Here is a 57,029-nt window from a genome sequence, read left to right as displayed (position 1 = left end):
GAGATCGAGGTGCACCCCGCCGGGCCGGACGGGATCACCGACGGCGAACTGGCGATCGCGGCCGCCCGGGCGTTGGAGTGGAACAGCTTCGTGCCGGCCGAACGGCTGGACGTCACCGTCGCCGCCGGTTGGCTGATGCTGCGCGGCGAGGTGGAGTTCGGGTGGCAACGGCGTACCGCCGAGCGGGAGCTGCGCCGGCTGCGGGGCGTACGCGGGCTGACCAACCTGGTCGAGGTGCGGCCCGCCGCCCCGCCCGACGCCGACCGGGTACGCCGCGACGTGCAACGTGCCCTGCTGCGCGGTATCGGCACGGAACGCGTGACCGTGCAGGTCAGCGGCGACACGGTGACCCTGACCGGGGTGGTGCGGTCCTGGTGGGAACGCGACCAGGCGGAACGGATGGCCTGGTCGACCGAGGGCGTGTCGGTGGTACGCGACGAACTGCTCGTGGGCGGCTGAGCCGCGATGTGGTGTCCCGTTTGCCGGCGGCGGCACCGGGAAACCGCTTCGATCCCCGCCCGCCGTACCGGGGACAGGGGCCAGCGGAGACGGACGGGGAGGGCTCGTGGCCGACAAGGTTCCCTGGGAACGCCGACTACGGATCGCGATGGTGGTGCCACCCTGGCTGTCCGTGCCTCCGCCCGGGTACGGCGGGTTGGAGCAGGTGGTGGCGGGCCTGGTGGACGCTCTGGTCGACCGGGGACATGCGGTGACCCTGATGGGCGCGGGCGCGGAGAGCGGCACCGCGGGCGACTTCCTCGCGACCCTCGACGAGTTGCAGTACGACCGGCTCGGCGAGTCGCTGCCCGAACTGGCCCACCTGGCCCGGGTGAACCATCTGGTCAGCGCGGCCGATTTCGACGTCGTGCACGACCACACCACGATCGGTCCGCTGGTCGCCGGTCGCCGCGCGGTGCCCACCGTGGCGACCGTGCACGGCAACCCGGTGGGCGAGTACGGCACCGTGCTCAGCGACACCGACCAGGGCGTCGGCCTGGTCGCCATCTCGCACGCCCAGCGGCGGCTGAACCCGCGACTGCCCTGGGTCGGCACGGTGCACAACGCGATGGAGGTCGGCGGGTTCCCGCGTAAGAGCGCACCCGGTGACGGGCCGGTGCTGTGGCTCGCCCGGTTCAGCCCGGACAAGGGGCCGGACCTGGCCATCCGCGCCTGCCGGGAGGCCGGCCTGCCGCTGGTGCTGGCCGGTAAGTGCAGCGAGCCGGCCGAGCAGCGCTACTTCGACGAGGTGGTCCGGCCGCTGCTCGGCCCGGACGTCACGGTGGTGCGCGACGCCGATCGGGAGGCCGCGTTGCGGCTGCTGGTCGAGGCGTCCTGCCTGATCATGCCGATCCAGTGGGAGGAGCCCTTCGGCATCGTGATGCTGGAGGCGATGGCCACCGGTACGCCGGTGGTGGCGTTGCGCCGGGGCGCGGTGCCGGAGCTGGTCCGGCCCGGGGTGACCGGGTTGATCTGCGAGCGTCCGGAGGAGTTGCCGGCGGCGCTGCGCGAGGCACCTCGGCTGGACCCGGCGGACTGCGTGGCGCACGTGGCCGGGACCTTCTCGGTGGAGCGGATGGCAGCCGGCTACGAGGAGGTGTACCGCCGGTTCCTGGCGGCGGCCACGCCGCGTACCGCGATCCGCGAACCGGCTCGGGTCACCCCGGCCTAAACCCGCACGGCCTGGACCCGCACGCTCTAGACCTGCGCGGCACCGAGCGCGGTGATCGCCGCGTCGAGTTGCCGTGCGTACGCCGGGCTCAGTCCCTCCTCGCGGAGCCGGGTGGCCACCTTCTCGCGGAGCCGGGCCACCTCGGGCCCCAGTTCGCCGTTGCCCTCGGCCACGGCCCGGGTGAGGTTGCGTAGCTCGTTGCGCAGGTCGAGGGCGACGTCGTCGCGGATGCCGCCGTCGGCGAGACCGGCGCCGATCACCCGGTCGAGCCGGTTCGCGGCCTCGACCAGGGTGTCCGGCCGGCTCGGTCGGGTGGGCGCGGCGCTGGTCGGGGGCGGTGCGGCCGAGGTGATCGGCGGTGCCACGGGTGGTTGCTCGCTGGGGGTGTCGTCGGGCCCGGTCGGCCCGGCCGACGCGCTCGGCTGTGGGGTGGGCAGCGCGGCGGGCGGCTCGTCGCCCTCCGGCAGCAGCGCCGGGACCAGCAGCGCCGCTCCGAGCACCAGGATCGCTGCCGGCACCAGGACCGCCGGTCGCAGCAGCCGTCGTCGAGGGGCGGTCGGGGCGTCGTCGCCGGGGGATCGCGTTCCCGGCCGGGGTCCGCTCGGTGCGTGTTCGCCGGCCGCCGTGGCCGTCGTCGGGGCCCCGGCCGCTCCGCCGGTGCCGGGAACGACCGGCCCGGCGATGGTGTGGTGGGCCGGACCGACGGCGGCGGTGGCCCGGGCCTGGGTCAGCGCGGGAAGCGTGACGGTGGGGGCGAGCATGGTGGTGGCCTGTGGGTCGGCCGGGAGCATCTGGTCGCGCAGCACGGTGGCCACCTGGCGGGCGGTGGGCCGGTCGGCCGGTTCGCGGGACAGACAGCGCAGGCAGACCTGGGCCACCATCGGGGGTAGCCCCGGCACACCGTCCAGGGTGGGCGGTGCCCCGTCGGCCAGCGCGAGGCTGAGCTCGTCCCAGGTGTCCGCCGGGTACGGCACCCGACCGGTCAGCATCTCGTGGAGCAGCACTCCGAGCGAGTAGACGTCGGTGGCGGGTTGGGTCGGCGCGCCGTCCAGCCGTTCCGGGGCCACGTAGGCCGGGGTACCGAAGGTGGCGCCGTCCTCGTCGTCGTCGGGGGCGCCGATGCGGGTGGCGATGCCGAAGTCCAGCACCTTGGCGCCGACGTGCGTCATCATCACGTTGGCGGTGGTGACGTCCCGGTGCACGATGCCGAGCCGGTGCGCGGCGGCGAGCGCGTCGGCGACCTGCGCGCCGATCTCCACCGCCTCGGGCCACGGCAGCGGCCCCTCGGTGAGCCGGAACTCCAGTTCCTCGCCGGTGAGCAGCTCCATCACCACGAACGACGTGATGGAGCCGTCCGGCGACACGGTCTCGCCGTAGTCGTGCACCGACGTCACGTGCGGGTGCACCAGCGCGGCGGCGGCCCGGGCCTCCTCGCGCACCATGTCGCGGAACCGGGCGTCGGCCGCCAGCGACGGGGCGAGCACCTTGAGCGCGACCATCCGGTCGAGCACCTCGTCGTGGGCCCGCCAGATCACCGACATGCCACCGGCACCGATCTGGTCGATCAGCCGGTAACGGGTGGCCAGCAACCGGCCGGGCTGCAGTGCTGGCTTCACGGATCGCACCTGCCCTCATAGGTGGGAGCGGTATCAGGTTGCGCGAATGTTGCCGCCCTGTCAACGGTCCACCGGGCTGCCCGTACCGGATCCGACACGGTGCGTACGCAGGGGTGCCGGCTGTGCCGGGGTGAACGGGGTACGGCACGGACGTGCCAGGATGAACGGCATGGCTCGGGGACCGGTGGCGTTCGTGCTCGGGGGCGGTGGCGTCCTCGGCGCGGTCGAGGTGGGCATGCTGCGTGCCCTGTTCCGCGCCGGGATCCGCCCGGACATGGTCCTCGGCACCTCCATCGGGGCGGTCAACGGCGCGCTCGTGGCCGCCGACCCGACCGAGGCGGTGACCGACCGACTGGTACGCCTCTGGGCGTCCCCCGAGGCCAGCGAGGTGTACGGCGACTCGGTGGCCCGGCAACTGCGGCGCTTCGCGGCGCGTACCCACCTGCACTCGCCCCGGCCACTGCGCAAGCTGCTGGAGAGCGAGCTGGGTGCGGAGACCACCTTCGCCGACCTCCAGATCCCGTTCCGCTGCTGCGCCGCCAACATCGAGCGGGCCGCCGAGCACTGGTTCGTCAGCGGGGCGGTGGTGCCCGCCGTCCTCGCCTCCGCGTCGGTGCCGGGGCTGCTGCCGCCGGCCCGGATCGGCGACCAGCACTACGTCGACGGGGGCATCGTCAACTCGATCCCGATCGGCGAGGCGGTGGTGGCCGGCGCGGGCCGCATCTTCGTCCTCCAGGTGGGACGGATCGAACGGGCGCTGGCACCGCCCCGGCGGCCCTGGGAGATCGCCCAGGTGGCCTTCGAGATCGCCCGTCGGCACCGGTTCGCCCGGGAGATGGCCGCCCTGCCCGACGGGGTGGAGGTGCACGTGCTGCCGACCGGTGGACTGGAACCGCGCGACGACACCCCGTGGGCGTACCGGGACATGGCGGCGGTGGGGCGGCGGATCAGCCGCGCCTACTCGGCCTCCCGGCACTACCTGGCGAATCTGGAGCGTTGATGCCGCTACCGCACCGGTGGGTCCGCCGCCTGCTGCTGGCGCCGGGCGTGGTGTTGCTGGTGTTCCTGCTGGTGACCACCGTGCCGGTGTGGGCCCTGCTGGCTCTGGCCGTGTCCCCCTTCGTGCCGGGGCGGCTGCGTCCGCTGCGGGTGCTCTGGATCGGCTTCTGCTACCTCGTCTGGGACGCGGCGGCGCTGCTCTGCCTCTTCGGGCTCTGGGTGGCCTCCGGTTTCGGCTGGCGGGTCGGCTCACCGGCCTTCCAGCGCGCCCACTACGTGCTGGCGGGCTGGTTCCTGCGGGTGCTGTTCTGGCAGGCGAACTGGACGCTGCGACTGACCATCGACGTGGTCGGCACCGACCCGGACACCGCGCTGCCCGGCCGCCCCGAGCTGGTGGTCTGCCGGCACGCCGGTCCGGGTGACTCGTTCATCCTGATCCACGCGCTGGTGAACTGGTTCCAGCGGGAGCCGCGCATCGTGCTCAAGGACACCCTTCAGTGGGACCCGGCGATCGACGTGCTGCTCAACCGGCTGCCGAGCCGGTTCATCGCGCCCGGGCGCGAGGGCCGGGGCTCGCTCACCGAGCAGATCGGACACCTCGCCGTCGACCTGGACGACGACGACGCCTTCGTGATCTTCCCCGAGGGCGGCAACTTCACCCCGAAGCGGCGACTGCGCGCCATCGCCCGGCTGCGGGACCGTGGCCACGAGCGGATGGCGGCCAAGGCCGAGGCGATGCGGCACGTGCTCGCCCCGCAGCCCGGCGGACTGCTGGCGGCGCTGGACGCGGCCCCGGACGCCGGAGTGATCTTCGTGGCGCACACCGGGCTGGACCGGATGCTCACCGTCGCCGACGTGTGGCGCGAGCTGCCGATGGACAAGCGGCTGGTGATGCGGTTCTGGTCGGTGCCGCCGGAGGAGATCCCGGCCGGCCGGCAGGAACGCATCGACTGGCTGTACGACTGGTGGAGTCGGATAGACGAGTGGATCGCGGCCAATCGCGACGACGCCGCGTAGGGTTCCGGGATGGACCAGATCAGCGTGGTGACGACGGTGGTGGACGCGCGGTCGGTCGCCGATCTGCTGGCCGCCGCCGCAGTGGCCGGTCGACTGGCGGCCTGTGCCCAGGTGGGCGGCCAGGTGGAGAGCACCTACTGGTGGCGTTCCGGGGTGGAGACGAGCACCGAGTGGTCGGTGCAGTTCAAGACCGCGCCGGACCGGGTCGACGCGCTGGTGGAGCAGATCCGCACCAGCCATCCGTACGAGGTGCCGGAGATCCTGGTCAGCCGGGTGGACTGCGGCGACCCGGCGTACGCGACCTGGGTGTTCGAGCACACCCGAGCCTGAGTACGCGCACTCTGGTGCCGGTGGGGGTCGCCCGTAAAGGATGACCTCGTGGACAACGGCTACCCCTGCCCGGCCTGCGGCGCACCGGCGACTCTCAGCTCCGGCTGCACCGGTTGCGGTCGCCCGCCGCACGCCGCCGCCGCCGAGGTGATCCGGCTCGACCGGGAGATCGTCGTGCTCGGCGGCGAGGTGCAACGGGCCCGTCAGGCGTTCGAGGGGTTGACCGGTCGGCTGTCGGCGGTCCGTCGTCGTCGGGCCGAGCTGGCCGCCGCCGTACGCGCCGAGTTCCCGGCGGGTCCGGTGGCGGGTCGGCCGAGCGTACCGGTCGCTGCGGCGGCCCCGACCGCGTCGGCTCCGTGGATCGCACCCCGGGCTCCGATCCCCGGCGGCCCGATTCCTGGTGGCGCGGTCCCCGGCGGCCCGATCCCGCCGGGACAGGTGCCCGGTGGACAGGTGCCCGGTGGACAGGTGCCCGGGGCCGGGTGGACGCCGGTTCCGGCGCTGCCGGCCGCGAACGCCACCGGGCCGGGCGGGGCGGAGACCTCCACCAAGACGGTGCAGAACCTGCTCTTCATCCTCGGTGGCCTGCTGCTCGGCACCGCGGCGACGGTGTTCACCGCCGTCGCCTGGGCGTCGGTCGGGGTACCCGGCCGGGCGTTGATCCTGCTGGCGATCACCGCGCTGATGCTCACCGTGCCGTTCGTCGCCCGCTGGCGTCGGCTGTACAGCACCGCCGAGACGTTCGCCGCCGTCGGCCTGCTGCTGGTGGTGCTCGACGGGTACGCCGCCTGGACGGTGGACCTGTTCGGTGTCTCCGGCTGGCCGAGCAGCCGGTACGCGGGACTGGTCGCGCTGGTCGCGACCGGGGTGGCCGCCGGGTACGCCCTGGCCAGCCGGCTGACCGTGCCGTGGTTCGCGGCGCTGCTCACCGCGCAGCCGGTGGTGCCGCTGCTGGCCGCCGAGGCCCGGCCGGGACCGGCCGGGTGGGCGGTGGCCTGCGTCGGGGTGGCACTGATTGACCTGGCCGTGATCGTCGCACTGCGGCGTCGGAGGGTCGTCGCGGGCGAGGGGGCCACGACGACTCCGGGGCTGCGGTTCGCCGGTGAGATGGCGGCCTGGATCGGGTACGCCGTGGCGCTGCTGCTCGCCGCCGGGTGTGCCCTGGCGTCGCTGCTGGTCGGCGAGGCGGGCGGCAGCACGGTGCTGGCCGGCGGGCCGATGCTGCTGGTGGCGCTCACCCTGCTCGGGGCGGCGCTGCTGGTCGGCGGGCCGACCGCGCGGGCGCTGGCCGGCGCGTTCCTGGTGCCGGCACTGGCCGCCGCGCTGCTCCGGCCCACCGCCGAGGTGCAACCGCCGGTGTGGCTGCTGGCGGCGGGTCTGGTCGCGGTGGCGCTGGTCGGTGCGGTGCGGCTGCTGCCGGTGTCCTGGCGGCCCGGTCCCCGGGCGGGCACGATGCTGGTGGTCGCCGGGGTGGGGTTGCTGGTCACGCTGACGACCCTGGTGCTGGCCGCGATCGCGGTGGGCAGGTCGGTGCCGGCGTGGCGGGGGGCTGCGTCCGGACCGACCTTCGACCTGGGCTGGCAGGTCGCCGTGGCGGTCGCGCTGGTCGCGGTCGCGGTGGGGTGGCTGGTGCCTCGGGCGGTCCGTCCGGCGGTCGCGGCGGTCGGCGTCGGCCTGGCCGCGCTGGCCGTACCACTCGCCTGGGCCGCGCCGTGGCCGGCGCTGGTCCTGCTCGACCTGCCGGTGGGGGCTGCGCTGGTGCTCGCCGCAGTGGTCCGTCCGGCGATGCGGGGTGCGGTGTCGGCCGCCGCCGCTCTGACCGGTGTCGCGTTGCTCGGGCACGGTCTGCTGGTGGGGCTCGCCGCACCGGCCGGAGCGGGCGCGGCCTGCGCGGTGATCCTGGTCGTCGGCGTCGGTGCGGCCGTCCTGGGCCGGCGCGGCGGTGCGGTGCAGCGCGTCGTCGGCGGCGTCGGTGCCTCCCTGGCGGTGCTGGTGGTGCCGGCCGGCGCGGCGATCGCGCTGATCGGTGCCGGCGCGTCGCCGTGGTGGCAGGCGCGGGCGGCCCTGGCCGCCCTCGTGCTGCCGGTGGTCGTGCTACTCCTGGTCCGTCGACTCTGGCCGGACCTGCACCCGTACGCCTCGGCCGGTCTCGCCGTGGCGGCCGTGCTGACCGGCCTCGCGCCGCTGACGGTCCCGGCCGACGAGCGGCTGACGGTGTACGCGGCGGTCGCGGCGCTGCTGCTCGCGGTCTCCGTGGTCCGGTCCCGCCCGCCGGTTCCGGCGGTGGTGGCCGGGGTGGGACTGGCCGTGGTGGCGGTGCTGGCGGCGCTCCCGGTGACGGTGGCCGCGCTGGTCACCCCGTACGGTCCGCCGCCCGTCCCGTGGTCCGGCGTGCCGTCGACGGTGACCGCCCCGGGCGCGTTGCCGGTCGGTGTGGCGCTGACCGTGCTGGCCCTGGCGGCGGCGCTGGCCACCTGGCCGGCGGACCGTGCCGGTCGGAGTCGGCTGGTGGCGGTGCTGCTGCCGTTCGTGGCCGCCGCCGGGCAGGTGCTGCTGGTGGCCGCCGCCGCGCCCTGGCCGCTGGTGCCGGCGACGGCGCTGCTGGGCGGCGTGGCCCTGTTGCTGGTCACCGCGCTGCGCGGCCGGTCCGGCGCGTTCCTCGGTGCCGGTCTGCCCGTCGGTCTGGTGCTGACCGGCGCCGGTCTGCTCAACCTCCAGGCCGTCCGGGCCGGCACGTTGGCCGGTCTCGGCCTGCTGGTGGTGGCGGCGACGGTGGTCGGGATGGCCGCCCGGGCGGTCGCGGTGCGCCTGGTCGGCTGGCTGGTCGCGGTCGCGGCGGCGACCAGCCTCGCGATCACCGCCCCGCTGGCCGCCGGGCTGCCGCTGCGGGTGGCGGGGTTCGCGGTGCTCGGTGTCGCGGTGCTGGTCCTCGCGCTGGCCGCCGCCCTGTCGGCGGTCCGATCGGTGCTGGACGTCACCGCGCAGGCAGTGGCGCTGGTCGCGGTGCTGCTCACCGTCGGCGCCGGCCGGCACGCCGCGACGATCTGCGTGCTCTGGGGCATTGCAGTCGGTGTGCGGCTGCTGCGCCGGGGCGAGTCGACCGGACGACGGTGGGTCTTCGCCGCGGTGGCCGGTGGCAGCGAACTGTTCGCCGTCTGGCTGCTGTTGCGCTCCGGCGAGGTGACGGTGGTGGAGGCGTACACGGTGCCGGCGGCGGTGCTGGCGCTCGTGTTCGGTGCGGTGGCGATGCGTACCCGGCCGGGGTTGCGGAGCTGGCTCGCCCTCGGCCCGGGCCTGGTCGCCCTGCTGCTGCCCAGCCTGGCCGCACTGCTGGTCAACGCCGACGACCAGCCGTGGCGCCGTCTGCTGCTCGGTGTCGCCGCGCTGGTCGTCACGCTGGTCGGGGCGGTCCGTCGCTGGCAGGCGCCGGTGGTGCTCGGTGGGTTGACGCTCGCCCGGCTCGCCCTGCACGAGCTGGGACGGAGCTGGGACCTGCTGCCCCGGTGGGTCTTCCTGGCCGTCGCCGGGTTGGCGCTGATCGGCCTCGCCGCCACCTACGAACGCCGCCGCCGTGACCTGGGTCGCCTCCGCGACGCCATGGGCCGGATGGGGTGACCGATGGCGCAGCCGCTGGTCGCGCCGCCGTCCGACGGCCCGGGTAGGGTCCTTGCCATGGCTGACGTGCTCACCGCCGAGGCGGTGCGAAACGAGCTGGGTGGGCTGGCGGACTGGTCGGGAGACCCCGCCGGGATCACCCGCACGGTGGAGCTGGCCAGCTTCCCGGCCGCCGTCACGGTCGTCGACCGGGTCGCCGTGGTGGCGGAGGAGCTGGATCATCACCCGGACATCGACATCCGGTGGCGGACGCTGACGTTCCGCTGTGTCACCCATTCGGCCGGCGGCGTCACCCTGCGCGACGTCGAGCTGGCCCGGCGGATCGACGAGATCGTGGGGGCGGCCCGATGAGGTTCGAGATCAGCAAGGTCCTGGACGCGATCGAGGGACGGGTCTGCACCGACCCGCAACTCGTCCGCGCGGTGATCGACCTCGCCGAGGTCATCCGCTACCAGGACCTGGACGGCGGCCGACCGGCCAGCACGCTGCGCCTCGGCATGGTCATCGACGCGCTGGCCCGCAGCCTGGAGGAGGACACCGTCCCGGTCTACGCGGTGGTGCACCGGGGGGTGCTCTCCGACGCCGACCTGACCTCCAACGAGCGGATGGTGGTCCGCCGCTGGGCCGACGACGGCCTGGTCGAGGTGTTGGACAATCCGGGCGACCGGATGCTGGAGGTGGCCGACCTGCTCGGCCTGCCGGTGCTCAGCCGGGTCCGGTTCGACGGCCTGCGCGGGCGGTACCCCTGGCTGGTCGATCAGCCGGGCCGGGCGCTCGCCCCGGTGCCCGGTGCCGGTGGGCCGGTCTTCATCGCCCACGTCGGTGGCGGCCACACCCCGCTCACCGGGCCGCCGTCACCGGCCGGTGTCCAGTTGCTCGCCCGGCAGTGGCGCTGCTCCGAGTCGGGCTGCACCCTCTTCGGCGGTGCCGGCGGCGGGGGTGCCTTCGCCGACCTGGCCCGGATCGACCGCGCGCCGACCGGGCAGCCGCCACCGTCGCTGCGCGGAGGCGTACCCACCTGTCCCCGGCACGGCACGCGGCTGCGCGACGACGGCCCTCGGCCACGCAGCGAGGTCCTCGCGGTACGCGTCGGCGGCCTGATCCGGCGTCGCTTCGTGCTCACCGAGGAGCAGCCGGTCGCGATCGGCCGCGCTCCGGAGGGCGCCAACGCGATCATGCTGGGCCAGTGGCTCAACGACGAGGCCCGCCGCTGGATCAGCCGCAGCCACCTGCGATTGGAGCTGCGCGGCGGCGACGTGGTGGCGACCGACGTGAGCACCAACGGCTCCGGCATCCGGCCGGGCGGCTCGATGGCCGAGTCGGACCGCCTGCCGCTGGCGCCGCAGCAGTCCCGCGTCCTCGGGAACGGGGACATGGTCGAGCTGTACCCGGGAGTGCAGATCGGTCGGCCGAGCGAGTTGCCGTCGGGTGCGCCGTACAACCCCGACTCGGTGATGTCCGAGGCGCCGACCATGGCGATGCGCCTGCCCCGCTGACGCAGACGACGGCGGGCGTCGGGACCGTGGTCCCGACGCCCGCCCTCTGCTCCCGACCCGCCACCGCGCGAGCGGGCCGTCGGTTGCTGGTGCGCGTGCCGAGGAGGCGGTCGGCGTCCGCGCGCGGGTGGTCAGCCGGCCAGTACGGCCGCCAACTGGGCCACCGCGTGGTCGATCTCCTCTTCGGTGATCACCAGCGGCGGGGCGAGGCGGATGGTCGAGCCGTGGGTGTCCTTGGCCAGCACGCCGCGCTCCATCAGCCGCTCGCACGCCTGTCGGCCGCTCATCAGCGCCGGATCGATGTCCAGCCCGACCCACAGCCCCCGGCCGCGTACCGCGACCAGGCCCTTGCCGATCAGTGCCCGCAGCCCGGCGTGCAGCCGCTCGCCCAGCTCGGCCGAGCGCCGCTGGAACTCCCCGGTGGCGAGCAGCCGGACCACCTCGGTGGCCACCGCGCAGGCCAGCGGATTGCCGCCGAACGTGGAGCCGTGCTGGCCGGGCTTGAGCACCCCGAGCACGGCCGCGTCGGCGGCCACCGCGGAGACCGGCACGATGCCGCCGCCGAGCGCCTTGCCCAGCAGGTACATGTCCGGCACCACGCCCTCCTGCTCGCAGGCGAAGGTGGCCCCGGTGCGGCCGAGGCCGGACTGGATCTCGTCGGCGATGAACAGCATGCTGCGCTCGTCGCAGAGCCGCCGGACGCCGGCCAGGTAGCCCTCCGGTGGCACCACCACACCCTGCTCGCCCTGGATCGGCTCCAGCAGCACCGCCACGGTGTGCTCGTCGACCGCCTCGGCCAGCGCGGCCAGGTCGCCGTAGGGGACGATCCGGAAGCCCGGCGTGTACGGCCCGAAGTCGGCCCGCGCGTCCTCGTCGGTGGAGAAGCTGACGATGGTGGTGGTCCGGCCGTGGAAGTTGCCGTCCGCGACCACGATGGTGGCCTGCCCGTCCGGTACGCCCTTGACCTGGTAGCCCCACTTGCGGGCGACCTTGATGCCGGTCTCCACCGCCTCGGCGCCGGTGTTCATCGGCAGCACGAGTTCCTTGCCGCACAGCGCCGCGAGTTCCCGGCAGAAGTCGGCGAACTGGTCGTGCACGAAAGCCCGGCTGGTCAGCGTCAACCGGTCGAGCTGGGCGTGCGCGGCGGCGATCAGCGTCGGGTGCCGGTGGCCGAAGTTCAGCGCCGAGTAGCCGGCGAGACAGTCGAGATACCGCCGACCGTCCACGTCGGTGACCCAGGCACCCTCGGCAGAGGAGATCACCACCGGCAGCGGGTGGTAGTTGTGCGCGGTGTGACGCTCGGCGTCCCGCACCGCGGCCGGAGTCCGCAGCATGTCCTCGATCACTGGCTTGCCTTTCCGAGTCGCAACGTGCAGCACTTCGGGCCACCGCCGGCCTTACGCAGCTCGGACAGATCGACACCGATGGTCTGGTAGCCCCGGTCCCGCAACGTCGCGGCCAGGCCGGTGGCCTGCTCCGGCAGCACCACGTGCCGACCGTCGCTGACCGCGTTCAGGCCGAGCACCTCGGCGTCGGCCATGCTGGCGTGCACCGCGTCCGGGAACAGCCGGCGTAGCACCGCCTGGCTGCCGGGGGAGAACGCCTCCGGCAGGTACGCCACGGTCCGCTCGTCGAGCACGGTGAGCGCGGTGTCCAGGTGATAGAAGCGCGGGTCGACGAGCTGCATGGTGACCACCGGGTAGCCGAACACCTCCTGCAACTGCGCGTGCGAGGCGTGCGCGGTCCGGAAGCCGGTGCCGGCGAGCAGTACGTCCCCGGCGAGCAGTACGTCACCCTCGCCCTCGTTGACGTGCTTCGGGTCGTACACGTCGAACCCGGCGGCCTCGAACCAGGACCGGTACGCGGGCGCCTCGTCGGCGCGCTGCGGGTCGCGGAACTGCACGGCCATCGCCCGGTCACCGATCACGGTGCCGCCGTTGGCAGCGAAGACCATGTCGGGCAGGCCCGGCAGCGGGTCGATCTCCTCGACGACGTGACCCAGGTCGCGGTACACCTGCCGCAGCCGCTCCCACTGCCGCACCGCGCGGTCGGTGTCGACCGGGGCGGTCGGGTCCATCCACGGGTTGATCGCATAGTCGACGGCGAAGTACGTCGGCCGGCACATCAGGAAGCGCTGGCTGGTGGCGTCCATCGTCATTGTCCTGCTCCCAGGCTCGGGCGCGCCCTGGCCACCGTCGGCCCACGGGCTGGCGCCGTTGCTCAACGTTATGCGCCCGCCAGCCGCATAATCCACCGCCAAGCCTTGCGCAGTGCGGCTGATCGTTGCGTCTCAGGTCTTGCTAGTGGTGGATCGTTGCGTCCACATGTCGACGGCCTTGTGCGAGAGTCCTTCGCCTCGCTCACCGTGAGTGGTCGTCTCGCCGCGCGGCCGGTGACTTCCGTAGCGGTGGCGTCGGTTTGCGGCAGCCGCCCCCGGACGCTGCCCGGCTCCCTGGGCACTATCGGTGCTCGCGGTGTCCGGGGTGCTGTCGGTGTCCTGGATGCTTGCGGTGTCGGGCATCGTCGGCGTTGTCGCCGCTGTCGGCCCCCGGCGCTGTCAAGTCGGGGCTCTGCCGTTCGGGCGCGTCGGCGTTCGGGCGTCGGCGTTCGGGCGTCGGCGGTCGAGGCGTCGGCGGTCGGGGCGTCGGCGGTCGGGGTGCTGGCGGTCGGGGTGCTGGCGGCTTGGGCGCGGTTGGTCGGGTGGAATCGGCCGGAGTGGCATCCGTCCGAGCGACCGGCGACCCAGCAAACCTCACAACGCCTACCGTCCCGTCAGCTCAGCTCAGCTCAGCTCAGCTCAGCTCAGCTCAGCTCAGCTCAGCTCAGCTCAGCGCAGATCTTGGACAGTTTCCGTTAGCAGCTAACGGGAAGTGTCCAAGATTGCCAGGCAGGTCCTGCCCGGGGTGTGTTCGGAGGACGCGGTCACGCGACCTGGCCGCCGCACGCCCCGCCCACTCCGCAGGCAAGGCCCCAGTTGCCGCTTCTCGGCCCACGAGGGTCGTCCATACGCCGCTGCGTGGCCCCACGGCCTTCCTCACACCGCCGCATCGTCCCTGGCAGGAGAGGACTGCGCGAGGTGCCCCGGACACGCGTCAGGGGCGGCGAATCGCCGCCCCTGACGAGGGTGTGTGCGCCCGGCTGGTGAACCACCAGAACTGGTCGGGCTACGGCCGGTAACTCGCCGGCCGGGCGCCGGTGAACCACCGGCGGGCCGAAATGTGCCCCCTAGATACGGTCGACAAACTGTGAGTCAAGCCACTCACGGAATCGGGCCACGGTGTCACCGTCGGTGCTCGGCCAGTCGTACTGGCCGGTCATCGCCAGGATGCCGAGGACCACCGCGCCGAGGCCGATGGCGATGCCGAACAGCGCGTCGGCCTTGCCCGCGATGTGCCGCCGCCGGGTGGCGATCAGGCCCAGCACGGCGAGGACCGCGCCGATCGCGCCGACCGCGATGCCGTACCCGGCGAGGGTTCCGGTAAGAACGAAGAGGATGCCGCCGACGCCGACGACCAGGCCCAGGGTGGCCAGCAGGCTGGCTCGGGGGCGCGGACCGGCGGGTGCGGGCGGTGCGTCGGGAGCGGGAACGGTGTCCCGGTCGGCCGTCGTGTCCCGGCTGCCCACACTGTCGCGGTCGCGCACAGTGTCGCGGTCGCGCACAGTGTCGCGGTCGCGCACAGTGTCGCGGTCGCGCACAGTGTCGCGGTCGCGCACAGTGTCGTGGTTGGTCGTGGTGTCCCGGTCGGTGGTGGCCGGGGTCCGATCGGTACGCACGTCCGGGTCGGTGTCGGTGACCGGGGCGGAGGCCGTGACCGGGGCGGTGCTGCGGGCGCGGCGGGAGCCGTCGACGCCGGAACGGGCGGTGACGGCGCGCGCCACGGCGGCCCGCTCGGCGGCGGGAGCGTCGGTCGTCCGACCGGTACCGGCTTCGGTGGTGGTGGCCGCACCGGCGGCGTTGTCCCGGTCGGCGGCCCGCGCGGAAGGCGTGCGGTCTCGGTCGGTCGCACGGGCGGTGGCGGCCGTGCGGTCCCGGTCGGTGGAGCGTCCGGTGGCGGCGCGGAGCCGGTCGGTGGCGCGCTCGGCGGCGGCGCGGTATCGGCCGGCGGCCCGCTCGGCGGTGATGCGGCCGCCGTCGGCGTCGCGTTCGGCGGCGGTGCGGTCCGGGTTGGTGGTCGTGTCGGTGGAAGCCGCCGCGCCCCGGTAGGTGGTGCCGTCGTCGGTGCGTCCGTCAGCGGCGGGACGGGCCTCGGTGGCTACCGTGCCGCTGCGGTCGGCCTCGTCGCCGGAAGCCGGGGGCGGTGCGGGCTCCTCCCGGCGGGACAGCGAAGGAAATCTCATGGGTTCACCTCCAGGTCATGCGTGGCCGGCGCCGACCCCGTCCTTCGCCCGCCACGCGTCAACGCCACCGAGATACCCAGCCCGCACTTTCCCGACACCCGTGCGGCATCGAGCCGACTGGATCTTCCACAGCTCGGCGCAACGGCGAGCAACGATTCGGCAGCGGCGGTGGCGGATCCGGCTCAGCAACGAGCGGGAAGAAGGCTCAGCGGCGGTGGCGGATCCGGCAGCGGCGGTGCAGGATCCAACCCGGTAGCGAGGGCCCGGCAGCGAGGGCCCGGCAGCGAGGGCCCGGTAGCGAGGGTCAGCGGCGGGGGCGGGTGAGGGGTGCCAGGAGGGTGGTGAGCAGGGCCGCCCGCCGGGGACGGGAGACCAGGACGGGCCGGCTGCGGACGCACCGGACGAGGACGTCCACCGCGCGGTCCACCGTCATCATCAGCGGCCGGACCGGTCCCTTCGCCATCTTGGTGTCGACGAACCCGAACCGCACGGTGGTCACGCTCACGCCCTGACCGCGCAGCGCCGCCGAGAGTCCCATCAGGTACGACGACAGCCCCGCCTTCGACCCGGCGTACCCGGGTGCGTCGCCGGAGACCATCCGGTCGGCCATGCTGGACAGCCCGATGATGTGCCCGTCTCCGGCGGCCACCATCCTCGGCACGACCGTGGCGACCGTGCGGGCCGCCCCGATCAGGTTGACCTCCAGGGTGCGGGTCTGCGCGTCCAGGTCGGCCAGGTCGACGGGCTCACCGATGCCGGCGGCGTACACGCAGAGGTCGACTCCGTCCAGCTCGTCGATCGCCTTGGCCAGCACCTCCGGATAGTCCGGCGCGGTCACGTCGACGGTGTGGTGGGCGTACGTGGGGACACCGATGCCGTTGTCGCGGCGGGACACTCCGGCGACCCGCCAGCCGTCGGCGAGCAGTCGTCGGGTGAACGCCAGCCCGATCCCGTCACTGTTGCCGATCACCACTGCGCAGCGCATTCGTTCCGCCATGCCCCACCGTCCTCATCGCACCGATGGTGCCCGCCCTACCGGCGGCCCGAGGCGCAATTGAACCAGAGTTTTCTGAGTACTCCCTACCAATGAGTAGCAGGTGCGGGCGGCTGTCGGCGTACGCCTCGGGTCGGGGCCGGTGCGGTGCGGGCGGGGGTTGGCCGGGTTGCGGCGCGGACCAGGGTGAGGCCGGCGCGCTGGACGAAAATCGATCGGCGGGTGAGCGCGTTGCCCTGGATGTCGAGCTGGTATCCGTCCAGCCAGACCCACCCGTCGTAGGTGGTCCAGTCCAGCTCACGGATCACCCGGAACATGATCGACCGGTGGAACTGCACGCTGGCCCGACGGGTCACCCGCAACAGGTCACCGGCCCGAAGCTGGCCATCGTGCCCCCGGTCGGCGGGGAGGTGGCGGGTCACAGCCAGCCCAGGAAGCGGTGGTGCAGGGTGCCGGCGGTCGCCCAGGCCATGTCCTGGCTGGCGGCCACCAGGCAGGAACTCAGGTAGAGCCGCAGCGAGACCGGCGCCTGGTCGTACTCGGCGCGCAGTTCGATGCGGCGGCGGGCGCAGGGCCAGGGCCGGTCGCATCCGGCGCAGATCCAGGTGGGCAGCACCGGCCCGTGGCGGGTCACCGTTGACCATCCGGGGAGTACGCGACCGTGCCGGTCGTGGTCGTGGAGGCTACGCGCATCGTGGTCCTCTCCGCGCGGCGATGATCGTCGGCAAGAACTGCTTCGTTGCCATTTTCACGTCAATTCATGACGGCATTTCATCCAGCGCCGGACACCAACCACGATTCCTCTGCCGCCCATCTTGCACAACGTTCCGCACCGCCCTAATGTCTTTCGGTAATTGCGCGCGACGAATGGAAATGAATCGCGGGCGCCCGGAAACACGATTGCGTGCGTCCGGAAACATCACGTGTTGCAGGAGGGAAAGCGGTGATGTTGCATGCTGGATGAAACAAGCGGGTCCACCGTGCCCCGGCGGCAGCTCGGACGCCTCTTCACCGAGCTTCGGGAGAACGCCCTGGTCACCCTCGACGAGGCGGCGGGGGCGCTGGACTGTTCACGACAGAAGATCTGGCGGATCGAGAAGGGTCTGGTGCCGGTCCGGCTGGTGGACGCCCGCGCGATGTGCGATCTCTATCGGGTGCCGGAGGAGATGGCGGCGATCGTCGCCGGGCTCGCGAAGGAGACCCGGGCCAAGGGGTGGTGGCACTCCTATGGCGATGTGGTGCCGTCCTGGTTCTCGCTCTACGTCGGCCTGGAATCGTCCGCCACCCTGTTGCAGCAATACGACGCGGAGTTGATTCCCGGGCTGCTGCAAACCCGTGCGTATGCAAGCGAACTCTTCCGCCGCAAGAACCCGACGATGACCCCGGAGGAGCGGGAGAAGCTGGTGGCGGTGCGCCTGCAACGGCAGAGCATCCTGGTTCGTCGGCTGCCCGTCGCGCCCACCCTCAAGGTGGTGCTCAGCGAGGCGGTGCTGCGCCGCACCATCCCCGATCGGCGGGCGATGGTCGAGCAACTCCGCCACCTGCTCGACGTGGCCGCGCTGCCGAACGTCTCGCTCCGGGTCCTGCCGCTGGCCGCCGGCCCACCGCTGGCCAGCGAGACCGGCACCTTCGTCGTGCTGGGCTTCCCGCAGGGGCTCGGCCGGGCCTCGACCGAGCCGACCACCGTCTATCTGGAGAACATCACCGGTGCGCTCTATCTCGACCGGCCGGCCGAGGTGGCCGCCTTCGCACACGTCTGGAACGACCTGGAGTCCCTCGCCTCCGATGAGGCAGAATCAGAGAAAATGATCAACATGATCATCGAGGAGCATCATGACTGATCTGGCCGGGGCCGTCTGGCGCAAGAGCACCCGCAGCGGCGGGAGCGGAGGAAACTGCGTCGAGGTGGCCGACAACCTGCCCGGCGTGGTGGCCGTCCGGGACAGCAAGGACCCGTGCGGCCCGGTGCTCACCGTCACGCCGTACGCCTGGACGGCCTTCGTGCGGCAGGTGCGGCACCGCTCACACTGACCGCGACGGCGGGCTGACTACGCTTGGTGTCGTGCCAGAGGGACATACGATCCATCGCCTGGCGGCCCGGCACGCCGAGCTGTTCGCCGGGGACAAGGTGCTCGCCGCCAGCCCTCAGGGCCGGTTCGCCGAGGGTGCCGCGCTGATCTCCGGCAGTGTGCTGGAGGCCACCGAGGCGTACGGCAAGCACCTGCTGCACCACTACGCCGGTGAGCGGACCCTGCACGTACACCTCGGGCTCTATGGCAAGGTGACCGACGGTGACGGTGAGCCGCCGGAGCCGGTGGGTCAGATCCGGCTGCGGCTGGCCAGCGACCGGCACTGGCTCGACCTGCGCGGGCCCACCGCGTGTGAGCTGCTCACGCCGCCCGAGGTGGCGGCGCTGCGGGCCCGCCTCGGCCCCGACCCGCTGCGGGCCGACGCCGACCCGGAGCGTGCGTACGACCGGATCCGGCGTAGCTCGACGCCGCTGGCCTCGCTGCTGCTGGACCAGTCGGTGGTGGCCGGCACCGGCCTGATCTTCGTGATGGAGGTGCTGTTCCGCGCCGGGCTACCGCCGAGGCTGCCCGGCCGGGAGCTGACCCGTCCCGCCTGGGGCGCCATCTGGGCCGACCTGGTCGAGCTGATGACGCTCGCCGTCGCCGTCGGCCGCATCGACACCGTCCGCGCCGCGCACCTGCCCGAGGCGATGGGCCGACCGGCCCGCGTCGACCGGCACGGCGGCGAGGTGTACGTCTATCGCCGCGCCGCCCAGCCCTGCCACGTCTGCGGCACCGCCGTCAGTCGGGGCACCCTCGGCGCCCGAAACCTGTACTGGTGCTCGACGTGCCAGAGCGAAGGAAGGGTCCCCTGCTAACGCCTCGCGTATAGCAGGGGACCCTTCCTAACATCCGGCGACGGTGCTCGCGCCCGTCGATCCGGGGCGCTGTTACTGCTTGCGCCAGTTCTGGTCGGCGTAGCCCTTGTCGGTGAAGATGATGAGCGGCTTCTCCGGGTCCGCCATGATCGTGTCGAGGACCTTGCCGTTCAGCTTGCTGACGATGCGGCCCTTGGAGTTCATCTGCCAGTGCTGGGCGGGGTTGCCGCTACAGGTGGTCGCCTGCACCACCGTGTTGTCCTCGGAACCACCCCAGGCGATGTCCATGCACAAGCCACGGGCACGGATGGTGCCGTCGCTGCGGAAGGTCCACCACTGCGCCGGGTCCTCGGTGCAGGTACGCAGCTTGAGCTGCATGCCGTCACCGCCGCCGGCACTGACGCACCGCTTCGTCTGTACGTGGAGGATCTGCACCGCGCCGGACGGGCGCGTCGGCTTCGGGTCGGCGGCCGGCGGCGGTGGTGCGCCCGCGTTCGCCCCCGCAGTACTGGGGCTGCTCGGGCTTGGGCTGCCGGAGGGGCTGGCGTCCGGACTCGGACTCGGGCTCGGGCTCGGGGACCCGGACGACGACGGGGTGGGTGAGGGGGAGGGGCTGCTCGGCAGGTTCGCCGTCAGCCGGCTGTCGAGCGCGTAGACGTCGGTGAAGGTCTTCACCGACCGCAGGAACGTCTCGGTCTGCCGGTCGATGGTGCCACCGTTCTGCCGCACCGCCGTGGTGCCGTTGCGGTACGCGGCGAGCGCCAACTGAAGCGGGTCCCCCTTCAGGCCGGACAGCTCGCGGACCAGGCTGCACAGGGCGTAGCCCATGGTGGGGACGGCGACCTCCGGCTCCCACACCGAACGACCCTTCGGCCCGTACGACTGCCACATGTCGGACCGGAACTGCGCGACGCCGCGTTGACCGGTCGCACCGAGCCGGTTCGCGTCGAACCCGGACTGCGCCATGATGTGGGCGGCGACCAGTGGTGGGGTCACCTCCTGGCAGAGCGAACCCGCCCGGACGATGTGCTGCACGTACTCGGCGGGAACCCCCTTCGCCTCGGCGGCCGGTGCCGTCTGGGCCGTCTCACCCGGACCGCCGAACTGCCGCAGCTTGCCGTAGTACCCGGCGTAGGCGCTGACCCGGTCGACGTAGGTCGTGGCCGCGTCGGGCACCCCGCGCACCTGGGCGACGGAGTTCAGCCCGACGTGGAAGGCGGCCACCGCGAGCCGCCACTGGTCACCGGCGGCACCCGCCAGCCGGAGATGGCCGGTGAGGTCGCACATCTGGTGGGCGAGCGCCAGGATGTTCGCCGACACATCGCTGCGTCGGGCGTCCGGCCACGGCTTCCACGCCTGCCACTTGTCGTCTTCGAGGCCGGCGATGCCCTGACCGCCGGAGACGGTCCGCGCCGCCCGGTCGTTCAGGCCCGATTCGGCCATCAGTTGTCCGGCGAGTCTTGCCGGAGTCAGCGTCGGGCAGGACCCGGCGGCAGCGATGAGCACGGTCATCTGCTTGTCGGTGACCGCGTCGCCGACAAGCACGTCATCGCGGGCAGAGGCGACGCCGAAACCGACGGCGGCGACGGCGGAGAGGACCGCGAGCGCGGCCAGGACGAACGCCACGAACCGGCGCGGCATCCGCTCCAGCTTGAGTTTCTTGAGGATGAGGTCGCGAGTCACAGGTAGGCCATCCCTTTCGGCGTGGCGACACCTGTGGCGACGGATCTGGACCGCTGCGCGTTCACGACCTCGCCGAGAAACTTTCCGGGACGGCCCCGGAGCTACGTCCGCGCGGCCGTCCTGAACGGTCGAGGAGCCACCGCACCATCTCGACTCAGGGGGACGTCGGCCGCGTGTGTGGCTGATCCGGCAGGTAGACGTGGTGGTCCCCGACCGTCGTGACCTGATGGCTCAGCCCTGCCCCGGCGAGCCATGCGCGTAGCCGGTCGTCCAGGGCGTGGTGCGTCGGTGCGACATACGCGGGACGGTCCGCTGAGGCCACGGCCTGGCGATTCGGCAGGTACCGGTCGAGCCCGGGAGTGAGATCATCGTTGAGTACGGCGCAACGAACCCTCTCCCGAGTCGCGAAGGTGAGCCGGTTGCACGTCCAGTAGTCGGCGTACACCTCCGAGACGCCCGTCTGCACGAGGTGGGCCGCGAGCAGATCGCGGCGGGCCTCGACGGCCCGGACCGTCGGCACGTGCAGCATCAGCCCGAATGTCGCCACCGCCATCGTGCTCAGCAGAGCGGCGGACGGCACCACTGCCGCCCATCGACGGCGACGTCGCCACCGGGAATCGTCGGCGGCCACGAGCCGCGCCGTGAGTCGCCAGAGGGGCCAGAGCACGACGGGAGTCGAGATGAGCAGCGGTGACAGGTAGCGAGCGCTCTCCACCGGGGTCGCTGCGGCGGCGGAACTACGCGCGTACGCGACGATGCTGACGACGGCGGCGAGGACCAGGGCGAGGCGTACCACGTTGCGGAACTGGTCGCTGTCGGAGCGCCGGATCCCACGGACGGCGAGGACACCGGCGGCAGCGAGCAGGGCGAGGTAGGGGATGGCCCAGGCGACCTGCCAGGGTTCGCACCGACCGGGTGAGCAGACCCCGACACCCATCGGGATGCCAAACAGGACGCCCCCGCTCATTCTCGCCGCGACGGAGGCCGCGTCACCCGGATCGCTCTGCCCGAGGAAGACGGCCAGAGAGCTCTCGGCCAGCGGCGACGTGAGGTCGTGCCACAACAACGGGGCCGCTCCGACGATGAAGCCAAGCAGCACCCAGGCGGGCCGTCCGCGTCCCTGTCCGCGAGATCGACGCAGTGCGAGGAAGAGGACGGCGGCAGCGGCCGCGAGATACGGCAGGATCAGCCAGTGAGTCCAGAAGAGCAGCCCGGCTACCGCCCCCCAGAGGGTGAGTATCCATCGACGGGGACGCAGCACACCCACGCCGAGGAGGGCTGCCAGCAGAATCAGCCACACCGCCCCCGGACTGATCTCCGGATAGCCGCCTGCGGCGATGAGCTGGTTCTTGATCACCCGATCGGATCCCAGCGCCAGGACGGCGATCGTCACCACTGCGGGCCAAGGGCCGACGATCAGCCGGGACAGGGCGAACATGCCGACGACGAACACCAGGTAGCAGAGCAGCATCGGTAGCCGCAGCGCCACCGTCGACGGGCCGAACAACCAGAACATCGGGGCGGCCAGGTACGCCTCGATCGTGCCCATGTAGGACTGACCGTAGAAGAAGACGGGAAAGTCCTCACCACGCGAGATGTGCAGCGCCGCCAGCCCCATCGTGGCCTCGTCGCTGTTGGTGGGAGGCACGCCGAGCGCGATCAGCGCCGCCCGATAGATCAGCCCGGCGGCTCCGACAAGGCAGGCGATCCTGGTGGGCAGATCCCACCAGGATCTGTTCCTCGGCTCGACAGCGGCATCGTTGATCTGCGCAGTGCCGGACACAGAGACCCCGTTCCCCGTGATGGCCAGAGACGTCGAGTGTGCTTGGTGTCAAATGGAGCTTGTCTCGGACTGATCTGACTGTAGCGATTCGACAACTCGACAGTTGATTGACTTGCGCAAACGTGTAGCGAATGTCTGCAAACTGTTGGTCATGGCTGGTCGAGGAGCCAGCTAACGATCTCGACGTGGTCGGCGAAGACCGTGTCACCGGCGATGCTCCAGGCCATCGTGTGGCCGATCGTCCAGTCGCGTACCCGGTCCCGGTCCAGTCCCAGCTCGGCGCTGAGCCGGTCGAGCCGGCGGCGTACCGCTGCGGGGGAGTGGCCCAGCTCGGTGCCGCGCACCATCGGCACCGCCGAGAACTCCCGCTCACCGACGAGCGGTTTCGGGTCGATCGCCAGCCACGGCTCGCGGGTGGCCCGGAGCACGTTGGCGGCGTGCAGGTCCTGGTTGACCAGCACCTGTTCGCCCTGACTACCGGCCAGCCCGGAGAGCAGGTCGAGGGCGAGGTCCACCAACCGCCGCTCGTACGGTCGCCCGGCCCGTTCCCAGGCGGCCGGTAGCGCGACCGTCCAGCCCGCCACCGCCTCGGCCAGCGACAGGAACGGCCCGTCGGCCGGCTGCCAGAGGCGGGGGAGCAGCGCCACCACCGCGTCCAGCGCATCGTCAAGCGGGAGTACGCGCAACGGCGTACCGGGGTCGCAGCGCTCGATCAGCAACGCCCGCCGGTCGAGGTCGTGGGCGAGCAGCCGGGCGGCGCCGTCGCCGTTCCAGTGGTGCAGCGCCGCCGCCTCGTGTTCGCTCTCCGAGTCGGGGAACTGCAACTTGAGCACGGCACGGGTGCCGTCGGCCCGATCGGCCGGCACCACCAGCGAGGTGGTGCCGGACCCGAAGGGCGGCCCGACCCGCAGCGACCAGTGCCGGGCGCAGGCGGCCAGCAGGTCGGGCAGCCCGGCCAACCACTGCGCGCCACCCGGCATGGCGCGCAACCAGGTCAACTCGTCGGGGATCCGCACCGGGTGCGTCACCGCAGGCGGCGGATATCGCCGTAGGCGCGGTAGAAGCCGCCCCGGCCGGACTCGCGGACCTCGGTGACCAGGTAGCGGGCGCCGGGCTGGCGGATGCCCTTGGGGAACTGCACCGACCAGTTCCGGTGGTAGCCGGCGGAGAGCACGTGCACCCGCAGCCGACCGCCCTGCTCGACGCACTCGACGATCACCCCGTCGCCGGAGTCGGCGACCACCTCGACCTGCGTGACCGCGGCCGGCTCGGGCATCCGGGCCGGTGCCTTCACGTCGACCACGTCCGGCACGCTGCCCGCCTCGGCCGCCCGGATCGCCGGCTCGCTCGCGTCGATGCAGGCCAGGTGGCCGCTGGTGGTCACCACGTAGAGCCGCTGGTCGTGGTACTGCATGGAGTACGCCGAGCCGCAGCCGGTGCCGAGCTTCCACAACCGGGTGCCGTCCTCGGCGAAGCAGTAGATCGAGGACTGGCTGTCACCGGCGAAGACGTACCGGCCATCGGAGGCGGTGGCACAGGAGAAGACCGGCGCGTCGGCGCGGTAGGTGCGGGCGTACCGGCCGTCCTTGCCGATGCGGACCACCTCGCGGGTCGCGGTGCCGGCGAACACCGCGTCGCGCTCCTGCCAGCCGAACAGCACCGAACCGGTGCGGGTGTGCCACAGCTCCTGCCCGGTACGCCAGTCGTAGCCGCTGACCCCGGTCGAGTCGCCGTGGTAGACCGCGTCGCTGTCGCAGCGCACCATCCAGGCCGACGAGCCACGCCCGCCCCGACGCCAGAGGAACTCGTCCTCGTGGTCGACGGCGGCGATCCCGCCGTCGGCGTCGGAGACACCCAGCACGCCGTCGTGGATGTCCAGCCAGTAGATGTCGATGTCGGGCGCGATCGTGTACGCCACCCGGGGGATCTTGCCGGAGAGGTCGTAGACGTTGCCGTCGTCGCAGCCGGCGTAGATCCAGGCGTCGTCGGCGACGATGCACTTCACCCCGTCGGGCAGGCGGACCTGGTCCAGCACCCGGGCGTCGTGGTCGAGCGTGGTGATGACGCCTCGCTCGTTGCCGACCGTGCAGGTGCGACCGTCGATGAAGATGCCGAACGCGGGAGCGCCGGAGTCGTAGCGCCACAGCACCGGTGCAGTGCGGGCGGTCGAGCGGGTGCTGACGATCTGCCGCCGGGACACCGCGCGCTTCTGACGGACGCCCGGCACCGCCGGGGCGTACCCCTTGCGGACCTTCTCGCCGATCTTCTTCGCGGCAGCGGCCCGCGCCCGCGCGTTGTCCGGATAGCCGGAGGTCTTGACCTGCCCCTGGTCGCCGATCCGGCCGTAGCGCACGGTCAGCGTGGTGTCGTCGACCACCACCTCGTAGAACTTGTGTGCTGCACCGTCCGTTTCGGACAGTTCGAGGTAGGTCGTCTCCTGCGACATGCGGGTCCTCCGAGGGGTCGGCACCGTCCCTGTCTGGGGCGGCGCGCACACGCTAACCCGCACCACCGACAGCGACCCGAGCAGACCTCAGCGCGGGTCGAGCGCGTCGACCGCCTTGCGGGCGGCGACCAGCACCGGGTCCCAGACCGGGGCGTACGGCGGGGCGTAGCCGAGGTCGAGCGCGGTCATGTCGTCCACCGTCATCCGATTCCACAGCGCCACGGCCAACGTGTCGATCCGCTTCGCCGCCTCGGTCCAGCCGACGATCTGGGCACCGAGCAGCCGCCCGCTCGGACGTTCGGCGATCAGCTTGACCGTCATCGGCCGAGCACCCGGGTAGTAGCCGGCCCGGTTGGTCGACTCGGCGATCACCGTGACGAACTCGAAGCCGGCCGCCAACGCGTCGCGCTCCCGCAGCCCGGTCCGCCCCACCTCCAGGTCGCAGACCTTGGCCACGGCCGTGCCGATCACCCCGGCGAAGGTGGCGTACCCGCCGCCGATGTTGATCCCGGCCACCCGGCCCTGCTTGTTGGCGTGCGTGCCGAGCGGCACGTGCACCGGCATGCCGCTGACCCGGTGCAGGGTCTCCACACAGTCCCCGGCGGCCCACACCCCGGGCACCTCGGCCACCCGCATCCGCCGGTCCACCCGGATCCCGCCGGTCGGCCCGAGCGGCATACCGGCCGCCTCGGCGAGCGCGGTGTTGGGGCGTACGCCGAGGCCGAGCACCACCACGTCGGTCGGGATCGCGCCGTCGTCGGTGACCACCTCGCTGACCCGGCCGTCGCGGACGGTGAGCGCGTCGACGCGTACGCCGGTGCGGATGTCCACGCCCAGACCCCGCATCGCCTCGGTGACCAGCGTGGCCATGTCCGGGTCCACGGTCGACATCGGCTGCTCGTCCCGCTCGACCAGGGTCACCGACAGCCCGCGCCGGACCAGCGCCTCGGCCATCTCCACACCGATGTAGCCGCCGCCGACCACCACCGCGCGCTGCGGCTTCGGGTCGGACTCCAGCCACTTGCGCAGGGCCGCGCCGTCGTCGAGCGTCTGCACCCCGAAGACCCCGAGCGCATCGGTACGCGCCCAGTCCGGCTTGGTCGGCACCGCGCCGGTGGCGTACATCAGGGTGTCGAAGCCCTCCCGGATCTCGCCGCCGCCCTCCAGATCGCGGGCGACCACCTCGCGGCGGTCCAGGTCGATCTCGGTGACCTCGTGCCGGAGCCGGACGTCGATGTCGTACTTCTCCCGGTGGGTCGCCGGATCCCGGGCCACGAGCTGCTGCGCGTCGCCGACCAGACCACTGATCCAGTACGGGATGCCGCACGCCGAGTACGAGGTGTAGTGCCCCCGCTCGAACGCGATGATCTCCAGGTCGTCCGGGCCGCGGCGGCGCCGCGCCTGGGCGGCAGCCGCCATGCCGGCGGCGTCCCCGCCGACGACGATCAACCGTTCCGCCACGGCCATCCTCCTCCTCACCCGGGGATCTCGCCCCGGGTCTGTCGCGCCACGTCCGCCACCACATCCTCCAACCGACCGGTACGCGCGAACACCGCACGCTGCCGCGCCGCGCCGGTGCCGTGTTCCCGCAGCCGGTCCAGCAGCTCGGTCACCTCGGCGAGGTCGCCGTGCCGGTCCAGCGCCGGGCCGAGCCGCCCGACGAGCTGGTTGAGCAGGTCCCACGCCGGGCGCAGCTCACCGGTGGCCAGGTCCACCGCCTCGCCCTCCAGGCCGTCGTGCGCGGCCCGCCAGTGCGCGCCGACCAGCAGGTGGTGGTCGGCGGGCAGCGGCGGCCGTCCGGCGGCGATGTCGTCCAGCGCGGTTGCCACCAGCGCGCGGACCAGGCCGGCGACCAGGACCGCGTCGTCCACCGTCGGGCAGACGTCGCCGATGCGCAGCTCGACCGTCGGGTACTTGGCCGACAGCCGGGCGTACCAGTAGAGCATCCCCTCGTCGAGCATCACCCCGCTGCCGATCAGCTGGTCGATCAGTCGTCGGTAGTGGTGGTGGGAGGTCAGGAACGGCGTCGGCGCCACCGACGGCCAGCGTTCCCACTCGATCGAGCGCCAGCTCGCGTACCCGGTGTCCTCGCCCCGGGAGAACGGCGAGTTGGTGGTGACCGCGTGCAGGATCGGCAGCCACGGCCGGACGTGGTTGAGCACCTGCACCCCGGTGTCCGGGTCCGGCACCCCGACGTGCACGTGCATGCCGTTGTTGCCCGGCCCCGGCACCAGCAGCCGGTAGCGCTCGATCATCCGGTCGAAGCGGGGCTTGTCCACCACCGGCGGCACCGGCCCGTCGATCGGCCCGGTGCCGATGGCGAGCAGTTGCGCACCGGCCCGGTCGGCGGCGTCGGCGAGCGAGGCGCGCAGCAGGGCCAGGGAGTGCCGGATCGAGGAGAGCTCCAGCCCGGGCGGGCTGCCGATCTCGATCTGGCTGGTCTGGAACTCGCGTTCCACCTGACCGTGGAGTTCCGCCGGGACCTGTTCCAGCACCGCCTCGACGGCGGGTACCGCTGCGCCGCCGTCCGGGTCGACCAGCAGGAACTCCTCCTCGACTCCCACCGTGAGCAGGTCGGTCTCCTCGACCTGCCGGGTCGGCGCCGTCGCCACCTGCCTGACCATCACCACCACCGTCCGCTCCTGTCGGGGCGGTACGTCCGCGCCGTCGGCCGGCAATTACCCCCCGTGGTGGCCCACGGAAACCCGCCCTGCTCGGTGTAAGGAAGGGTCCCCTGCTAACGCCTCGTGTAGAGCAGGGGACCCTTCCTAACATCCGGGCGGCCCGCCGCGACATGCGTGCGGCCTGACGCGCGGTCGATCGACATTGACAACTGTCCGGGTGGGACGTACAACTCCTGAGAGAGCGCTCTCACACCTCCGTCCCGCAGAGAGGCACGTCCATGACACCTGCCCCGGCGGCGCCCGCCGCCCTGCCCGCGCGACGCCGGCTGCGGCTCGCGTTGGCCCTGATCACCGCCACCGTCACCGGCGTCGCGGGGCTCGCCGCGACCGCCGACGCCGCCGTGCCGACGCCCCCGTCCGGGTGGAGCCTGGTGTGGAGCGACGACTTCACCGGCGCCGCCGGCACCCTCCCGTCGTCCAGCAACTGGATCATCGACACCGGCACCAGCTACCCGGGCGGGCCGCCCAACTGGGGCACCGGCGAGATCCAGACGTACACCAACAGCACCTCGAACGTCAGCCACGACGGCGCCGGCAACCTGCGGATCACGCCGCTGCGCGACAGCTCCGGCCGCTGGACCTCGGCCCGCATCGAGACGGTCCGCAGCAACTTCAAGGCCCCGAGCGGCGGCATCCTGGCCATCGAGGGCCGGATCCAGATGCCCAACGTCACCGGCGCCGCCGCCTCCGGCTACTGGCCCGCGTTCTGGGCGCTCGGCTCGCCGTACCGGGGCAACTACCAGAACTGGCCCGGCATCGGCGAGTTCGACGTGATGGAGAACGTCAACGGGCTCAACACGGTCTGGGGCGTGCTGCACTGCGGCGTGGCGCCCGGCGGCCCGTGCGACGAGTTCAACGGCATCGGCGGCTCCCGCGCCTGCCCCGGCAGCACCTGCCAGTCGGCCTTCCACACCTACCGCTTCGAGTGGGACGCCTCGACCAGCCCCCAGCAACTGCGCTGGTATGTCGACGGGCAGCTCTACCACAGCGTCAGCCAGTCCCGGGTCGGCGAGCCGTACTGGTCGCAGATGACCAGCCACGCGGGCTACTTCCTGCTGCTCAACGTGGCCATGGGCGGGGCCTTCCCGAACGGGGTGGCCGGCAGCACCACGCCGACCTCGGCCACCGTGCCGGGGCGTGGAATGCTCGTCGACTACGTGGCCGTCTACAGCCGTGGTGGCAGCACCCCACCCACCACCCCGCCGCCGACCACTCCGCCGCCGACCGGGGTGCGGGACGCGTACGGCACCATCCAGGCCGAGTCGTTCAACGCGCAGAACGGCGTGATCGTCGAGGCGTGCTCCGAGGGCGGACAGAACATCGCCGCGCTGCGCAACGGTGACTGGGTCCGCTTCGACAACGTCGACTTCGGCTCCACCGCGCCGCGCGACTTCGTGGCCCGGGTCGCCTCCGGTGCGGCGGCCGGGGTGAGCGGCCTGGTCGAGGTACGGATCGGCAGCCCGACGAGTACGCCGATCGGTAGCTTCGCCCTCGCCAACACCGGCGGGTGGCAGAGCTGGCGCTCGGTGCCCGGCAACGTCTCCCCGGTGACCGGTCGGCAGACCGTCTACCTGACGTTCAGCAGCGGCCAGCCGAACGACTTCGTCAACGTCAACTGGTTCCAGTTCCGCCGCTGAGCGCGGTGCTCGCGTAAGGGTGTCGATGTAAGGAGGGGTCCCCTGCTAACGCCTCGTGCATAGCAGGGGACCCCTCCTTGCATCCGTGCCGGTGAGGTGCGCATCCGTGCCCGTGGGGTCTGGACAGAAATAGTTAACAGTCTTAATAATGGGCGCCAGGTCGATGCCCATGGATTTCCGTCCGGTCTGGAGGCTCACATGAAACGGTCCAGAACCCTGGTGCTCACAGTGGTCGGCGCACTGGCCGCCGCGCTCGGTGCGGTCTGGCTGGCGCCCGCCGCGTACGCCGCCGGAGTCACCGCCAGCTTCGCCAAGACGTCCGACTGGGGCTCCGGTTGGGAGGCGAAGTACACCATCACCAACGGCAGCAGCAGCACGGTCAACGGCTGGAGCCTCGCCTTCGACCTGCCCAACGGCACCACGCTCGGCAGCTACTGGGACGCGCTGCTGACCTCCAGCGGCCAGCGCCACACGTTCACCAACCGCTCCTGGAACGGCGCCATCGCCCCCGGCGCGTCGGTCTCCTTCGGCTTCCTCGGCAACGGTTCCGGCGTACCCACGAACTGCCGGCTCAACGGCGCGGCCTGCGCCGGCGGCACCACCCCGACCACCCCGCCGCCGACCACCCCGCCCCCGACGACGCCGCCGCCGACCACGCCACCTCCGACGACCCCGCCGCCGACCAGCCCGCCGCCGGTCACCGGCCTGCCGAAGCACATCCTCACCGGGTACTGGCACAACTTCGACAACCCGGCCGTGGAGCTGCGGCTGCGGGACGTGCCCACCGAGTACGACCTGGTCGCGGTCGCCTTCGCCGACGCCACCACCACCCCCGGCGCGGTCTCCTTCGCCATCGACCCGGGCCTGTCCGCCTCGCTCGGCGGCTACACCGACGCCGACTTCTCCGCCGACGTGCGCACCCTCCAGAGCCGGGGCAAGAAGGTGATCATCTCGGTCGGCGGCGAGACCGGCCGGGTCGCGGTGAACGACGCGGCGTCCGCGGTGGCCTTCGCCGACAGTGTGTACGCGCTGATCCAGCGCTACGGCTTCGACGGCGTCGACGTCGACCTGGAGAACGGCCTGAACCCGACCTACATGGGGCAGGCGCTGCGCTCCCTGCGGGCGAAGGTGGGCAGTCGACTGATCATCGCGATGGCACCGCAGACCATCGACATGCAGAACCCCACCACCAGCTACTTCAAGCTGGCGCTGGACATCAAGGACATCCTGACCGTGGTGAACACCCAGTTCTACAACTCCGGGGCGATGCTCGGCTGCGACAACAACGCCGCGTACGCCCAGGGCACGGTCAACTTCATCGTCGCGCTGGCCTGCATCCAGTTGGAGGCGGGACTACGGCCCGACCAGGTCGGTCTCGGCCTGCCGGCCGGTCCCGGGGCGGCCGGTGGCGGCATCGTCGCGCCCAGCGTGGTCAACGCCGCGATGGACTGCCTCACCCGGGGCACCAACTGCGGCAGCTTCCGCCCGCCGCGTACCTATCCGGGCCTGCGGGGCGCGATGACCTGGTCGATCAACTGGGACGTCACCCACAACAACTCCTTCGCCCGCACCGTCGCCCCCCACCTCCGCACCCTCCCCTGACCCCCACCTGACCGCCCCCGGCCCTCGCCCGCCCCCGTCCGCCCCGCCTCAACCTGCCCTCGTCCCTGCCCTGGGCCAAGCGCCGAGCCACGCCATCCCTGGTCGCCTGCCCTGGGTTCCCGCCCGGGCCCCGGCGATCATGGAGTCATGGCCCCCGCAAAAGGCTGTATAAAGGGTCAAAGCGAGCGCCACAAGTCCATGATCGCCGGGGCTGGGGCCGGGCCGGGGGCGGGGCTGGGGCTGGGCCGGGGGCGGGGGCGGGGGCGGGCGACGACCGAAGGCCGGGGGGCGAGGGCGGGGCGCCCCGGCGCGGGGGTCAGCGGGAGGCGGGGGTGCGGGGGCGGGTCCGGGTGCGGCGGCGCTTCTTCTTGATCGCCCAGGAGACGATCATGAGGATGAAGACGGCGATGATGCCGTAGTCGAACCAGGAGCTGTAGCGGTCGATCTCGTGCCACTGCGAGCCGAGCGCATAGCCGAGCCCGATGAACAGCCCGTTCCAGATGCCGCTGCCCAGCGTGGTCAGCGTGACGAACTCGGCCAGCGGCATCCGGTTGGCACCGGCCGGTATCGACACGAGGCTGCGGACCACCGGTGCCATCCGACCGAAGAAGACCGCCCACCGGCCGTACCGCTCGAACCAGCGATCGGCCTTCTCCAGGTCCTCCAGGTCCACCAGCGGCAGGCGGTCGAGCCAGCGTTTGATCCGGTCTTCGCCGAGCGCGGCGCCGAGCCAGTAGAGCACCAGCGCGCCGAGCAGTGAGCCGGCGGTGGCCGCGACGGTCACGACGACCACGTTGAAGCGGCCCTCGCCCGCCAGGTACCCGGCCATCGCCAAGACGATCTCGCTGGGGATCGGCGGGATGATGCTCTCCAGGGCGACCAGCAGGGCCACGCCCACCGCTCCGCCCGCCTCGATCACGCCGGCCACCCAGCCGGTGAGTCCACCGAGTTGGCTCGGGTCGACATCCTGGGCGAGTGCCATGCGGTGCCTCCGCGAGGTTCCGTAAAGGAAGGCTCCTACCCGCCCGGGGCCGCTGTTACTCCTCGGGGTGCAGGGCGGCGTCGGCCGGGCCGAGTCGCCAGTCGGTGAACCGGACGGTCAGCCCGCCCCGGCTGGGGGAGCAGCAGTACGGTCCGGCGGAGGCGTCGGCGTCGGGCGCGAGCGGTGCGAGCCGGACCAGCCGCCACTGCTCGCCGGCCACCCGGGCGCGTACGGTCAGCGCGTCGCCGGTGCGGCTGACGCGTACCGTCACCTCGTGGCCGGCCCACTCGGGCACCGGGGCGACCGACCAGTCGGAGAAGTCCCGGGTGACCACCGCGCCGACCTGCGGGTGGCCGTCGCTGACCTCCACTCCGGCTTTGACCCAGGTGCGGTCGTCCACCCACACGAGTACGCCGGCCTGGTCGAACTGTTCGGTGTAGTCGAGCGGGAAGTCCACCTCCATCGCGCTGCCCACCGGGAAGGGCGTGAGCAGGGCCGGAGCGTCGTCGTGCACGAACCCGTAGCTGGTGTGCCGCCACAGGTCGCTGCTCGCCCCCGGTTCGACGCTCAGGACGCCGGCCGGCTCCACGGCCGTCCGTGCCGGCTGCCCGTGCCAGGTCCCGCTGGACCACTCGATGTTCCGCATGACGGCACGGTACCGAGCAGTCGCCCCCGGCGGGGCCGCGCCGCGACGTGGGCGGGTTTGCCGGGCGGGCGGTACGGAGAAGGTTCCCGGGCATGTCTGACAGGTGGTACTCGGAGGCGGTCGTGTACTGCCTCGACATCGACACGTACGCGGACTCCGACGCCGACGGGGTCGGTGACATCCGGGGTCTGATCGGCCGGCTGGACTACCTGGCCCGGCTGGGCGTGACCTGCCTCTGGCTGCACCCCATCCACCCGTCGCCCAACGGTGACGACGGGTACGACGTGACCGACTTCTACAACGTCGACCCCCGCTTCGGCACCCTCGGCGACTTCGCCGAGCTGCTGCACCAGGCCGGCAACCGAGGCATCCGCGTGATCATCGACCTGGTGGTGAACCACACCTCGGACCAGCACCCGTGGTTCGTCTCCGCCCGGTCGTCGCCGGACTCGCCGTACCGCGACTGGTACATCTGGTCCGACGAGGAGCCCTCGGACCGGCACCAGGGCATGGTCTTCCCCGGCGAGCAGCACGAGACCTGGACCTACGACCGGACCGCGAAGTCCTGGTACTACCACCGCTTCTACAAGTTCCAGCCGGACCTCAACACCAGGAATCCCCAGGTACGCGCCGAGATCAAGAAGATCATGTCGTTCTGGCTCCAGCTCGGGGTGGCCGGGTTCCGGATGGACGCGGTGCCGTTCATCATCGAGCGCACCGAGCCCGGCGACCCGAACCCAGAGCTGGACTTCGAGTTCCTCACCGAGCTGCGCCAGCACGTGCAGTGGCGTCGGGGCGACGCGGTGCTGCTCGCCGAGGCGAACGTCGAGCCGGACCAACTGCCCGCGTTCTTCGGCGACAGCGGCGGTTCGGCCAACCGGGTGCACATGCTCTTCGACTTCATGCTGAACGGGCGGCTGATGCTGGCCCTGGCCCGGCAGGACCCGGAGCCGGTGATCGAGGCGCTGCGGGACACCCCGGCCCTGCCGGAGGGCGGCCAGTGGGCCACCTTCCTGCGCAACCACGACGAGATCGACCTGTCCCGGCTGACCGCCGAACAACGCAACCAGGTGTACGCGCAGTTCGGCCCGGACGAGAACATGCGGCTCTACGACCGGGGCATCCGTCGTCGGCTGGCGCCGATGCTGGGCAACGACCGGCGGCGCATCGAGTTGGCGTACTCGCTCCAGTTCTCGCTGCGCGGCACGCCGGTGCTGCGCTACGGCGAGGAGATCGGCATGGGGGAGGACCTGTCGCTGCCGGGACGGGAGGCGATCCGTACCCCCATGCAATGGTCCTACGAGCCCAATGCCGGCTTCTCCCGGGCGGAGTCGGAGAAGCTGGTGCGCCCGGTCATCGACAAGGGTGAGTTCGGGTACGAGAAGGTCAACGTCACCCTGCAACGACGGGACCGCAACTCGTTGCTCGGCTGGTTCGAGCGGATGATCCGTACGCTGCGCGAGGCCCCGGAGATCGGCTTCGGCTCGACCACCCACATCGACGTACCGATGCCTCCGGGGGTGTTGGCGCACCGGGCCGACGGGCCGACCGGCACGATGGTCTTCCTGCACAACCTGGGCACCGACGACGCCGAGGTCGACCTGAGCATGCTGGAGTCGGAGGCGGAGCTGCCGATCGACGTGCTCGCCGACCGCAACTACGACGACGTGGGCAAGTTGGACAAGCTCAAGATCGCCGGCCACGGGTACCGGTGGATCCGGCTCTGTCGATCCTGGTCCTTCTAGCTTCTGCGCCGAAGTCCCCGGCCGTCGCAGGCCGGTCGGGGACTCCGGCGGGACTCCGGCGGGACTCCGGCGGGACTGAGGCGGGCGGGAGGTGGGTTAGGCTCCTGCCGTCGAGCGAGGTTACCGGGAGGTAGGCATGTCGGAGGGGCAGCGGGTCGCGATCGTGACCGGGGCGGCGCGCGGGATCGGCGCGGCCACCGCCAGGCGGTTGGCCGCCGACGGGCTGGCCGTCGCGGTGGTCGACATCGAGGAGTCGGCGACCGCCGAGACGGTGGAGGCGATCACGTCGGCCGGTGGCCGGGCGCTCGGCGTCGGCGCGGACGTGTCGGACCGGGCGCAGGTGGAGGCCGCCGTCGAGCGGGTCGCCACCGAGCTGGGCGCGCCGACCGTGCTGGTCAACAACGCCGGGGTGCTGCGGGACAACCTGCTGTTCAAGATGACCGACGCCGACTGGGACACGGTCATGGGCGTACACCTGCGGGGTGCCTTCCTGGTCAGCCAGGCGGCGCAGAAGCACATGGTCGAGGCCAAGTGGGGTCGGATCGTCAACCTCTCCAGCACGTCCGCGCTCGGTAACCGGGGGCAGGCCAACTACGCGGCGGCGAAGGCCGGGATGCAGGGGTTCACCAAGACCCTCGCCATCGAGCTGGGGCCGTTCGGGGTGACCGTCAACGCGGTGGCGCCGGGCTTCATCGTCACCGACATGACCGCCGCGACCGCCGCCCGGATGAAGATCGACTTCGAGGCGATGCAGAAGCACGCCGAGGGGGAGATCCCGGTACGCCGGGTCGGGCGGCCCGAGGACGTGGCGCACACCATCTCGTTCCTGGCCAGCGAGGGGGCGTCCTTCGTCTCCGGGCAGGTGATCTACGTCGCCGGTGGTCCGCGCGACTGACCCGTTCCTGTTGGTGGTGGGTGGTGGGTGTTAGCAGGGGACCCTTCCTATACACGAGGCGTTAGTAGGGGGCCCTTCCTTACACCCGGGGGCGGGTGAACCAGAGCCAGGCCAGGCCGAGGACGGGCAGCACCAGCGGGATGTAGCCGTACCCGCTGCCGAAGCCGGACCAGACCGTCTCGTCTGGGAACAGGTCGGGGCGGGCCAGGCTGAACGCGCCCACCCCGACCACACCGACCAGCTCGACGAGGCAGCAGGCCAGGGCAACGCTGCGGCCCGCGTGCCCGGCTCGGGCCAGCCCCACCGCCGCCACGATGTAGACCAGGGCGGCCAGCGCCGAGAGCAGGTACGCCAGCGGCGCCTCGTCGAACCGGGTGATGATCTGGAGGCCGGCGCGGCTGGTGGCGGCGATCGCGAAGAGCAGGTACACCGCGATCAGCAGGCGGCCGGGGCCGGCATTGGTCCGGGTCGTCCCGGCGGTCCGCGCCTCAGCCACCGAGCACCTCCCAGGTCTGCTGGAGCCGTACCACGACCACCGGCGTCACCAGGCAGACCGCGCAGACGATCGCCGAACCCCAGCGGGTCGGCTCCATCCGGGCCAGCACCGCAGCAAGCGGCGGCAGGCAGACCAGCGTCACCAGGTAGCCGAAGAACGCCCCCGGCTCGCCGGGCTGCTCGCCACCGGCGAGGGCCACCCCGGCCAGCACCGCCAGCCCGAGCAACGCCAGCTCCAGCACGGCCAGGCCGATCATCTGTACCCGGTCCGGCGCCCGGTGGCGCAGCGTGGCCACCAGCGCCCACACGGCGACCAGCAGCGACAGCACGATGGCGACGGTCGCCGGGACGCCGTCGACCGGGGACCCGGCGGCGGGCGCGGCGGTCACCGGGTCCGTCCGGTGCTCGTTCCGATCACCGGCCCACTCTACTAATCCCCGTAGTACAGACGGCGGGGCGGCGGGCCGGACCCGCCGGGGGACTAGCGTGGACCCCGCTGCGGGTCAGCAGCAGCCAGGCGAGACGGCGGAGGTACCGGTTATGCGGTTCGGGTTGTTCGGCACCGGCCACTGGGCGGCACAGACGCACGCGGCGGCGCTGGACGCGCACCCGAGGGCGGAACTGGTCGGCGTCTGGGGACGCAACCCGGATCGCGCCGCCGCGCTGGCCACCCGGTACGGCGTACCGGCCTTCACCGAGGTCGAGGCGCTGATCGAGGCGTGCGAGGCGGTGGCCGTGGCGCTGCCCCCGGACGTGCAGGCCGACATCGCTGCCCGGGCCGCCACCGCCGGCCGTCACCTGCTGCTGGACAAGCCGCTGGCGTTGACCGTCGCCGACGCCGACCGGGTGGTCGAGGCCGCCACCGCCTCCGGCGTGGCCTCGGTGGTCTTCTTCACCGGCCGGTACCAGCCGGAGGTCGCCGGTTTCATCACGGCCGTCGCGGCGGCCGGTGGCTGGCACACCGCAAGCGTGGTCCGGTTCGCGTCGATCTTCCAGCCCAGCAGCCCGTACGCCCAGTCGCCCTGGCGGCGCGAGCGCGGCGCGCTCTGGGACATCGGCCCGCACGCGCTGTCCGTCCTGCTGCCGGTGCTGGGCCGGGTGCACCGGGTGACGGCCGTGGACGGCCCCGGTGACCTGGTGCACCTGCTGCTCACGCACGACGGCGGGGCTACCAGCACGGTGTCGCTGACGCTGGACGCCCCACCAGAGGCGGTCGCGGCGGAGTTCACCCTCTATGGCGAGAACGGCGTCGAGCGGCTGCCGAACCCGGACGGTTCCTCGGCGACCGCCTTCGGCGTGGCGATCGACCAACTGCTGGCCGAAGTGGACGGCGGCAGCCGGGACCATCGCTGCGACGTCCGCTTCGGCCGCGAGGTCGTCGCCGTACTGGCCGCCGCCGAGACCGCCCGGACCCGCTCCGCCACCGTGGACCTACCCGCCTGACCCGCGTCCGGCCAGGCCGGACGCGCACGTGCCGGTAATTCGATGGCCGGGTCAGGGCGCGGTGGTTAGGGTCGCCGACGTGGTCACCTATGCCTCGATGATCGCGGCCGGCATGCCGGCCGCGTGCTGGTGCCTGGCGTCGGCCCGGCTGCGGGCCCCGCGTCCGGCCCTGGCCGGCGCGACCCGCGACTGACGTCTCCGCGTACGTCCTTCGGCACCGCCGCACCGTGCGGTGTCCCCTCGCGCCATGCCCAGGGCCGTCCGAGTCCCGACCACTCGGACAGGCCCCGCTGACGGCTGCCTGTCCGTACCCGTCGCCCCGACGGCGACAGACAGGACGACATCGTGGCGCCCCGCCGTACCCGTACCACCGCACGTGACCGGTCCCGTCGCGTACTGTCCCAGAACTTCCTGGCCGATCCGGCCGCCCTCCGGCGGATGGTGGACGCCGCCCGCCCCGATCCCGACGGCCTGGTGTTCGAGGTGGGCGCCGGACGGGGACAACTGACCCGGCCACTGGCCGCGCGGTGTGGGCGCGTCGTGGCGTACGAGGTGGATCCGGACGCGGGCGCGGAACTGGCCCGGGTCTGCGCCGCGCTGCCCACCGTCACGCACCGCCAGGTCGACTTCCTCACCGTGACACCGCCTCGGGAGGAGTTCGCCGTGGTCGGCAACATCCCGTGGTCGCTGACGGCGGCCGTGGTGCGCTGGTGCCTGGCCGCGCCGACGCTGCGCTCGGCGACCCTGATGACCCAGTGGGAGTACGCCCGTCGTCGCGCCGGTGACTACGGCAGGTGGACCCGACTGACGGTGCTGACCTGGCCGGAGTTCGAGTGGCGGCTGGCCGGACGGGTGCCGCGTACCGCGTTCCGTCCGGTGCCCCGGGTCGACGCGGGGATCCTGCGGGTGGACCGTCGGGCGCGTCCGTTGCTGGCCCCGCAGACGCTGCCCGCGTACCGGCGGATGGTGGAGCTGGGCTTCGGCGGTGCCGGCGGCTCGGTCGCGGCCTCGCTGGCCCGGCAGTACCCGCGGGCCCGCCTGGCCGCGGCGCTGCGCGCCGGGCGGCTCGCGCCGGACACCCCGGTCGGGCACGTCTGGCCGGAGCAGTGGTTGGCCCTGCACCGGCTCCTGCACGCGCGCTGACCTCGGCTCAGGTCGCCGCGCGCAGCGCCTCACCGAGCTCGGCCGGGGAACCGAAGTGCTCCACCGGCAGCGCCCGGACCGCCTCCAACTGCTCGGTGCTGGCGCCGTTCTCCTGGCACCAGCGGATCAGGTCCTCGCGGGAGACCGGAAAGTCCAGCCCCGCGATCTGGTCCGGCAGGAAGGCACCGCTGTCGGTCATGGTGTCCGATCTACCCGCCCGAGGTGCCCGGCACACCCCCGGTTTGCTCCCGGGGGTGCCGGGTAGCCGCAGGCATGCTGGTACAGCGGCTCGGCGCGCCGAGCGACCTCGACCCGTTGCTGGAGCGAGTCCGGGACGTCCGGGTGGTGATGATCGGCGAGGCGACGCACGGTACCCACGACTACTACCGCATCCGGGAACAGCTCACCCGGCGGTTGATCGCCGAGTGCGGGTTCAGTTTCGTCGCGGTGGAGGGTGACTGGCCGGACTGCGACCGGGTGAACCGTTCGGTGACCGCTGCGGCGGGTGGTGCGATGGAGCCGCAGACCGCGCTGGAGCGTTTCGAGCGCTGGCCGACCTGGATGTGGTCCAACGCCGAGGTGGCCCGGTTCTGCCGCTGGCTGCGAGCGTGGAACCTGGAACGACCCGAGGCATCCCGGGCCGGGTTCCACGGTCTGGACGTGTACAGCCTCTGGGAGTCGATGCAGGCGATCTTCGACTACCTCGGCGAGGAGGACCCGGCGTCGCTGGAGGCCGCCCAGGACGCGTACCGGTGCTTCGAGCCGTACGGCAAGCAGGTCGAGGAGTACGGCCTGGCCAGCCGTTTCGTCTCCGCCCGCTGCGAGGAGGAGGTGGTACGGCTGCTGGCGCGTACCCGCGAACACGCCGCCACGGCCGGACCGGGCGCCTTCTCGGCCTGGCAGAACGCGGAGGTGGTGGCCGGCGCGGAGCGGTACTACCGGGAGATGGTGGCCGGTGGGCCGGGATCGTGGAACATCCGCGACGGCCACATGGCCGACACCCTGGACCGGTTGCTGGACCGTTACGGGCCGGGCGCCCGGGGCGTGGTCTGGGCGCACAACACGCACGTCGGTGACGCGCGGGCCACCGACATGGCCGCCGACGGGATGCTCAACATCGGCCAGCTCGCCCGGGACCGCTACGGGCCGGACGGGGTGGCCCTGATCGGCTTCGGCAGCTATCGCGGCACGGTGACGGCAGCACCGCGCTGGGGCTCTCCGGCCGAGGCGATGGTGGTGCCGCCGGCCCGCCCCGGTTCGGTGGAGCACCGGCTGCACGAGCTGATGCCGGACCGGGCGGTGCTGGTCTTCGGCGGCCCGGACCAGCCGGGCTGGGTCACCGACACACTCGACCACCGGGCGGTCGGCGTGGTCTACGACCCGTCGTTCGAGTCGTGGGGCAACTACGTGCCGACCCGGCTCGGGGAGCGGTACGACGCCTTCGTGTGGTGCGACGAGACCACCGCCCTGCACCCGCTGCCCGCGCTGACCACACCGGGCGAGATGGAAACCTATCCAGCAGGCGTCTGAACGCGCGCTGCGGTGCGCTGCGGTGCGGTGCGGTGCGGTGCGCGCGCTTGCGGTGCGGTGCGTGCGTTCGGTGTGGGCGGGGTGCTGATGTTAGGAGGGGTCCCCTGCTATGCACGAGGCGTTAGCAGGGGACCCTTCCTTACACAACCCGTCAGGTGCCGGCGTGCACCTTGTCGTCGAGCTTGGCGCGTAGCTTCTCGCCCTCGATGTCGACGTTGGGCAGGAACCGGTCCAGCCAGCGCGGCAGCCACCAGGCCGCCTTGCCGAGCAGCGACATCACCGCCGGGACGATGGTCATCCGGACCACGAAGGCGTCGATGGCGACACCGACCGCCAGCGCGAAGCCCATCGACTTGATGACCGGGTCGTCGAGGAAGACGAAGCCGCCGAAGACCGAGGTCATGATGAGCGCGGCGGCGGTGACCACCCGGGCACCGTGCCCCATCCCGTTGATGGTGGCCTGCTGGGCGGTGTCGCCGTGGACGAAGTCCTCCCGCATCCGGGAGACCAGGAAGACCTCGTAGTCCATGGCCAGGCCGAACAGGATGCCGATCAGCAGGATCGGCAGGAAGCTGATCAGCGGGCCCGGGGTGTCCAGGCCGAACAGGTCCGCCAGGTGCCCCTGCTGGAACACCGCGACCGTAAGACCGAAGGTGGCCGCCACGGTGAGCAGGAAGCCCAGCGCCGCCTTGATCGGCACCAGCACCGACCGGAACACCAGCATCAGCAGCAGGATCGACAGGCCGACCACCAGGCCCAGGTAGACCGGCATCGCGTCGGAGAGCTTCTCCGAGATGTCGATGCCGATGGCGGTCACGCCGGTCAGCAGCACGTCGGCGCCCTGGACGCCGTCGACCGCCGTACGGATGTCGTGCACCATCGTCTCGGTGGCCGGGTCGGTCGGGCCGGTCTGCGGGATCACGCCGAGCAGCGCGGTCCGGCCGTCCGGGCTGAGCTGCGGCGGGGCCACCGCCAGCACGTTCTCGGTGTTCTGCACCAGGTTGGCCACCTGCGGCACGGCGGCGGCGGTGGCCTGCGCGTCGTCGCCGGCCACGACCACCGCGAGTCGGCCGGTGAAGCCCGGCCCGAAGCCCTCGGTGATCAGGTCGTTGGCGACCCGGGGAGCCGAGCCGGCCGGCGCGGTGCCGGCGTCGGGCAGGGCCAGACGCATGTCCGGGGCGGGCAGCGCGAGCAGGCCGAGACCGATCACTCCGGCCAGGATCACCGGGATCCGGAAGCGGGTGAGGAACGCCGCCCAGCGGAACCCGAACGTCGACCGGTCCTCGCCGGTGATGGTGGCCGCGTCGGGGCCGACGCCGCTCTCGGCCGTCTCCGGCTTGCCCTGGTCGCCGTCGGCGGCCTGCGGTGCGGCCGTACGCAGCTTGCGGGGCAACACCCGGCGGCCGGCGAAGCCGAGCAGGGCCGGTTGCAGGGTGATCGCCACCAGCACCGCCACGGTCACCGTGCCGGCTGCGGCCAGACCCATCACGGTCAGGAACGGGATGTTCACCACCGACAGCCCGGCGAGGGCGATGACCACGGTGGCTCCGGCGAAGACCACCGCCGATCCGGCGGTGCCCACCGCTCGACCGATCGCCTCGTCCGCAGGCAGCCCTTCGAGCAGGTTCTGCCGGTAGCGGGAGGTGATGAAGAGCGAGTAGTCGATGCCCACGGCGAGGCCGAGCATCAGCGCGAGGATCGGCGCGGTGCTGGTCAGCTCGACCACGCTGCTGAGCGCGAACAGGCCGGCCATGCCGACGCCGACACCGATCAGCGCGTTGAGCATGGTCATCCCGGCCGCCACCAGCGAACCGAAGGTGATCACCAGGACGATCAGGGCGACCGCGACACCGATCGCCTCGGTCGAGCCCACCTCGGGCTCGGCGTTGAGCACCTCACCGCCGGGGGCGACCTGCCAGCCCTGGGCTTCGGCCTGGGTGCCGATTTCCTCGTACGCCTCCCGCTGCTCTTCGGTGATCGCGTCGGAGCCACCGCCGAACTGCACCTGGATCAGGGCATACCGACCGTCCGGTGACACGGCGCCGACCTGGAACGGGTCGACGGCGGCGAGTACGCCGGGGACCGCCGTGGCCTCCTGGGTGATCGACTGGACCACCGCCTGGCCTTCGGGTGTGCCGAGTTGTCCCTCGGCGGGCGCCTTGACGGCGATCGTGCCGGTCGCGCCGGACGCCGCCGGGAACTGCTCGGCGAGCAGGTCGAGAGCGCGCTGCGACTCGGTCCCGGGCATGGTGAAGTTGCTGGCCGTCGGGCCGCGCAGGGTCGCTGCGGCCAGGCCGAGCCCGACGAGTACGACGAGCCAGATCGCGGCCACGAGCCGCCGTCGGCGCATCGAACCCCGGCCAAGCCGGTAGAGCAGGGTCGCCATGAGGTCCTTTCCCTCGGTCAGTGAATGTGGAACGGGTCAGTGAACGGGCTCCAACGCCCGTCGCAGCAGGGCGAGCAGGGCGGCGCGCAGGTCCTCGTCGGACACCTCGGCGAACTGTCCGCAGGTCTCGGCGATGCCGGCGAGCAGCACCAGTGCGCAGATCCGGGCAGAGTCCCGGGACGAGCGTCCGGCCAGGGCGGCGATGAGCCGCTCGGAGATCTCGTGGATGTGCGCGAAGTCGGGTTGTTGCAGCAGTTCCGGGAACTCGCCGCGGAGCAGGGCGATCTCGCCACGGAACCGGACCGCCAGGTCGACGAAGCCCTCGGTGGCGACCTGCTGGGCGCGGGCCGGGTCGTCCTGCGCCGCGATCCGGTCGTCCAGCGCCTGCAACACCTCGATCGCGGGCGCCATCAGCTCGGTGAGGATCGCCTCCTTGTTGGCGAAGTGATAGAGCACCGCCGCCTTGGAGCAGCCGACCTCACGCGCGATGTCCTGCAACGAGGTGCCCCGGTAGCCGGTGGCGGCGAACCGCCGGGTGGCGGCGGCCAGGATCTCGTCGTGGGTCTGCTGGGTCGGGCGTGCCATGGCAGCCAGCATGCCTGACCGATCGGTCAGAGGCTGACCGATCGGTCAGATCAGTGGTCTTCGCCACAACCACCCGGGTTCGATTGGCTCTCGGGCCCCGTCCGTCCGATGCCCAGAATCGCGGTATGACCTTTACTGTGATCGATCGGGCGAATGCGCTGCGCGCGCTGCACCGCCCCGGTGACCCACTCGTCCTGCCCAACACCTGGGACGCCGGCTCGGCCCGGGCCGTGGCCGACGCCGGCTTCCCCGCCGTCGCCACCGGCAGCGCCGCCGTCGCGGAGTCGCTCGGCTATGCCGACGGCGAGCGCACCCCACCGGCCGAGATGTTCGCGGCGGTGGCCAGGATCGCCCGTGCGGTCACCGTGCCGGTCACCGCCGACCTGGAGCGGGGGTACGGCCTGCCTCCGGCAGAGCTGGTCGAGCGCCTGCTCGACGCCGGAGCGGTCGGGCTCAACCTGGAGGACTCCGAACCCGGCGGCGGCGCGATGGTGGACACCGAGAAGCAGGCCGACCTGCTGGCCGAGGTCCGGGCGGCGGCCGACGCGGCCGGCGTACCGGTGGTGCTCAACGCCCGGGTGGACGTCTTCCTCCAGCAGGTCGGCGACCCGGAACGGCGACTCGCCGAAGCCATCCGCCGGGCCCGCCGCTACGTGGCGGCCGGTGCGGACTGCGTCTATCCGATCGTGCTCGCCGACGCCGCCGACCTGCGTACCTTCGTGGCAGAGGTGTCCGGCCCGGTGAACGTCCTGGCCCGCCCGGCGGCCCCGACGCTCGCCGACCTCGCCACGCTCGGCGTCGCCCGGGTCAGCTACGGCTCCGGCGTGTACGCGGCGACCCGTGCGCACACCGCCCGCCTGCTCGCCGCGATCGCCGCCGGCGAACGGCTGGGCTGAGCCGATGAGCTGGGCTTCCCGGGTGCGCTGGGCCGAGCGGGTGAGTTGGGCTGAGCGGGTGAGTTGGGCTGAGCGGATGAGCTGGGCCGAGGGGTTGCGCCGGGCCGAGCGGGTGCGCCGGGTCGACTGCCGTGCGGAGGCGGCAGTGCCGAGCGTCACCTGCCGGTGGCGGAGCCGGGTGCCGCGTCACGGCGAGTGAGTCGAGCCGACCGTCCACGCCCCAGTGCGCCTGTCGAGCTGACGGCGTGGACGGATCGGCGCGGCTCCGCCACGCTCCAGCCGCGCCCTGTCGAGCTGAGAGCGGGGACGGATCGGCGCGACTCCGCCCACGCTGCAGCCGCGCCCTGTCGAGCTGACGGCGTGGACGCCATCGGCGCGTTCCGGTTGACCGCGTGTCGCGGCGGCGGGATGGTGAGCGGATGAGTCGGGCGGACGAGACCCGGGACGGCGTGGCGCTGACCAACCTCGATCAGGCGCTCTTCGACGGGTCCGGTGCGATCAAGCGGGACCTGGTCGACTACCTGGACGCGGTCGCCGATCGGCTCGTCCCGCACCTGCGCGGCCGACCGTTGTCGGTGGTCCGGGTACGCCCCGGCCAGCCGCCGTTCATGCAGAAGAACCTGCCCCGCTACACCCCCGAATGGGTACGCCGCGTGCCGGTCTGGGCCGAGGCGTCCCACCGGGAGATCGCGTACGCGCTCTGCGACGACCGCCGTACCCTGCTCTGGTTCGCCAACCAGCGCGCGGTGGAGTACCACACGACGCTGGCGGTGGTCGACGACCTGAGCCGTCCCACCCACCTGGTGCTCGACCTCGATCCGCCGTCCGACGGCGGCTTCGGTGCCGGGGTGGCCGCCGCGCTGCTGGTCCGACAGGCCCTCGCCGACGCCGGGCTGGCCGGCGCGGTGAAGACCAGCGGGGCCAAGGGAGTGCACGTCTTCGTGCCGATCGCGGCCGGTCCGGACGCCGAGGAACTGGCCGCCGCCACCCGGGCCCTCGCGGCCCGCGCGGAACGGCTCGACCCGGCGCTGGCCACCACCGCGTTCATCCGGGAGGACCGGGCGGGCAAGGTCTTCGTGGACCCGACCCGGTCCGGCGGGGCCACCGTCGCGTCCGTTTACAGCCCCCGGCTGCGACCGGGTGTGCCGGTCTCCTTCCCGGTGCCCTGGGCCGACCTGGAGTCGGTGGCCCCGGCCGACTTCACCATCCGGACGGTGCCCGGCCTGCTGGCGGACCGGGACCCGTGGGTCGAGGAGATGCCGCCGCCGCAGCGACTCCCGGCCGACCTGGTCGAGGAGGGCCGGACCATCCCGATCCCCCGGGTGCAGGCCATGCACGAGGGTCGCCGCCGGGCCCGCGCCCGGCGCGCCGAGGGCGGCTGAGGACCGGTCCCGTCAGCCCTTGATGGTCCAGCGCTGCTTGGTGACCCATTCGGCGCCCGGTGCCACGGCCAGCTCGCGCCACTCGATGACCAGGAAGTCGGCGCCCGGCATCCGTACCGGTTGGGCCAGTTCCAGGACGGCGAAGTGGTTCGGCTGGTTGTGCTCCAGTTCGTGCTGGCTGACCCCGGTGCTGCCGCAGCCGGAGACGATCAGCGGGCGGGGCGTGACGCTGGAGTCGTTCTGTGGGATCCGCACCAGCGTCTCGCGCAACTGCGGCTTGTGCTTGTGCCCGTGCAGCAGCAGCGAGAAGCCGAGCCGTTCCAGGCGCTGCTCGACCAACCCGGCGTCGCGGACGGTGGACAGGTCGAGCACGACCGCGTCACCCCGTCGCGGCTCCAGCGGTTCGGGGAAGGGGTGCAGGTGGTGGTGCATCACCGCGACCCGTACGTTCTCCGGTGGCTCCTGCTCCAGCAGTTCCTTGACGATGTCGAGCTGACGTTTGCCGATGTAGCCGTAGTGGTTCTGGTCGTCCTCGAAGATGCAGGAGTTCAACCCGACGATGGTCATCGTCCGGTCGGTACGCCGATAGACGATCTCCCTCGCCTCCGGCCGGGTGCCCGAGGTCCGCAGGTCCCACTCGATGCGCGGATAGACCTCGTGGAACAGCTCCTCGCCATAGAACTGGTGCGCGAAGGTGAGGTAGTTGTCGAAGCGGTTGGCCCGGTTCGACTTGGTCTGGAGCCAGTCGATGTCGTGGTTGCCGGGGACCAGCACCACCTGACTGCGGTCCATCCCGGTGTTCTCGCACAACTCGGTGAGGAACTGCCGGACCAGGTCGAACTCGTCCTGCCGACCGGTGTAGGTGGAGTCGCCGGAGACCACCAGGACGGCGTCCGAGGCGGCGCAGCCGGATCGTTTGAGGGCGGCGTGGAACTCCCGGGTCAGCTCGACGCTGAGCCGGTCGGAGTTCTCGGTGTCGGCGAACCGGTGCACGTCGATGCGACTGCCGCCCTCGGTGATCGACCCAAAGTGGACGTCGGAGATGTGGAAGATCATCCGGCGGGGGAAGTCCGGGTCGCCCGTCGGCGCGCCCCGCTCGTCCACGGTCGTCGACGCCGGATCCTTGGCCCCCTCGACCAGCCAGCGCGCGAAACCGTCCGCGTCGCGCAGCGGCAGGCCGTTGGCGTGCAGCATCAGGATCTGATCGGCGGTCGACTCCAGGTGGAGCCGTTCGGCGCCGTACCGGACCGCCGCCCGCCCGAAGCGGCGAGCCGCCTCCACGTCGCCCAGCACGAAGTGCGCCTCGGCGCGGACCAGGTTCGCCCAGGAGTCGGTCTCCTGACCGGGGCGGGAGTCGATCTCGTCGAGCACCTGCCGATACCGCGCGAGCGCCGGCTCGGGGCTGCCCGGATCGGCGATGGCCATCATGCCGGCGCAGGCCACCGCCAGGTACAACGAGGTGGGGGAGAGGGTGGCACCCTGCTGGTAGAGGCGCAGCGCCTCGGCGTACCGGCCCTGGCGTTTGAGGGCGCCGCCGAGCATGCCGAGCGTCTCCGGGTCCGACGGGTTCAGCTCGTACGCCCGGTTCAGTGCCACCTCGGCCGCGTCGAGCCGGGTCAGCTTGCGCAGGTAGAAGCCGCGCTGCCGGTGTACCTCCCAGTCGCCGTCGGCCTCCGGGAAGGCGGCGTCGAGCACCTGCACCGCGCTGGCGTAGTCGCTCTCGGCGGCCAGCCGGTAGCTCAGCGACAGCAGCGCCCCGGTCGGCAGGTCACCCGACTGCCGCGCCCAGTGCCAGACGGCGAGCAACTGCTCGATGTTCCGGCTCCGCTCGATCTTGTGGTGCAGTTCCTGCTCGAAGGCGACCCGGTCGGTACGCGGATGGAAGTTCAGCCCCAGGTCACTCAACGCGTCCCGGACCGGATTGTGCACGTGCGGGCTGTCCGAGATGAGCGCCTCGCGATAGGCGAACCGGAACCGCGGATCCTGGTCGAACTGTGGACTGTAGAACAGCACCCGCTGGCTCTTCAGGTCGAACGGCAACTCGGTGCCGTGCACCGCGACGAGAATCGTCTTGCCGGGCGAGATCGCCTGCCGGACGCCCAACTCGTAGTAGACGCTGCCGTTGGGTGAACTGATGTCGGCGACCACCACGTCGGCGGCCTGGAGGTGCCGGAACGCCTGGTTGACGATGGTGCCGGGCTCGGTGATCTCGTCGGCGCGGAACACCGACCAGCCGGCGTCCTGGGCCACCGGACGCAGGATCCCGTGATAGAACCGGTCGAAGTCGTGCATCAGGCCGGAGGGCAGCCGTTTCAGCCCGAACGGCATGATGACGAAGAGCTTCTTGGCACCCGAGATGTTCGACATCGACGTTCCGATCGTGCTGGTCAGGTGTGGCTCTCGAAAAGGCCCTTGCCGTTGACCCGGACCAGGGTCGCCAACTCGCTGAAGTCAGCGTATTCGTAGACCCGGATCCGGGGTATGTCCGGATGATTGGAGTTGGCCGCTCCACGGAGGAGGAACGGCAGCACAGCAGACGTGTGTCTGAAATAGATGGACGGTTTCCCCAGGGCGATCGCCACCCCGGCCTCGACCAGTGCGCTCGACGGATTCGACAGCGGCAGCACCAGCAGGAAGTGCCGACTGCGCGCCAGCGCCCGTAACTCGTCCCGGAAACCGAGGTCGACGGCGGGGAAGTCGACGATCTCGGGACGATCCCGACCCGCGTAGTAGCAACTCAGCCCGGAGCGCTGCTCGATCTCCCGGACCAGCGTCATGATCTGCTGACGGTGGACCGGGTACTCCGACTCGGGTAGCGAGGCCATCGGCGTCGAGACGAACACGTCGAACTCCGGCCCGTCACCGGCCAGGGACCGGCGGCGTACCGTGGCGATCACCGCGACCGTCGCCCCGGTGACGGCCACCCCGGCGAGGAACGACACCAGCGCGACCGCGACCGTGCCACCCTGCCCGAGCAGCGGCACCACACCCTGCACGACCGCCACCACCACCGTGGCCGAGGCCGCGATCGCCGCACCGCCGTAGGACGCCTTCTCGGTGGCCGAGATCCGCGACCATCGTACGTTCACCCGGGGCACCGGCAGCCCTTCCGCAGAGTGGCGAGGTGCTCACAGCATAGTGTCGGCGCGCACCTGCGTACTGACCGCCGATCGGGGGTCGGAACGGCCGGTCTGCCGCTGGTCAGTCCGTGTCCGGCGCCACCGCCATGCCGACGGATCCGCAGGTCTCGGGCGCGTTCCGGAACCGCTCGACGTCGAGGACGTAGACGCTTGAATCCTTACCGCCTGCCCGACCCGAATCTCACGGATCCCGGCAGGATTCCGTTACCTCGGAGCCTCAGTCGGCTCGTCCGGTCAGCGCCAGACGCACCCCTAGACCGATCATGACGAGACCAGCTGCTGCACCGATGGCCTCGAGACGGCGCCGTGACTTTCCCAGCCACAGCCGTGCGGTACCGGCAAACAGCGCCCAGACGCTGTCGGAAATCAGCGCGATCACCACGCAGACGAGCCCCAGCAAGAACATCTGAAGCCAGACACGGCCGGCGGTGTGATTGACGAACTGCGGGAGGATCGCCGCGAACAGGAGAAAGCCCTTGGGGTTACTGACTCCGACTACCACGCCTTCGGTGAAGATCCGCCGCATGCTCTTACCTGCCATCGTGCCCTCCATCGCCGTACCGAGCGCCGCACGATGCCGGAAAGCTTGGACCCCCAGGTAGACGAGATACGCAGCCCCAATGAGCTTGATGACGTTGTAGACAAGGATCGAGCCTTCCACCAGAGCGCCGAGACCGACCGCGACGGCAGTGACTTGGACAATGAGCCCAGCCTCATTGCCCGCGACAGTGACCAGAGCAGCTCGCCTTCCGAGGGAGACACCACGGCTGACCACAAAGAGGACGCTCGGCCCCGGAACGGCGATCACCGCCAGCGCGACGACGAACAGCGCGGCAACCTGATGAGGCTCGATGATCATCCGACGGATACTAGTCCGACCGGCCGCAGCCGGACAAACGAATGAGGCCGCCGACCGGGTTCCCTGGTCAACGGCCTTCTCGTCTTTGTAGCAGCTTTCCTGGCAAGTGTGCCCCCGGCAGGATTCGAACCTGCGCCCCCGCCTCCGGAGGGCGGTGCTCTATCCCCTGAGCTACGGGGGCTCAGCGACTGGTGAAGACTAGCAAACCCACCCCCCGATCGCCGAACCGGCACCCCGGCCCCACCCTTACCCCCACCCCCGCGTCGTCCCGTTGATCAAGAGGTTTTGGTGCTCGACGGGCGCTTCCGAAGGCCAAAACCTCTTGATCAACGCAGCGAGAGAGAGTGCGGGCGGGGTGGGGGGCGGGTAGGGGTGGGGTGGGTGGGGGTGGGTGGGGGTGGGTTAGGTGGCTTGGGTTCGGCCGCAGCTGGGGAGGGGGTGCGGCACGATGCGGCGGGGGAGGCGGCGGGGCCACTCGTTGCGGGCCCAGGAGCCGTCCACGATCAGGTGCACGGTGCGCTGCTCGGTGCCGCTGAGGCGGAGCACGAAGTCCCGGGGAAGTGCCGGGTCCACCGACGGGGTGGTGACCATGAACCGCACCCGCCCGCGCGAGGAGACCGCCGAGATCACGTCGGCTGCCGGCATCGTGCCGACGAGCCGTACCCGGCCGAGCCAGTAGACCTCGGCGAGGTGCTCCTGGGCGGCTCGGGTGATGGCCGGGTACTCGCTGCGTACCCACCGCTCGACCGCGCCGACGCAGAGCCCGCAGGCGCGCTCGCGCGGCTCGCGCGGGCCCAACCCCCAGGCTCGCAGGTACGCCCCGACGACCCCGGCGTCGAGGGTGAGCCCGAAGTGCTGCTCGATCAGGGTGTGCAGACTCTGGCGAGTCCACAGTTCCTCGTCCAGACCGAACTCGTCGGGGTGGACGCCCCGGAGTGTGTCGATCAGTTCCAGCTCCTGCTCGCGGCTGAGCGCTCCCGACTCGCTCTGCCGCTGTCCGCGACGGACGGCTGCCACCGCCCCGTCACCGCCGATGGTGTGGCGTCGGCACCAGCTGGTGACCGAACGCCGTGCGTCTCTGAGTGCAACCCCCACGTCCTGCGCAACGAGCCCGAATCCCAACTGGTCACGATATGTGGGGAGAAAGGTTGTCAAGCTCAGTAATTGGTTCAGAAGGCGCTAAAGGTGCGTATCGGACAAAAGGGTGGTGCGGGGTGGCCCGTGCACGGGCGAGGGGCCCGACCGGTGATACCCGGCGGGCCCCTCGGGGTGGAACACGATGTCGCGGCGGTCGCGGACCGCCCTGGTCTTAGCCGGTGGCCTGCTGGAGCTTCCGGAGCTCGTTGATCTCCTTCTGCTGCGCCAGCTTCATGGCCTCGGCCATCCGGACCACCTCGGGCCGGTCGGACGTCTTGAGCAGCCCGTCGACCATGTGGATCCCGCCGAGATGGTGCTTGATGATCAGATCCATGAAGAGGCGGTCGACCTCGGCGCCCTGGGCCTCGTGGAGCTGGGCGATCTGCTCCCGGGTGGCCATGCCGGGCATCAGCCCGTCCGCGTCCGCCCGTACGCCGTCCGGCATCCACTCCATCGCCGGTCGGGTGCCGGTGGGCAGCAGGTCCCACTCCTGCAACCAGCGCTGCATGTGACCGATCTGCGCCTGCTGGGTCAGCGCCATGTCGTACCCCATCTGCCGGATCGCCGGATCCTGCCCCTTGGCGTACGCCACCATGGCCATCTCCACCGCCTGCGCGTGGTGCCGGGACATGTCCCGGGCGAAGCCGGCCTCGGCCGACTCCTCACCCGGTGTACGCCCGGCGGCCAGCGTCGCGGCCGTCCAGCCGACGGCGAGCAGCATCAGCGCCGTCAGGGCCAGCGTCAGGTAGCGCAGCGTCCGGGAGGCCGGGCGGGGTGCTGCCCCGCCCGTCTGCTCGGTCACCGGTGGGTCCTGCACGGCGGTCGGCATGTCAGCCGCCCTGCGAGGGCTGCATCTCGCGGGGCTCGGTGCCGGTGCCGGTGGTGTAGTTGCCGGAGGAGCACGGCACACCCGGCTCCATCGAGGCGTTCTGCGCCAGCACGGTGGCGAACTCCTTGAGCCGCGAGTCGCCGGCGTCGTCGACCTTGAGCTGGTAGCCCCACGCCTGGATCGAGACGGGCTTGTCGAGGCCCTCGTAGGGGCTCATGAGCATGAAGTCGTTGCCGCGGACGATGTCGGCCAGCTTCTCCACGTCCGCCTCGGGCAGGTCGGGGCGGTAGGTGAGCCAGACCGCGCCGTGCTCCAGGCTGTGCAGTGCGTGCTCGTTGGCGATCGGCGCCGCGTAGACGTCACCGAGGCAGCGCTGCCAGGTGTTGTTGTGCGGGCCGCCGACCGGCGGGCTGTGCGGGTACTCGATCTTGCCGGCCCGGTGCTCCTGGTTGGAGATGCTCTCCGGGTCGCTCTCCCGGAAGTTGACGATGCCGTCGATCGCCGCGGCCTTGTCCTGCCACGACTGGCTGCCCTTGAAGGTCGCCCAGGCGCCGAAGCCGATGATCGAGGTGGCGAGCACGCCCACGGCGACGAAGAGGGCGATCGGCCCCCACGAGCGGCCCTGGCTGACCTTGACCGGGGTGACCGGCTTGCGGGGACCCTTGCCACCGCCGGAGCGGGGGGTCGCCGGCTTCTTGTCGCTGGTCGGCTTGGCGCCGGCGGCCGGCCGACCTGCCGCCGGCTTCTTGCCGGTGCTGACCACGGTCGGGCGGCGCTGCGGGCCGCCCGGGGTGCTGATGCTCATCGTGCCTCGTCAGGTCGGTCGGTCAGAGGAGTTCAGCGGCCCAGCCCCCGATGCCGGGTCGCCGCCGCGGGGACCGAGTCTACCCCCGATAACATGGTTCGGTGACTCCCGCTGAACTCGCCGAAGCCGTCCTGGCCGCCGCTCACGCCGTCTTCGCCGACCGAGGGCTGGACCGCTCCGCGCTGCCGGAGCACACGACGGTCGAGCGTCCCCGCAATCCCGAGCACGGCGACTACGCCGCCACGCTGGCGCTCCAGCTCAGCAAGAAGGTGGGCGTACCGCCCCGTGAGCTGGCCACCGCGCTCGCCACGGAGCTGGGCAGCACGGCGGGGATCAAGTCGGTGGAGATCGCCGGCCCGGGCTTCCTCAACATCCGGCTCGACGCCGCCGCCGCCGGCCAGCTCGCCCGGACCATCGTCGAGGCGGGCGAGGAGTACGGCCGTGGTGACCGGCTCGCCGGTCTGAAGATCAACCTTGAGTTCGTCTCGGCCAACCCGACCGGACCGGTGCACATCGGCGGCGTGCGGTGGGCGGCGGTCGGCGACGCGCTGAGCCGCCTGCTGCGGGCCACCGGCGCCGAGGTCGGTACGGAGTACTACTTCAACGACGCCGGTTCGCAGATCGACCGGTTCGCCCGCTCGCTGCTCGCCGCCGCCCGGGGCGAGGCGGCCCCGGAGGACGGCTACGGCGGGGCGTACATCGCCGAGATCGCCGCCGAGGTCACCAGCCGGCGGCCGGAGGTGGTGTCGCTGGACGAGGCCGCCGCCCAGGAGGTGTTCCGGGTGGAGGGCGTCGCGCTGATGTTCGAGGAGATCAAGTCCTCGCTGCGCGACTTCGGGGTGGAGTTCGACACCTACTTCAACGAGAAGGACCTGCACGACCGGGGTGAGCTGGAGCACGCCCTCACCCGGCTGCGGGAGCAGGGACACGTCTTCGACGCCGACGGCGCGACCTGGCTGCGCACCACCGACTTCGGCGACGACAAGGACCGGGTGCTGCGCAAGTCCAACGGCGAGTGGACGTACTTCGCCGCGGACTGCGCCTACTACCTGGACAAGCGGGAGCGCGGCTTCGACCGCGTCGTGATCATGCTGGGCGCGGACCACCACGGCTACATCGGCCGGATGAAGGCGATGGCCGCCTGCTTCGGCGACGAGCCGGAGCAGACCCTGGAGATCCTCATCGGCCAGATGGTCAACCTGGTCCGCGACGGCGCGCCGGTGCGGATGAGCAAGCGGGCCGGCACCGTGGTCACCCTGGAGGACCTGGTCGACGCGATCGGGGTGGACGCCTCCCGGTACGCGCTGGCCCGCTACTCCAGCGACTCGCCGATCGACATCGACATCGAGCTGTGGACCAGGGCCACCCGTGACAACCCGGTCTACTACGTGCAGTACGTCGCGGCCCGGACGGCGAACGTCGCGCGCAACGCCGCCGAGGTCGGGCTGCCCCGGGGTGACGCCGACTCGTTCCGGCCCGAGCTGCTCGACCACGACAAGGAGAACGAGCTGCTCAAGGCGCTCGCCGAGTTCCCCGCCGTGGTGGCCGCCGCCGCCGAGCTGCGCGAACCGCACCGGGTGGCCCGCTACCTGGAGGACCTGGCTGGGGCGTACCACCGGTTCTACGACAACTGCCGGATCCTGCCCCGGGGTGACGAGGAGGTCACCGACCTGCACCGGGCCCGGCTCTGGCTGAACGACGCCACCCGGGTGGTCATCGCCAACGGCCTGCGCCTGCTCGGCGTCTCGGCCCCCGAGAGGATGTGACCGATGCGCGCTCACGAGGCCGGTGCGCTGCACGGTGACATCGGCAACCGGGGCCCGGCGTGGCTGCGTACCCCGGGCGATGTCAACGCCCTGGTGCCGCGCCTGTGGCCGCGCAACACCCGGCGCGGCGACGGCGGCGCGCTGGTCGTCGCGGGGCTGGACGTCCGCGACGTGGCCGCGCGGTTCGGCACCCCGGTCTACGTGCTGGACGAGGACGACCTGCGGTCGCGCTGCCGCGACTTCCGGGCCGCCTTCCCGGACGAGGACGTCTACTACGCGGGCAAGGCGTTCCTCTGCCGCGCGGTGGTCCGGATGATCGCCGAGGAGGGGCTGTTCCTCGACGTGTGCAGCGGTGGTGAGCTGGCCGTGGCGCTGGCCGCCGGGATGGAGCCCGCGCGGATCGGCTTCCACGGCAACAACAAGTCCGTGGCCGAGCTGACCCGGGCGTTGGACGCCGGGGTGGGCCGGATCATCGTCGACTCGTCCACCGAGATCGACCGGCTCACCGCGCTGGCCCGGGAGCGGGGAATCCGGCCCCGGGTGATGATCCGGGTCACCGTCGGCGTGGAGGCGCACACCCACGAGTTCATCGCCACCGCACACGAGGACCAGAAGTTCGGCTTCTCGCTGGCCGGGGGCGCGGCGAGCGCGGCGGCGCTGCGGATCCTCGACGAGGACGTGCTGGAGCTGCGCGGCCTGCACTCGCACATCGGCTCGCAGATCTTCGACACCAGCGGCTTCGAGGTGTCCGCCCGCCGGGTGCTCTCGCTTCAGGCGCAGATCCGCGACGCCCGTGGGGTGGAGCTGCCGGAGCTGGACCTCGGCGGCGGCTTCGGCATCGCGTACACCACCCAGGACGACCCCTCGACCCCGCACGAGTTGGCCAAGCGGCTGCGCCGGATCGTGGACGCGGAGTGCGCGGCGGAGCGCCTGACGGTGCCGCGCATCTCGATCGAGCCGGGTCGGGCGATCGTCGGCCCGGCCGTGTTCACCCTCTATGAGGTGGGCACCGTGAAGTCCGTGCTGGTCGGCGCCGGCGGTGACGCGGCCGACGGGCACCGGGCCTACGTCAGCGTCGACGGGGGGATGAGCGACAACATCCGGACCGCGCTCTACGACGCCGCGTACTCGGCGACGCTGGCCTCCCGGGCCAGCTCCGCCGGGTCGATGCTCGCCCGCGTGGTGGGAAAGCATTGTGAGTCCGGGGACATCCTGGTGAAGGATGAATTCCTGCCCGCCGACGTGCAGCCCGGAGATCTTGTCGCGGTACCCGGCACCGGTGCCTACTGCCGCAGCATGGCCAGCAACTACAACCACGTGCCGCGCCCCCCGGTGGTCGCGGTGCGGGACGGCCAGGCCCGGCTGATCGTTCGACGGGAGACCGAAGAGGACCTGCTCGCCTTGGATGTGGGATGAATCAACCTGTGCGCCTGGCCCTGCTCGGTTGCGGCACCGTCGGTGCCGAGGTGGTGCGGCTGCTGCACGTGCAGTCGGCCGACCTCGCCGCCCGGATCGGTGCTCCGCTGGAGATCGCCGGCATCGCGGTACGCCGGCTCGGGCGTGACCGTGGTGACCTGCCGGTCGATCCGGCCCTGTTCACCACGGACGCGCTCGGGCTGATCAAGCGCGACGACGTGGACGTGGTCGTCGAGGTGGTCGGCGGCATCGAACCGGCGCGCGGGTGGCTGGTGGAGGCGCTGCGGGCCGGCAAGAGCGTGGTCACCGCCAACAAGGCGCTGCTCGCCGAGGACGGCGGCACGCTGCACGACGCGGCGGCCGAGGGCGGCGCCGACCTCTACTACGAGGCCTCGGTGGCCGGGGCGATCCCGCTGCTGCGCCCGCTGCGCGAGTCGCTGCACGGCGACCGGATCACCCGGGTCACCGGCATCGTCAACGGCACCACCAACTTCATCCTCTCCGCCATGCACGCCACCGGCGCGGGCTTCGCCGAGGCGCTGGAGGAGGCCACCGAGCTGGGGTACGCGGAGGCCGACCCGACCGCCGACGTGGAGGGCTTCGACGCGGCGGCCAAGGCGGCGATCCTCGCCTCGCTGGCGTTCCACACCCGGGTCGGTGCCGACGACGTGCACCGGGAGGGCATCACCGAGGTGACCGCCGCCGACGTGGCCAGCGCGAAGGCGATGGGCTGCACGATCAAGCTGCTCTGCATCGCCGCGCGCGGTGCCGACGGGCAGGGACGCGAGACGGTCAGCGTCCGGGTGCACCCGGCGATGATCCCGCTGAGCCACCCGCTGGCCGGGGTCGGCGACGCGTTCAACGCGGTCTTCGTCGAGGCCGACGCGGCCGGGCAGTTGATGTTCTACGGCCGGGGCGCGGGAGGGTCGCCGACCGCCAGCGCGGTGCTCGGCGACGTGGTCGCGGTGGCCCGCAACCGGCTGGCCGGGGTCCGCGCGGCCAGTGAGTCCGCCTACGCGGACCTGCCGGTGCGGCCGATGGGCGAGGCGCTCACCCGCTACCACATCAGTCTCGACGTGGCCGACCGTCCGGGTGTGCTGGAGGCGGTGGCCGGGGTGTTCGCGCGCCACGACGTCTCGATCGCCACCGTGCGGCAGGGGCCGGCCGGTGGTGGCGCCGGGGGAGCGGGCGAGGCGATCCTGGTCATCGTGACCCATGTGGCACCGGACGCGGCGCTCGCGGCGACCGTCGGCGAACTGCGCGGGCTCGATATCGTCCGTTCGGTGGCGAGCGTGCTGCGGGTCGAGGGGGGCTCGTGAGCGGGCGGCCCGGATGCGGACGGCTCCCGGCCGGTGGTGACCGGTGACGGGTACGAGAGGCGAGGAGAGCGGCATGTGGCGGGGTCTGATCGAGGCGTACCGGGACCGGTTGCCGGTCACCGACGCCACGCCGGTCGTCACGCTGCACGAGGGGAACACGCCGCTGCTGCCCGCGCCGGTGCTCTCCGCGCGGCTCGGCTGCGACGTCTATCTCAAGGTGGAGGGCGCCAACCCGACCGGCTCGTTCAAGGACCGGGGCATGACGATGGCCGTCTCCAAGGCGGTCGAGGCGGGTAACAAGGCGATCATCTGCGCCTCCACCGGCAACACCAGCGCCTCCGCCGCCGCGTACGCGGCCCGCGCCGGGGTGACCTGCGCGGTGCTGGTGCCGCAGGGCAAGATCGCCCTCGGCAAGCTGGCCCAGGCCCTGGTGCACGGCGCGAAGCTGCTCCAGGTCAACGGCAACTTCGACGACTGCCTGGCGCTGGCCGCCAAGCTCGCCCAGGACTACCCGGTGGCGCTGGTCAACTCGGTCAACATCGACCGGCTGCACGGTCAGAAGACGGCCGCGTTCGAGATCGTGGAGGCGCTCGGCGACGCGCCGGACATCCACTGCCTGCCGGTCGGCAACGCCGGCAACATCTCCGCGTACTGGATGGGCTACGTCGAGGACCGCGACGCCGGCAACGCCACCCGCACCCCGAAGATGTACGGCTTCCAGGCCGCCGGTGCCGCGCCGATCGTGACCGGGCAGGTGGTGCCCGAGCCGTCCACGATCGCCACCGCCATCCGGATCGGCAACCCGGCGAGCTGGACGAAGGCGTTGGACGCCCG

General features: G+C 72.0%; 51 protein-coding genes and 1 tRNA gene (2 of these 52 only partly in view). 25 read left to right on the top strand and 27 right to left on the bottom strand.

Annotated elements, in window-relative coordinates:
* Nucleotides 1-459 carry the 3' portion of a BON domain-containing protein gene (locus ABT008_RS00865; protein ID WP_350692530.1) on the top strand. 213 nt of this gene lie to the left of the window's left edge, so 459 of the gene's 672 nt are visible here — the last part of the coding sequence; its start codon lies beyond the left edge, outside the window; it ends in the stop codon at nucleotides 457-459.
* Between the two features lie 148 nt (nucleotides 460-607).
* The gene (locus ABT008_RS00860; RefSeq protein WP_350693148.1) at nucleotides 608-1,669 is read left to right on the top strand and encodes a glycosyltransferase family 4 protein; all 1,062 of its coding nucleotides are present in this window, start codon (nucleotides 608-610) and stop codon (nucleotides 1,667-1,669) included.
* Nucleotides 1,670-1,695: 26 nt separating this feature from the next.
* Here the strand turns inward: ABT008_RS00860 and ABT008_RS00855 are convergent, their stop codons facing one another.
* Nucleotides 1,696-3,285, bottom strand: a complete 1,590-nt coding sequence (locus ABT008_RS00855) for a serine/threonine-protein kinase (RefSeq protein WP_350692528.1) — start codon at nucleotides 3,283-3,285, stop codon at nucleotides 1,696-1,698.
* 169 nt (nucleotides 3,286-3,454) lie between these two features.
* Here ABT008_RS00855 and ABT008_RS00850 point away from each other — a divergent pair, with 169 nt between their 5' ends.
* The 6 genes from ABT008_RS00850 to ABT008_RS00825 are packed head-to-tail and all read left to right on the top strand — an operon-like array spanning nucleotide 3,455 to nucleotide 10,742.
* Nucleotides 3,455-4,285 (top strand): patatin-like phospholipase family protein, encoded by an 831-nt coding sequence (locus ABT008_RS00850; protein WP_350692527.1) that lies wholly within the window; start codon nucleotides 3,455-3,457, stop codon nucleotides 4,283-4,285.
* Nucleotides 4,285-5,301: a 1-acyl-sn-glycerol-3-phosphate acyltransferase gene (locus ABT008_RS00845; protein WP_350692525.1), complete on the top strand. Its 1,017-nt coding sequence runs from the start codon at nucleotides 4,285-4,287 to the stop codon at nucleotides 5,299-5,301. The genes ABT008_RS00850 and ABT008_RS00845 overlap by 1 nt, the downstream gene beginning before the upstream one ends.
* Nucleotides 5,302-5,310: 9 nt before the next feature.
* Nucleotides 5,311-5,631, top strand: a complete 321-nt coding sequence (gene cutA, locus ABT008_RS00840) for a divalent-cation tolerance protein CutA (RefSeq protein ID WP_350692524.1) — start codon at nucleotides 5,311-5,313, stop codon at nucleotides 5,629-5,631.
* Between the two features lie 48 nt (nucleotides 5,632-5,679).
* Nucleotides 5,680-9,246 carry an SCO7613 C-terminal domain-containing membrane protein gene (locus tag ABT008_RS00835; protein WP_350692522.1) on the top strand — a complete coding sequence of 1,189 codons (3,567 nt, stop codon included), beginning with the start codon at nucleotides 5,680-5,682 and terminating at the stop codon, nucleotides 9,244-9,246.
* A 57-nt stretch (nucleotides 9,247-9,303) separates the two neighbouring features.
* Complete coding sequence (locus ABT008_RS00830) at nucleotides 9,304-9,597, top strand: 4a-hydroxytetrahydrobiopterin dehydratase (RefSeq protein ID WP_176095131.1); 294 nt, start codon at nucleotides 9,304-9,306, stop codon at nucleotides 9,595-9,597.
* Complete coding sequence (locus ABT008_RS00825) at nucleotides 9,594-10,742, top strand: FHA domain-containing protein (protein WP_350692520.1); 1,149 nt, start codon at nucleotides 9,594-9,596, stop codon at nucleotides 10,740-10,742. Before ABT008_RS00830 ends, ABT008_RS00825 begins: the two co-directional genes overlap by 4 nt.
* Nucleotides 10,743-10,873: 131 nt before the next feature.
* On the opposite strand, the gene rocD is transcribed toward ABT008_RS00825, so the two are convergent.
* The 6 genes from rocD to ABT008_RS00795 form a co-directional block, all read right to left on the bottom strand.
* On the bottom strand, nucleotides 10,874-12,088 hold the full coding sequence (rocD, locus tag ABT008_RS00820) for an ornithine--oxo-acid transaminase (protein ID WP_350692518.1): 1,215 nt from the start codon (nucleotides 12,086-12,088) through the stop codon (nucleotides 10,874-10,876).
* Complete coding sequence (ddaH, locus tag ABT008_RS00815) at nucleotides 12,085-12,894, bottom strand: dimethylargininase (protein WP_350693146.1); 810 nt, start codon at nucleotides 12,892-12,894, stop codon at nucleotides 12,085-12,087. Before ddaH ends, rocD begins: the two co-directional genes overlap by 4 nt.
* A 1,073-nt stretch (nucleotides 12,895-13,967) precedes the next feature.
* Nucleotides 13,968-15,080 carry a DUF4383 domain-containing protein gene (locus ABT008_RS00810; RefSeq protein ID WP_350692517.1) on the bottom strand — a complete coding sequence of 371 codons (1,113 nt, stop codon included), beginning with the start codon at nucleotides 15,078-15,080 and terminating at the stop codon, nucleotides 13,968-13,970.
* Nucleotides 15,081-15,384: 304 nt separating this feature from the next.
* Entirely contained in the window at nucleotides 15,385-16,077 is a 693-nt protein-coding gene (locus ABT008_RS00805) for an SDR family NAD(P)-dependent oxidoreductase (protein ID WP_350692515.1), read from the bottom strand.
* A gap of 83 nt (nucleotides 16,078-16,160) precedes the next feature.
* A complete protein-coding gene (locus tag ABT008_RS00800; RefSeq protein WP_502890328.1) occupies nucleotides 16,161-16,391 on the bottom strand; it encodes a hypothetical protein in 231 nt (76 codons plus the stop codon).
* Nucleotides 16,392-16,492: 101 nt separating this feature from the next.
* Nucleotides 16,493-16,708: a hypothetical protein gene (locus ABT008_RS00795; RefSeq protein ID WP_350692512.1), complete on the bottom strand. Its 216-nt coding sequence runs from the start codon at nucleotides 16,706-16,708 to the stop codon at nucleotides 16,493-16,495.
* A 319-nt stretch (nucleotides 16,709-17,027) separates the two neighbouring features.
* On the opposite strand from ABT008_RS00795, the gene ABT008_RS00790 reads away from it, so the two are divergent.
* The 3 genes from ABT008_RS00790 to ABT008_RS00780 are packed head-to-tail and all read left to right on the top strand — an operon-like array spanning nucleotide 17,028 to nucleotide 18,961.
* Nucleotides 17,028-17,915: a helix-turn-helix domain-containing protein gene (locus tag ABT008_RS00790; RefSeq protein WP_350692510.1), complete on the top strand. Its 888-nt coding sequence runs from the start codon at nucleotides 17,028-17,030 to the stop codon at nucleotides 17,913-17,915.
* Nucleotides 17,908-18,105 carry a DUF397 domain-containing protein gene (locus ABT008_RS00785; protein ID WP_131056549.1) on the top strand — a complete coding sequence of 66 codons (198 nt, stop codon included), beginning with the start codon at nucleotides 17,908-17,910 and terminating at the stop codon, nucleotides 18,103-18,105. Before ABT008_RS00790 ends, ABT008_RS00785 begins: the two co-directional genes overlap by 8 nt.
* A gap of 31 nt (nucleotides 18,106-18,136) precedes the next feature.
* Nucleotides 18,137-18,961, top strand: a complete 825-nt coding sequence (locus tag ABT008_RS00780; protein ID WP_350692509.1) for an Fpg/Nei family DNA glycosylase — start codon at nucleotides 18,137-18,139, stop codon at nucleotides 18,959-18,961.
* Between the two features lie 72 nt (nucleotides 18,962-19,033).
* Here the strand turns inward: ABT008_RS00780 and ABT008_RS00775 are convergent, their stop codons facing one another.
* The 6 genes from ABT008_RS00775 to ABT008_RS00750 form a co-directional block, all read right to left on the bottom strand.
* Nucleotides 19,034-20,644 (bottom strand): ricin-type beta-trefoil lectin domain protein, encoded by a 1,611-nt coding sequence (locus ABT008_RS00775; protein ID WP_350692507.1) that lies wholly within the window; start codon nucleotides 20,642-20,644, stop codon nucleotides 19,034-19,036.
* 154 nt (nucleotides 20,645-20,798) lie between these two features.
* Nucleotides 20,799-22,427 carry an ArnT family glycosyltransferase gene (locus ABT008_RS00770; RefSeq protein ID WP_350692506.1) on the bottom strand — a complete coding sequence of 543 codons (1,629 nt, stop codon included), beginning with the start codon at nucleotides 22,425-22,427 and terminating at the stop codon, nucleotides 20,799-20,801.
* 149 nt (nucleotides 22,428-22,576) lie between these two features.
* Nucleotides 22,577-23,455: an aminoglycoside phosphotransferase family protein gene (locus ABT008_RS00765; protein ID WP_350692505.1), complete on the bottom strand. Its 879-nt coding sequence runs from the start codon at nucleotides 23,453-23,455 to the stop codon at nucleotides 22,577-22,579.
* Complete coding sequence (locus tag ABT008_RS00760) at nucleotides 23,452-24,873, bottom strand: WGR domain-containing protein (protein ID WP_350692504.1); 1,422 nt, start codon at nucleotides 24,871-24,873, stop codon at nucleotides 23,452-23,454. The genes ABT008_RS00765 and ABT008_RS00760 overlap by 4 nt, the downstream gene beginning before the upstream one ends.
* Nucleotides 24,874-24,960: 87 nt before the next feature.
* The gene (locus ABT008_RS00755; protein WP_350692502.1) at nucleotides 24,961-26,334 is read right to left on the bottom strand and encodes an FAD-dependent oxidoreductase; all 1,374 of its coding nucleotides are present in this window, start codon (nucleotides 26,332-26,334) and stop codon (nucleotides 24,961-24,963) included.
* A 14-nt stretch (nucleotides 26,335-26,348) separates the two neighbouring features.
* Nucleotides 26,349-27,497 (bottom strand): carboxylate-amine ligase, encoded by a 1,149-nt coding sequence (locus ABT008_RS00750; protein WP_350692500.1) that lies wholly within the window; start codon nucleotides 27,495-27,497, stop codon nucleotides 26,349-26,351.
* 278 nt (nucleotides 27,498-27,775) lie between these two features.
* Here ABT008_RS00750 and ABT008_RS00745 point away from each other — a divergent pair, with 278 nt between their 5' ends.
* Together ABT008_RS00745 and ABT008_RS00740 are read left to right on the top strand one after the other, a co-directional pair.
* The gene (locus tag ABT008_RS00745; RefSeq protein ID WP_350692499.1) at nucleotides 27,776-29,194 is read left to right on the top strand and encodes a carbohydrate-binding protein; all 1,419 of its coding nucleotides are present in this window, start codon (nucleotides 27,776-27,778) and stop codon (nucleotides 29,192-29,194) included.
* A 198-nt stretch (nucleotides 29,195-29,392) separates the two neighbouring features.
* Nucleotides 29,393-30,796, top strand: coding sequence for a chitinase (locus ABT008_RS00740; protein ID WP_350692497.1), 1,404 nt, complete (start codon nucleotides 29,393-29,395; stop codon nucleotides 30,794-30,796).
* Between the two features lie 316 nt (nucleotides 30,797-31,112).
* Here the strand turns inward: ABT008_RS00740 and ABT008_RS00735 are convergent, their stop codons facing one another.
* Nucleotides 31,113-31,778 carry a DedA family protein gene (locus ABT008_RS00735; RefSeq protein WP_350692495.1) on the bottom strand — a complete coding sequence of 222 codons (666 nt, stop codon included), beginning with the start codon at nucleotides 31,776-31,778 and terminating at the stop codon, nucleotides 31,113-31,115.
* A gap of 55 nt (nucleotides 31,779-31,833) precedes the next feature.
* Nucleotides 31,834-32,424, bottom strand: a complete 591-nt coding sequence (locus ABT008_RS00730) for a DUF1349 domain-containing protein (RefSeq protein WP_350692493.1) — start codon at nucleotides 32,422-32,424, stop codon at nucleotides 31,834-31,836.
* A gap of 92 nt (nucleotides 32,425-32,516) precedes the next feature.
* On the opposite strand from ABT008_RS00730, the gene ABT008_RS00725 reads away from it, so the two are divergent.
* Together ABT008_RS00725 and fabG are read left to right on the top strand one after the other, a co-directional pair.
* Nucleotides 32,517-34,169, top strand: a complete 1,653-nt coding sequence (locus ABT008_RS00725; protein ID WP_350692491.1) for an alpha-amylase family protein — start codon at nucleotides 32,517-32,519, stop codon at nucleotides 34,167-34,169.
* Nucleotides 34,170-34,305: 136 nt separating this feature from the next.
* A complete protein-coding gene (gene fabG / locus ABT008_RS00720; RefSeq protein WP_350692490.1) occupies nucleotides 34,306-35,064 on the top strand; it encodes a 3-oxoacyl-ACP reductase FabG in 759 nt (252 codons plus the stop codon).
* Nucleotides 35,065-35,143: 79 nt separating this feature from the next.
* Here the strand turns inward: fabG and ABT008_RS00715 are convergent, their stop codons facing one another.
* Entirely contained in the window at nucleotides 35,144-35,560 is a 417-nt protein-coding gene (locus ABT008_RS00715; protein ID WP_350692489.1) for a hypothetical protein, read from the bottom strand.
* Nucleotides 35,553-35,948, bottom strand: a complete 396-nt coding sequence (locus tag ABT008_RS00710; RefSeq protein ID WP_350692488.1) for a hypothetical protein — start codon at nucleotides 35,946-35,948, stop codon at nucleotides 35,553-35,555. The genes ABT008_RS00715 and ABT008_RS00710 overlap by 8 nt, the downstream gene beginning before the upstream one ends.
* Nucleotides 35,949-36,099: 151 nt before the next feature.
* Here ABT008_RS00710 and ABT008_RS00705 point away from each other — a divergent pair, with 151 nt between their 5' ends.
* Nucleotides 36,100-37,002: a Gfo/Idh/MocA family protein gene (locus ABT008_RS00705; RefSeq protein WP_350692486.1), complete on the top strand. Its 903-nt coding sequence runs from the start codon at nucleotides 36,100-36,102 to the stop codon at nucleotides 37,000-37,002.
* 345 nt (nucleotides 37,003-37,347) lie between these two features.
* Nucleotides 37,348-38,145, top strand: coding sequence for an ErmE/ErmH/ErmO/ErmR family 23S rRNA (adenine(2058)-N(6))-methyltransferase (erm, locus tag ABT008_RS00700; protein ID WP_350692484.1), 798 nt, complete (start codon nucleotides 37,348-37,350; stop codon nucleotides 38,143-38,145).
* A 7-nt stretch (nucleotides 38,146-38,152) separates the two neighbouring features.
* Here the strand turns inward: erm and ABT008_RS00695 are convergent, their stop codons facing one another.
* Entirely contained in the window at nucleotides 38,153-38,344 is a 192-nt protein-coding gene (locus tag ABT008_RS00695) for a DUF2795 domain-containing protein (RefSeq protein ID WP_350692482.1), read from the bottom strand.
* Nucleotides 38,345-38,418: 74 nt separating this feature from the next.
* Here ABT008_RS00695 and ABT008_RS00690 point away from each other — a divergent pair, with 74 nt between their 5' ends.
* A complete protein-coding gene (locus ABT008_RS00690; protein ID WP_350692481.1) occupies nucleotides 38,419-39,675 on the top strand; it encodes an erythromycin esterase family protein in 1,257 nt (418 codons plus the stop codon).
* A 151-nt stretch (nucleotides 39,676-39,826) separates the two neighbouring features.
* Here ABT008_RS00690 and ABT008_RS00685 read toward each other — a convergent pair whose 3' ends face one another.
* Both ABT008_RS00685 and ABT008_RS00680 read right to left on the bottom strand, forming a co-directional pair.
* A complete protein-coding gene (locus tag ABT008_RS00685; protein WP_350692480.1) occupies nucleotides 39,827-42,061 on the bottom strand; it encodes an MMPL family transporter in 2,235 nt (744 codons plus the stop codon).
* Between the two features lie 36 nt (nucleotides 42,062-42,097).
* Nucleotides 42,098-42,646, bottom strand: a complete 549-nt coding sequence (locus ABT008_RS00680; protein WP_350692478.1) for a TetR/AcrR family transcriptional regulator — start codon at nucleotides 42,644-42,646, stop codon at nucleotides 42,098-42,100.
* 125 nt (nucleotides 42,647-42,771) lie between these two features.
* Between ABT008_RS00680 and ABT008_RS00675 the strand changes: the two genes are divergently transcribed.
* The 3 genes from ABT008_RS00675 to ABT008_RS00665 all read left to right on the top strand — a co-directional run bounded on the left by ABT008_RS00675 (nucleotide 42,772) and on the right by ABT008_RS00665 (nucleotide 44,924).
* A complete protein-coding gene (locus ABT008_RS00675) occupies nucleotides 42,772-43,542 on the top strand; it encodes an isocitrate lyase/PEP mutase family protein (RefSeq protein ID WP_350692476.1) in 771 nt (256 codons plus the stop codon).
* 4 nt (nucleotides 43,543-43,546) lie between these two features.
* Nucleotides 43,547-43,741 carry a hypothetical protein gene (locus ABT008_RS00670; RefSeq protein WP_350692475.1) on the top strand — a complete coding sequence of 65 codons (195 nt, stop codon included), beginning with the start codon at nucleotides 43,547-43,549 and terminating at the stop codon, nucleotides 43,739-43,741.
* A gap of 220 nt (nucleotides 43,742-43,961) precedes the next feature.
* On the top strand, nucleotides 43,962-44,924 hold the full coding sequence (locus tag ABT008_RS00665) for a DNA polymerase domain-containing protein (protein ID WP_350692474.1): 963 nt from the start codon (nucleotides 43,962-43,964) through the stop codon (nucleotides 44,922-44,924).
* A gap of 12 nt (nucleotides 44,925-44,936) precedes the next feature.
* Here ABT008_RS00665 and ABT008_RS00660 read toward each other — a convergent pair whose 3' ends face one another.
* From ABT008_RS00660 to ABT008_RS00630, 7 genes are all read right to left on the bottom strand, one after another.
* Nucleotides 44,937-47,291, bottom strand: coding sequence for a metallophosphoesterase (locus tag ABT008_RS00660; protein WP_350692472.1), 2,355 nt, complete (start codon nucleotides 47,289-47,291; stop codon nucleotides 44,937-44,939).
* 20 nt (nucleotides 47,292-47,311) lie between these two features.
* A complete protein-coding gene (locus ABT008_RS00655) occupies nucleotides 47,312-48,013 on the bottom strand; it encodes a hypothetical protein (protein ID WP_350692470.1) in 702 nt (233 codons plus the stop codon).
* A 268-nt stretch (nucleotides 48,014-48,281) separates the two neighbouring features.
* A complete protein-coding gene (locus ABT008_RS00650) occupies nucleotides 48,282-48,923 on the bottom strand; it encodes a LysE family translocator (protein ID WP_350692469.1) in 642 nt (213 codons plus the stop codon).
* A 109-nt stretch (nucleotides 48,924-49,032) separates the two neighbouring features.
* Nucleotides 49,033-49,104, bottom strand: a tRNA-Arg gene (locus tag ABT008_RS00645).
* Nucleotides 49,105-49,325: 221 nt separating this feature from the next.
* Entirely contained in the window at nucleotides 49,326-50,018 is a 693-nt protein-coding gene (locus ABT008_RS00640; RefSeq protein WP_350692467.1) for a winged helix-turn-helix domain-containing protein, read from the bottom strand.
* A 214-nt stretch (nucleotides 50,019-50,232) separates the two neighbouring features.
* On the bottom strand, nucleotides 50,233-50,862 hold the full coding sequence (locus tag ABT008_RS00635; RefSeq protein WP_350692465.1) for a DUF305 domain-containing protein: 630 nt from the start codon (nucleotides 50,860-50,862) through the stop codon (nucleotides 50,233-50,235).
* Between the two features lie 28 nt (nucleotides 50,863-50,890).
* Nucleotides 50,891-51,694, bottom strand: coding sequence for a thioredoxin-like domain-containing protein (locus ABT008_RS00630; RefSeq protein ID WP_350692464.1), 804 nt, complete (start codon nucleotides 51,692-51,694; stop codon nucleotides 50,891-50,893).
* Nucleotides 51,695-51,795: 101 nt separating this feature from the next.
* Between ABT008_RS00630 and argS the strand changes: the two genes are divergently transcribed.
* The 4 genes from argS to thrC form a co-directional block, all read left to right on the top strand.
* Complete coding sequence (gene argS / locus ABT008_RS00625; RefSeq protein ID WP_350692462.1) at nucleotides 51,796-53,460, top strand: arginine--tRNA ligase; 1,665 nt, start codon at nucleotides 51,796-51,798, stop codon at nucleotides 53,458-53,460.
* A gap of 3 nt (nucleotides 53,461-53,463) precedes the next feature.
* A complete protein-coding gene (gene lysA, locus ABT008_RS00620; RefSeq protein WP_350692461.1) occupies nucleotides 53,464-54,876 on the top strand; it encodes a diaminopimelate decarboxylase in 1,413 nt (470 codons plus the stop codon).
* An 8-nt stretch (nucleotides 54,877-54,884) separates the two neighbouring features.
* Nucleotides 54,885-56,195, top strand: coding sequence for a homoserine dehydrogenase (locus ABT008_RS00615; RefSeq protein ID WP_350693145.1), 1,311 nt, complete (start codon nucleotides 54,885-54,887; stop codon nucleotides 56,193-56,195).
* A 73-nt stretch (nucleotides 56,196-56,268) separates the two neighbouring features.
* Nucleotides 56,269-57,029, top strand: partial view of a threonine synthase gene (gene thrC, locus ABT008_RS00610; protein ID WP_350693143.1) — the 5' portion only. It continues 289 nt past the right edge of the window; 761 of the gene's 1,050 nt are visible here — the first part of the coding sequence; its start codon is at nucleotides 56,269-56,271; the stop codon falls past the right edge of the window.

Origin of the sequence: Micromonospora sp. NPDC002389 (assembly GCF_040296095.1) — a bacterium.
Taxonomy (GTDB): domain Bacteria; phylum Actinomycetota; class Actinomycetes; order Mycobacteriales; family Micromonosporaceae; genus Micromonospora.
Note: the sequence above shows the minus strand (reverse complement) of the source record. Positions and strands in the feature narration are given on the sequence as shown.

Coding starts and splice junctions, on each gene's coding strand:
- ABT008_RS00650 (WP_350692469.1), bottom strand. CDS start 48,923: ATGATCATCGAGCCTCATCAGGTTGCCGCGCTGTTCGTCGTCGCGCTG.
- ABT008_RS00685 (WP_350692480.1), bottom strand. CDS start 42,061: ATGGCGACCCTGCTCTACCGGCTTGGCCGGGGTTCGATGCGCCGACGG.
- ABT008_RS00760 (WP_350692504.1), bottom strand. CDS start 24,873: ATGTCGCAGGAGACGACCTACCTCGAACTGTCCGAAACGGACGGTGCA.
- ABT008_RS00810 (WP_350692517.1), bottom strand. CDS start 15,080: ATGAGATTTCCTTCGCTGTCCCGCCGGGAGGAGCCCGCACCGCCCCCG.
- ABT008_RS00850 (WP_350692527.1), top strand. CDS start 3,455: ATGGCTCGGGGACCGGTGGCGTTCGTGCTCGGGGGCGGTGGCGTCCTC.
- ABT008_RS00790 (WP_350692510.1), top strand. CDS start 17,028: ATGCTGGATGAAACAAGCGGGTCCACCGTGCCCCGGCGGCAGCTCGGA.
- ABT008_RS00750 (WP_350692500.1), bottom strand. CDS start 27,497: ATGGTCAGGCAGGTGGCGACGGCGCCGACCCGGCAGGTCGAGGAGACC.
- cutA (WP_350692524.1), top strand. CDS start 5,311: ATGGACCAGATCAGCGTGGTGACGACGGTGGTGGACGCGCGGTCGGTC.
- fabG (WP_350692490.1), top strand. CDS start 34,306: ATGTCGGAGGGGCAGCGGGTCGCGATCGTGACCGGGGCGGCGCGCGGG.
- ABT008_RS00695 (WP_350692482.1), bottom strand. CDS start 38,344: ATGACCGACAGCGGTGCCTTCCTGCCGGACCAGATCGCGGGGCTGGAC.
- ddaH (WP_350693146.1), bottom strand. CDS start 12,894: ATGGACGCCACCAGCCAGCGCTTCCTGATGTGCCGGCCGACGTACTTC.
- ABT008_RS00680 (WP_350692478.1), bottom strand. CDS start 42,646: ATGGCACGCCCGACCCAGCAGACCCACGACGAGATCCTGGCCGCCGCC.
- ABT008_RS00705 (WP_350692486.1), top strand. CDS start 36,100: ATGCGGTTCGGGTTGTTCGGCACCGGCCACTGGGCGGCACAGACGCAC.
- ABT008_RS00805 (WP_350692515.1), bottom strand. CDS start 16,077: ATGGCGGAACGAATGCGCTGCGCAGTGGTGATCGGCAACAGTGACGGG.
- ABT008_RS00785 (WP_131056549.1), top strand. CDS start 17,908: ATGACTGATCTGGCCGGGGCCGTCTGGCGCAAGAGCACCCGCAGCGGC.
- ABT008_RS00660 (WP_350692472.1), bottom strand. CDS start 47,291: ATGTCGAACATCTCGGGTGCCAAGAAGCTCTTCGTCATCATGCCGTTC.
- ABT008_RS00670 (WP_350692475.1), top strand. CDS start 43,547: ATGAGCTGGGCTTCCCGGGTGCGCTGGGCCGAGCGGGTGAGTTGGGCT.
- lysA (WP_350692461.1), top strand. CDS start 53,464: ATGCGCGCTCACGAGGCCGGTGCGCTGCACGGTGACATCGGCAACCGG.
- ABT008_RS00800 (WP_502890328.1), bottom strand. CDS start 16,391: ATGTTCCGGGTGATCCGTGAGCTGGACTGGACCACCTACGACGGGTGG.
- ABT008_RS00730 (WP_350692493.1), bottom strand. CDS start 32,424: ATGCGGAACATCGAGTGGTCCAGCGGGACCTGGCACGGGCAGCCGGCA.
- ABT008_RS00860 (WP_350693148.1), top strand. CDS start 608: ATGGTGGTGCCACCCTGGCTGTCCGTGCCTCCGCCCGGGTACGGCGGG.
- ABT008_RS00675 (WP_350692476.1), top strand. CDS start 42,772: ATGACCTTTACTGTGATCGATCGGGCGAATGCGCTGCGCGCGCTGCAC.
- ABT008_RS00665 (WP_350692474.1), top strand. CDS start 43,962: ATGAGTCGGGCGGACGAGACCCGGGACGGCGTGGCGCTGACCAACCTC.
- ABT008_RS00830 (WP_176095131.1), top strand. CDS start 9,304: ATGGCTGACGTGCTCACCGCCGAGGCGGTGCGAAACGAGCTGGGTGGG.
- ABT008_RS00745 (WP_350692499.1), top strand. CDS start 27,776: ATGACACCTGCCCCGGCGGCGCCCGCCGCCCTGCCCGCGCGACGCCGG.
- ABT008_RS00845 (WP_350692525.1), top strand. CDS start 4,285: ATGCCGCTACCGCACCGGTGGGTCCGCCGCCTGCTGCTGGCGCCGGGC.
- ABT008_RS00825 (WP_350692520.1), top strand. CDS start 9,594: ATGAGGTTCGAGATCAGCAAGGTCCTGGACGCGATCGAGGGACGGGTC.
- ABT008_RS00735 (WP_350692495.1), bottom strand. CDS start 31,778: ATGGCACTCGCCCAGGATGTCGACCCGAGCCAACTCGGTGGACTCACC.
- ABT008_RS00630 (WP_350692464.1), bottom strand. CDS start 51,694: ATGAGCATCAGCACCCCGGGCGGCCCGCAGCGCCGCCCGACCGTGGTC.
- ABT008_RS00690 (WP_350692481.1), top strand. CDS start 38,419: ATGCTGGTACAGCGGCTCGGCGCGCCGAGCGACCTCGACCCGTTGCTG.
- ABT008_RS00740 (WP_350692497.1), top strand. CDS start 29,393: ATGAAACGGTCCAGAACCCTGGTGCTCACAGTGGTCGGCGCACTGGCC.
- ABT008_RS00725 (WP_350692491.1), top strand. CDS start 32,517: ATGTCTGACAGGTGGTACTCGGAGGCGGTCGTGTACTGCCTCGACATC.